This window comes from Ureibacillus xyleni (genome assembly GCF_900217795.1).
GTDB lineage: Bacteria > Bacillota > Bacilli > Bacillales_A > Planococcaceae > Ureibacillus > Ureibacillus xyleni.
This window is the reverse complement of record NZ_OBMQ01000011.1, coordinates 57,672-115,342: the sequence shown is the minus strand read 5'-3', so window position 1 is coordinate 115,342 and position 57,671 is coordinate 57,672. Positions and strand designations below refer to the sequence as shown.

Sequence of the window (57,671 nt, the reverse complement as noted above, 5' to 3'; positions counted from 1 at the left end):
ATTTTTAATGATTAAACCAGACGGAGTAAAACGTCAAGTAATCGGAGACATCGTAGACCGTTTCGAACGTCGCGGTTTTGAATTAAAAGGTGCTAAACTTATGGTAGCAACTCGTGAAATCGCTGAAGCACACTATGCAGAACATGCTGACAAACCATTCTTCGGTGAGTTAGTTGAATTCATCACTTCAGGTCCTGTATTTGCAATGGTATGGGAAGGCGAAAGCGTAATTTCTTTAGCTCGTATTATGATGGGTGCTACAAAACCATCTGATTCTCAACCAGGTACAATCCGTGGTGACTACGCTGTTACAATTTCTGAAAACGTAATTCATGGTTCTGATTCACCAGCTTCTGCTGAACGTGAAATTAACTTATGGTTCGCTGGAGAATTAGTTTAATATTTATACAACAACGAGTAGCTATTACGAAATGTGGTAGTTACTTTTTTTATGGAAACTTTTAATAAATTGAAACGTATTAACAAAAGGGGGGATAAATATGGCAGATTACGTAATATTAGTGTTAGGAATTGTATCGATTACTTCATTAATTTCAATCTCTGGAATTGTAACAACTCATATCAATAAACAATCCAAATTAAAATTAGAAGTATTAAAACAAGAAATTGAGCTAGAAAAAATTCGGAAGGAAAGCTATATAATTGAAACAGAAAAATTGCGACTAGAAATCGAACAAACACGGCAGCAATTATCTCTAGATGCACCAATAAATCATACTTCATCTCAGCTATTTATCGATGAAAAAACAAATTAAGTTTATATGAAAAATCTTTCTCAAAATGATTTATTTAAGATTTCGTAATTTTCAGCTATAATAAATTAACGACTATGCTCTGCCACGTTTATATGCGTGTTGCAATCGAGGGGAAAGATGGATCGATGTCAGATTATGTACAATTCATAGAAGGAATTAAAAGAAAAACGGGAATTGACCTCGCCCTATATAAAGAAGCACAAATGAAGAGACGTTTAACATCACTTTATGAGAAAAAAGGGTATCGGAATTTTGTAGACTTTTTACATGCACTTGAAAAAGATCGAGATTTACTAAATGAATTTTTAGATCGTATGACAATTAATGTTTCAGAATTTTATAGAAACGGGAAACGTTGGGAAATATTGCAAAATAAAATATTCCCTATGCTACTTCAATCGAACAAAAGGCTGAAAATTTGGAGTGCTGCATGTTCTACAGGGGAAGAGCCATATTCTATTGCAATGGTTTTATCCCATCATGTACCACTATCACAAGTACAAGTGTTGGCAACCGATATTGATGAAAATGTCATTCAAAAAGCTAAGCTAGGCCTTTATCCAGACCGCTCTTTGGCTGAAGTTCCTGCTGATGTAAAAAATAAATATTTTAATAAAGAAGGTCAGTTTTTTAAAGTAAAAGATGAAATTAAAAGAACAGTAACATTTAAAAAACATAATTTATTAAAAGACAACTATGAAACAAATTGTGATTTAATTGTTTGCCGTAATGTTATGATTTATTTTACAGAAGAAGCAAAAGATCAAATTTACCATAACTTCAGTAAATCCTTGCGATCGGGCGGTATTCTTTTTGTAGGGTCAACGGAGCAAATCTTTAACCCCGCTCGTTATGGTTTCGAAGTGGAAGATACTTTTTTCTATCGGAAAAAATAATTCAAAATGAGAAAAATCTTTTAAATGGTCTAACGCTTTTCGTGAAAAACGGGAAGCGTATTTTTACTAAATTCGTCTTTAAACCGTTATATTCTACTATTTCAGAATATTCGGTACTATATTGAAATAGTTATCAAATGACACTGTTTTTTAGGTTATAATATATGTTATGATAAAAAATACATACTTTAGCGAGTTGAAGGGAGAAAGTGTTTTATGCGTTACCTTACAGCAGGAGAGTCTCATGGGCCTCAACTAACAACAATTATCGAGGGATTACCATCTCTTTTACCAATAAGTGCAGAAAAAATAAATTATGACTTAAAACGTCGTCAAGGTGGACATGGCCGTGGAAGACGTATGCAAATTGAAACGGATACTGTGGAAATTGTAGCAGGTGTTCGTCACGGGAAAACACTCGGTTCTCCAGTAGCATTAGTTGTAACAAACGATGATTGGAAACATTGGACAAAAATTATGGGAGCTGAACCGCTTCCAGAAGACGTAGATCCAGATGAAATTAAACGTCAAATTTCACGCCCTCGTCCAGGACATGCAGATTTAGTAGGTGGAATGAAATACGGTCACCGCGATTTACGAAATGTATTAGAACGATCAAGTGCACGTGAAACAACAGTGCGTGTGGCTGTAGGTTCAGTAGCAAAAGCGTTACTAAATGAGTTAGGTATTTCTGTAGTTGCCCATGTAACGGAAATTGCAGGCATTAAAGCAGATACTTCAAGCATTGAAGGAAAATCAGCTGATGAAATTCGTGCAATTGTCGAGGAAGATCCATGTTATTGTGTAGACGCGCAGGCATCAGAAAAAATGGTGCAAATGATAGATGATACAAAAAAAGCAGGAGATTCAATTGGCGGTGTAGTAGAAGTAATTGTAGAAGGACTTCCAGCGGGTATTGGCTCTTATGTACACTACGATCGCAAATTAGATGGTCGACTTGCTCAAGCAATGTTATCAATTAACGCTTTTAAAGGTGTAGAGTTTGGTATTGGATTTGAAATGGCCCGTCGTAAAGGTTCAGAAGTACACGATGAAATTTTATGGGATGAAGAAAACGGCTATACACGTGCAACAAACCGATTAGGTGGCTTAGAAGGCGGTATGTCAACGGGTATGCCAATTGTTGTGCGCGGTGTAATGAAGCCAATCCCTACTCTATACAAACCATTACAAAGTGTTGATATTGAAACAAAGGAACCATTTAAAGCGAGTGTTGAACGTTCTGATAGTTGTGCAGTTCCAGCAGCTTCAATCGTTGCGGAAAGTGTTATCGCTTGGGAGATTGCAAAGGCAATTATTGAACAGTACCATAGCGATCAACTGCCACAATTAAAAGCACAAATAGATGCAATGCGCGAGTACGCAAAGGGGTACTAATCATGAGAATTCCTGTAAATACCGAATCACATCAATATGAAGTTGTTATTGGAAATGATATTTTAAAATCATCCGTTCTCTCATTTGAAAGTAAGTTGCAAAAAGCAGACCAATTAGTCGTTTTTACAGATCAAAACGTATGGGAAGCTCAAGGGGAATATTTCACGCAAAATTTCCCTTATGACTTTAAAGTATTCATTATGCCAGCAGGTGAAGAATGCAAAGGGTTTGAAAACTTCCAAAATTCCCATACATTTTTAATCGAAAACAACTGTACCCGTAAAAGTTTCTTATTTGCTTTTGGTGGTGGGGCCGTTGGAGATTTAACTGGGTTTGTCGCAGCTACTTTTATGCGCGGAATACCATTTATCCAAATTCCAACAACGATTTTAGCTCATGATTCAGCAGTTGGTGGAAAAACAGCCATCAATCATCCGCTTGGGAAAAATTTAATCGGAGCCTTCTATCAACCTGAAGCAGTCATTTACGATACGAATCTTTTACACTCTTTAAGTGAGCGTGAGATTCGTTCTGGAATGGCAGAAGTAATTAAACATGCGCTAATTTCAAATGAAAATTGGCTTAAAGAATTAATGAATACTTCTTCTATTACCACAATTGACAATGATCGTTTAGCGCTTCATTTAAAAGCTGGTATAGAAGTAAAGGCTGATATCGTTGCTAAGGATGAAACAGAACAATCGGTACGAAAATTTTTAAATCTAGGTCATACTTATGGTCATGCAATTGAAGCTGCAGCAGGTTATGGAGGATTAGCTCACGGTGAAGCAGTAATAATTGGAATTGTTTATGCATTACTTCTAAGTGAACGATACGGTCAAATTAATCGACAATTTACAAAAGACTTTTTACAGTTTGCTAAACAAAACGAATATCCTTTTGAGCAATTGGAAAAATTCCCCTTCGAAACGTTGGAGCAATATTTAATGAAAGATAAAAAGGTAGAGTATGGGGAGTTACAATTTGTGTTATTAAACAAAATTGGTGAGCCTTTTATTCAACCAATAGAATTATCAGAATGTAGAGAAGTAGATCGTGAATATCGTTCACTTCTAATGGAGGTAAGCAAATGATTCGCGGTGTAAGAGGCGCAACAACAGTAGAAGAAGATCAACCAGAACTAATATATAATGAAATTACTAGATTAGTTTTACAAATTGTAGAAGAAAATAAAATTCAACCTGAAGATATCGCTTCAGTTGTAATTTCCACAACACCAGATATTACATCGGCCTTTCCAGCAAAAGCAGTTCGTTCAATCGAAGGATGGCAATATGTACCAACAATGTGTACACACGAAATGAATGTACCTGGGGCGTTACCTTTGTGTATTCGAGTATTAATGCACGTCAATACACAAGTTCATCAAAAAGATATTCAACATATCTATTTGAATAATGCTGTTAGTTTACGACCTGACTTAATCAAATAAGAATCAGTTTAGGAGGAGAAGATTATGATGAAATGGAAACAACAAATTTATGGCATGAAAGCATATCAGCCAGGTAAGCCAATTGAAGAAGTAAAAAAAGAATTTGGTTTAGACGAAGTAGTAAAATTAGCATCTAATGAAAATCCATATGGTTTTTCTCCTAAAGTAAAAGCATTTTTAGAAAAAGATTCAACAAATCATGCTATTTACCCTGATGGTTATGCTCAAAGCTTACGTACAGCAGTAGCAAAACATCTTGGTGTAAAAGAGACAGAACTTTTATTCGGTAATGGTTCTGACGATTTAATCGCAATTGTAACGCGTGCGTTGCTTTACCCTGGTGTTAATACAGTAATGGCAGACCCATCGTTTTCCCAATATAGCCATAACGCTGTAATTGAAGGAGCAGAAGTACGAAAAGTTCCAACAAAAGATGGGAAACATGACCTGCAAGCAATGCTTGAAGCAATTGATGAAAATACTTCTATTGTATGGGTATGTAATCCAAACAATCCTACAGGAACAATCGTAAGTGACGATGAATTACAAAATTTCTTAAAGCAAGTTCCATCTGAGGTGCTAGTCGTTCTAGATGAAGCTTATTTTGAATATATCAATGCACCAGAATTCAAGGATACATTGCACTATGTAAGTGAGTATCCAAATGTTATTATTATGCGTACGTTCTCTAAAGCTTATGGTTTAGCATCTTTCCGAGTTGGCTATGCCTATGCACAGGAAGATGTGATTGCGAAACTTGATCCAGTTCGTGGACCATTTAACAATACAGTACTAAGCCAAAAAGTGGCGATTGTTGCCCTTGAAGATCAAGAGTTCATTCAAGAATGCCGCGATAAAAATGAAATCGGCAAAAACCAATTCGTTGAGTTTTGTAATAAACATGGTTTAAACTACTACCCTTCACAAACAAACTTTATCTTATTTGAAGTAAAAGCAGATAGTGATGTTGTGTTCCAAGAAATGATGAAACGTGGATTTATTATCCGTAGTGGAAACGCGCTAGGTACTCCTGGATATATCCGTGTAACATTTGGCACAGAAGAACAAAATAGCAAGTTTTTATCTTTACTTGAAGAAGTGTTAACTGAACAGGGAGTTTTTGCATGACACAGAATGTCTTTGTCATTGGTTTAGGTTTAATTGGGGGCTCTATTGCACTTTCTTGTCAAAAGGCCCCTCACACAAAAGTTTACGGGTATGATGCGAATCATCAAACCCGTGAACTAGCAAAAACTTTAAATATTGTAAATGAAGTTGTTGAAGATATTATTGAAGGGGCAAGAAAGGCCGACATTATCATCTTTGGGACACCTGTAAATGCAACATTACAATGGCTGGACGAACTAAAACAATGGCCATTAAAAAAGAATGTCATTGTGACAGATACTGGAAGCACAAAAGGTCTCATCATGGCTAAAGGTGCAGAACTCCGTGAATGTGGTATTACATTTATTGGGGGGCACCCGATGGCAGGTTCACATAAAAGCGGGGTAAAAGCAGCAAAACCTCACCTATTTGAAAATGCCTATTACATGTTAACACCGTTAGAAAACGAAGATGAGGAAAAAGTTCGTGAACTCGAACAACTCTTAAAATATACGTTAGCTAAAATTGTGAAAGTTGATGCAAATGACCACGATCATATGACGGCTGTCGTTAGCCATTTTCCACATATTGTGGCAGCATCACTTGTTCATCAATTAGATACTGAACAAAAACATTATCCAATGACAACACTTTTAGCAGCTGGGGGTTTCCGTGATATTACACGTATTGCATCTTCAAACCCGCTCATGTGGAAAGATATAGTATTACAAAACCGTCAAGAACTAATTAACCAACTAGATTTATGGTTAAATGAAATGGACCGTGTGAAAAACATCCTTTTAAGCAATGAACAAGATTCGATTGAACAATATTTTGCAGTAGCTAAAAAGGTACGAGATGATCTTCCAATTACAACAGGTGCTTTCTATACAACTTACGATTTGTATGTTGATATTCCAGACTACCCAGGGGTTATTTCTGAAGTGACAGGATATTTAGCAGAAGAGCATATTAGTATTACGAATCTTCGTGTAGTTGAAGCACGTGAAGACATTTTTGGTATTTTAGTTATAAGTTTCCAAACAGCTGAAGACCGTGAAAAAGCGGAGAAATGTATTAGTAAAAGAACAAATTTTGAGATGTTTGCATCTTAATTACGGAAAGGGGTACTTAAATGTCTTCTACAAAAATATTAGACTTTACAAACCCAACATTAAACGGAACGATTATAGTTCCTGGAGATAAGTCAATTTCCCATCGTTCGATTATGTTCGGAGCCATTGCAAAAGGGGAAACGACAGTAAGCGGATTTCTACTTGGAGAAGATTGTTTAAGTACAATTGATTGTTTTCGTAAACTAGGAGTAGATATTAAAGTAGAAGGTACTAATGTTACGATTCAAAGTGATGGCATTGATCACTGGCAAGAACCAAAAGAAGTATTATATACTGGCAATTCCGGTACTACTACAAGATTAATGTTAGGAATTTTGTCTGGTACTACATTACATACGGTGTTGACTGGAGATGCTTCCATCGCAAAACGTCCGATGCGTCGTGTAGCAGATCCACTTCGATTAATGGGTGCAAAAATTGCAGGTAGGGAGAATGGTCAATTTACTCCGTTAGCTATCCAAGGTACCCAATTAAAAGCGATTGATTATACGATGCCTGTTGCAAGTGCACAAGTGAAATCTGCAATTCTTCTTGCTGGTTTACGTGCAGAAGGAACAACGATTGTTCGAGAAAAGGAAGTATCACGTGACCATACTGAACGAATGTTACGTCAATTCGGTGCACAAGTAACTGTGGAAAATGGAGTTGTATCCTTTGAAGGTGGGCAACAATTACAAGCAACCCACGTCAATGTACCAGGAGATATTTCATCTGCAGCGTTCTTTTTAGTTGCCGGGGCAATCGTACCTAATAGTAACATTGTCATGAAAAACGTTGGTATTAATCCAACTCGTGCAGGAATTATCGAAGTTCTTGAATACATGGGTGCAACAATGAAGGTTGAAGTAGAAGATGAAACGGCAGCAGAACCAACTGCAACCATTACAATACAAACTTCCAACCTTACAGGGACAATTATTGAAGGCGATATTATTCCACGTTTAATAGATGAAATTCCAATATTAGCGTTATTAGCTACACAAGCGGAAGGAACAACCATTATTCGTGATGCACAAGAGTTAAAAGTAAAAGAAACAGACCGTATTACAGCAGTTGTCAATGAATTAAAAAAATTAGGTGCTAATATTGAGGCAACCGATGATGGCATGGTGATTCATGGACCAACAAAACTCCATGGCGCCAAGTTACAATCATATGGAGATCATCGCATTGGCATGATGGGTGCAATTGCAGCGTTACTTTCAAGTTCACCTATTGAGATTGATGACACAGATTGTATTGCAGTTTCTTATCCAACGTTTTTTGAACATGTAAATAGCCTTTTAAATAAATAATACTCTGTAAAAAATTTGGTCTTTGCCTTTCTATGGCAGGGCCTTTTTCTTGTTTCTTAAGTTTTCGTCATGTAGCATATAATTACTAAATGAAAAAAGGTGAACGATTTTGACAAATACAACGACTAAAATGTTACAAGCTATTCAAAATGGTGATTTACAACAAATAAATAGTTCTTTAGAGTACTTTTTAATGAACGAAGAACCAGAAGTTCAATATGAATTTGCAGATTTATTTATGCATTATGGCTACCTGAATGAGGCAGATCGTGTATTTGAACATTTACAATTTTTATTTCCGGATAATGTGCAGTTATCAATAGACCGAGCTTCCGTATTAATTGAATTAGGTGAAGAAGACGAGGCTTTAAGTCTATTAATGGAGGTAGATTCAGAAGCACCAGAATATCCGCAAAGCCTACTTTTACTTGCAGACTATTATCAAATGCAAGGACTATACGAAGTTGCTGAACAACGAATTAATGAGGCATTAGAAATTTTACCTAACGAGCCGTTATTACAGTTTGCAAAAGCAGAACTTTTATTTGAAACGGGTCGTTTTGCTGAAGCGGTTCGTATTTATGAAGATTTACACGGAAAAGAAAAATCGATTGCAGGTGTAACATTAGCAACTCGGTTAGCAGAAGTGTACCGCGCCGGTGGAAATTATGAAACTGCATTAGATTATTATATGGAAGCACTTGAAGAAACAGTAACTCCCGATTTATTATTCGGTTCTGCCTATTCAGCGTTCCAATCCGAAAAATTTGAACTTGCTATTAAACAATTAGAAGATTTAAAGGAGTTAGATCCAGATTATTTCAGTGGGTATTTATTACTGGCTGAAAGTTATGCAATGTTAGAAGATAATAAAAATGCGTATAAAGTTATACAAGAAGGTATTAAACGCGACGAATATGAAAAATCGTTTTATTTATTTGCAGGTAAAATCGCCCTTAAAAATGGGTTATTAAATGATGCGATAGACCATTTACAACAGGCAATTGCTTTAGATCCTGAGTATATGGAAGCGTTAATTGTATTAATGTCGATATATGCTAATGAAGAGCGTTATGATGATGTAATTGAACTACATGAAAGTTTAAAAGGTGAAGATTTTGATTGGAGTGCTTTATACCCATTAGTTGCAGATGCATATCACAAAGAAGAAAATATGTTGCGCGCATACGAAATTTACAAGCAAGCATATAATGAATTTAAAGAGGATCCGTCGTTTTTAAGTAAATATTGTTATTTCTTGATAGAAGACGGAAAACGACATGAAGCACGGAGTATCGTTGAACAATTGATTACGTTACAGCCTACCGATCAACAGTGGTTAGATTTGCTTTATACTCTTGAATAAAAGGAGGGATAGCTAAATGACTTCTTCCGTTCCGATTCTTGACAAAAAGACTTTTGTTCGTTGGTTTCTAAAAAATTTCCAATTAAAAAGGCGAGAATGTGTGTGGATATTAAATTATTTATTGAGCAATGATAATTTACTTGAAAATATTCATTTCGTTGAAGAAGCACATTATTGTCCACGCGCGATTGTTATGTCATCGGTAGACTCTAGTGGTGTTCCATTTAGATTCTATAAAGGCAATATCATGACTAGCGACGCTGAAAAGTCATTTCATGATTTACGATTACACCCAAATGAAAGTATGTATATTCAACTGAACTTTCCTAATATACCACCAAGTCAACAATATTTAGCAGTGTTAGAAGAAAACCCATACATGCCGAAATATCTTCATATTAACGAAAAAGATCGTTTAGTTGCAGAGGAAATGTTAAATAATAGCTTATTAGCTTTCCAAAAAGAAAAATTGCTAAAAGAAATCGATGAAGCATTAGACCAAGGTGATAAAGAAAGATTTTATCAGCTATCCGACTTACTTCAAGCATTAAAACAAACATCCCAAAACTTATAGCCTCGTTTCAGTCGAACTATTCGACTGAAATGAGGTTATTTTTTTAGAATCCATACAAATGTCTAATTTTGTATGTTATGCTAGAGTAGGGGCAAGAAATTTTTGTAAATACATAGTGTTAGATGAATCCAATTAACTAGTTTAAAAACTAATTTTCATTGGAATAGTAAATATTGATGTAAATGGAGGTAAAAGAATGTATTTTAATGTAAAGGATGTACAACAATTTGAAGCACAAAAGGAGTTTATCGATACCGCAATAGTTCCCTTATTATCTTTAAATTTTGATGAACAATCTATCAAACAAAGCAGTTCAGCAGCAGAATACCTTATGTCCCTAACTTCATTTATTGAGCAACAATTTAAAGGTAGATTAATGCTTGTCCCACCGTTCTCGTATACGGAACAAACAAAAAGCGGGCTATTTGTCCCTCTATTAAAAGAAGAGTTGCATAAAGCAGGTTTTAAACATGTTATCTTTGTTACGTGCGACCATTCTTGGACAAGCTTACAGGACCAAATAGAAGTAATTTGGTTACCTGCGATTCCATTAGAATCGATGGATAAAGATGTGAGGAAAACGGTCTTAGAAGATCAATTAAAACAGGTTATTCCGATCCTTTCTTCCAAATGGTCTCAGAGTTAGAAGATTGTTTCATGAAATGTTCACAAACTTGTCCAATCAATAACAATGCAATATTGACCAACCTATTTTATTGATATATCATAGATATGTCCTAGTAATTACTATTTGTAAAAGTATGTCCGTTGGACTGACCTTTTAGTTAGAGGGGGGAAAAGAATGAGTAACAATCGAGTTTCAAGACGTCAATTTCTAAACTACACTTTAACTGGTGTTGGTGGATTTATGGCGGCTGGTATGTTAATGCCAATGGTTCGTTTTGCGATTGACCCAGCTTTACAAACTAAAGCAGAAGGACAATTTATCCAAACTAGCCAAAAAATTGATGAGATTACGGATGTACCTGTTAAAGTAGACTTTACATTTGAACAAGTTGATGCTTGGTACAAATCTGATGTAACTGAGGCTGCATGGGTTTATAGAGATGGTGATACTGTAATCGCTCTTTCACCAGTATGTAAGCATTTAGGTTGTACTGTTAACTGGGAGGGGGATTCTGCACACCCAAACCAATTCTTCTGTGCATGTCATGCTGGTCGATATGAGAAATCTGGTAAAAACGTAGCAGGTACACCACCACTCGGTCCACTAGATGAGTATGAAGTATCAGAAAAAGATGGCTTTTTAATGCTTGGGAAAAAAATACCAAATACTTTAGTTTAATAAGTTAGGGGGTAGACAATTGTGCTAAATAAAATTTATGATTGGGTCGATGAACGATTAGATATCACACCAATTTGGCGTGATATTGCCGACCACGAAGTGCCAGAGCACGTTAACCCTGCACATCACTTTTCAGCATTCGTTTACTGTTTCGGCGGTTTAACATTCTTTATTACAGTAATTCAGATTTTATCAGGTATGTTCTTAACAATGTATTACGTGCCAGACGTAGTGAATGCATGGAAATCAGTTTATTATTTACAAAACGAAGTAGCTTTCGGTGAAATCGTTCGTGGTATGCACCACTGGGGAGCTTCATTGGTTATCGTAATGATGTTCTTACATACGCTTCGTGTATTCTTCACTGGTTCTTATAAAAAACCACGTGAGTTAAACTGGATTGTAGGCGTTGGGATCTTTTGTGTAATGTTAGGTTTAGGTTTCACAGGATATTTACTTCCTTGGGACATGAAAGCGGTATTCGCTACAAAAGTAGGTATTCAAATTGCGGCTTCTGTACCATTTATCGGTGAGTTAATTAAAATTTTACTTGCTGGTGATGCTACGATCTTAGGTGCTCAAACGTTAACACGTTTCTTCGCAATTCATGTATTCTTCTTACCTGCAGTGTTATTCGCATTACTTGCAGCACACTTTATTATGATTCGTCGTCAAGGTATTTCAGGACCGCTATGATTTAGCGTGTTTTTTATGATTTATTAAAGGAGGGGACACTATGCATCGCGGAAAAGGGATGAAATTTGTAGGTGATTCGCGCGTTAAATTAAATGATCGTATGCCGAATATACCGAAAGATTATTCCGAGTATCCAGGTAAAACAGAAGCTTTCTGGCCGGATTTCTTACTTAAAGAATGGATGGTTGGTGCAGTTTTCTTAATTGGATATTTATTATTAACTGTCGCTCATCCTTCACCACTTGAAGGTCCGGCAGATCCAACAAATGCTTCATATATTCCATTACCAGACTGGTACTTCTTATTCATGTACCAATTATTAAAATACACTTATGCATCAGGTCCATATAACGTAATTGGTGCTATTATCATTCCAGGTTTAGCGGTTGGTGCATTAGCTCTTATGCCATTCTTAGATAAAGGACCAGAGCGTCGTCCATCTAAACGTCCATTACCAACTGCATTTATGTTATTAGCAGTTGCTTCAATGGTTTACTTAACTTGGGAATCTGTAGCTCACCATGATTGGGAAGCTACAAAAGCACAAGGTGTTATTACTGACAAAGATTTAGGTTTATTACCAGACGTTGAAGTTGATGAAACATCACCTGGTTATGAAATTTATCAATCACAAGCTTCATGTATCGGCTGTCACGGTGGTGACCTAGCAGGTGGTACAGGTGCTCCTATGTTATTAGGTAACGAATTAACTGCAGAAGAGGTTGCAGAAGTCGTTAAAAATGGTCGAGGAGCAATGCCAGCTGGTGCCTTTGATGGTACAGATGAAGAACTTCAAATTTTAGCTGAATTTATTGCAGGCTTAAAAGAAAAAGAATAATCTATACTTAAAAAAAGAGAGTCGGGAAACTGGCTCTCTTCTATTCTTTTAAGAATTTTTCTCTTCTTATTACATATGCTATTTAAATCCAACATAATACATAAAACTTTATTTTTTAAAGGAGTAAACAGTATGATGTCTTTTCTGGCTCAAGCTTGGTATATTTTAACGCACCGATCCTTTTTAACACTATTATTCATAATAAACTTCCTCGGGACTGTTTACGGGTATTATTGGTATAAATGGCAATTAGCTGTAACAGAACCACAGTTTTTAATCTTTGTACCAGATAGTCCAACAGCAAGTCTATTTTTCTGTATAGCAATAATTGGTTGGATTATTGGAAGGAACTTTAAGTTAATAGAAGCATTAGCTTTAATTACCTTAGTGAAATATGGACTTTGGGCAGTTGTTATGAATTTGTTGACATTAGTAGAAAACGGAGCAATAGGACCAGCAGGCTGGATGTTAGTTGCCTCTCATTTTTTAATGGCAGTTCAAGCGATATTATATTTTGGAAAATACCGTTTTGGTTCTATTCACATTATCATTGCAGCTATCTGGACGCTTCATAATGATGTTATTGATTATGTTTATGGTCAAATGCCAACATACCGAAGTATTGAGCAATATGCACATCACATTGGCTATTTCACATTTTGGCTATCAATTGCATGCATCTTACTAGCTTATTCCGTTTATAATAAGCGTGAATATTTGCATAAGCTTTAATTATTCATTAAAATTATTATTATATTAGATAGTAAAGAGAGGGAGATAGAAAATTGTATATAATTTACTTTCTGATTATTTTAATTTTACCGATTTATGCTCAAATCAAAGTTAAAAGAACGTATAATAAATTTTCTGATGTTGCTGCAGCAAAAGGAATGACAGGCGCACAAGTTGCACGTATGATTTTGGATCAACATGGTTTATTTGACGTAAGAGTCGTACCAACACAAGGCGTGTTATCTGATCACTATAATCCAGCAACGAAAACAGTTGCACTTTCTGAAGCGAATTATTATAATTCCTCTATTGCAGGGACTGCGGTGGCAGCACACGAAGTAGGTCACGCAATCCAACATAAAGAAGCATATTCATTTTTAACTTTACGTTCAAAATTAGTACCGGTTGCTAATATATCTTCAAATGCTTCATGGATATTTGTATTGATAGGAATTTTTGCATCTAGTACAGGCTTTTTATTACTAGGAATTTTACTTTTAGCTGCAGGTGTATTATTCCAAATTGTTACATTACCAGTAGAGTTTGATGCATCTAAGAGGGCGATGAATGAAGTTGTACAACTAGGAATTATTTCAAATAATGAAGAGCGTAGTGCAAAAAAAGTATTGAACGCAGCAGCAATGACCTATGTAGCAGCAGCTGCTGTAGCAGTTCTTGAACTATTACGTTTAATATTAATTTATACGAATATGAGCTCAGATGATTAAACTAAGCGTAAACAAAAAACTGATCCAAGACGGGTCAGTTTTTTTATTTTGCTTGAAATTTTAATCGTACAGTAGCTTATTACTGAAAAAATATTGCGAATAAATACTAAGTCATGCCTTAAATTAATATGATGTAAAAATAGAACAATTTTTTGACAGATTCATAACACTAACAAGGGGTGGGGAAATGAATATTAGCTTTTCAAAAATGCTCTTGTTTGGTTTTTTTATCGTACTTATGTTGGTGATTTTTGCAGTTTATTCATTTGTCTTGACGAATAATATTATGGATTTTAACAATGGTGAAGTTCAATATGAAAGATATAAAATTGAATAGTATACTTTTAAATCAACATTGGCTATTTCGAAATAATTAAAGTACAACTGAACTGTTGTACTTTTTTTGATGTGATTATTAATCTATCGTAAATCCTTCGCCTACTACATCTTTAACTTCAATAATGGAGACAAAAGCATTTGGATCGATATTATGAATAACTGATTTTAACCGGACAATTTCCCTACGCCCAACGATACAATACAACACATCTTTTGATTGCTTTGTATAGTGGCCATACCCATGGAAAACAGTTACACCACGTTCCATTTCTTCTGTAATATAGGTTGCAATTTCCTCTGATTTGTTTGAAATAATTAGTGCAGCTTTTGCAGAATATGCTCCCTCTTGAACCATATCAATGACACGGGCTCCCAGATAAACAGCTACTAACGTATACATCATGGACCTTGCATCTAAGAATGTTAATAATGAAGCGACAAGAACCATCACATCAAATAAAAACATCGTACGGCCCATACTCCAACCAAGGTATTTATTTGCTACACGTGCAATAATGTCTACCCCACCGGTTGTCCCACCAAAACGGAAAATAATCCCTAAGCCAATACCAACAAATACCCCTGCAAATAATGCTGCTAAAAATAGGTCATTTTGCAAGTTTAAGTTAATTTCATAATGTTGGAAAATTCTTAAGAAAATGGATACGCCAACTGTCCCGATAATTGTATAAATAAATTCTCTCCGGGGAAATTGCTTCCAACCAATGATAAACATTGGGATATTCAGAATAATATTCATAATTGCGGGGTCCCAATGAAGGGTAAAATACAAAATCAGTGTAATTCCACTAAAACCACCTTCACCCAGCTCATTTTGCATATTAAAATGAACAAAACCGAAACTATATATTGCGGCACCTAGTAGTATTCCAAAAATATTGCGAATTTTTAAATCCTTCAACAAAAAGCCTCCATTTCATGTTGAAAACATCTTTCTATTTTTGCAACCGTGCTGTACGATTTATTATGTTGCAATTTTCATCTTTTGACAACTGTAGACTAAATTATATACGATGTTAGTAGGAGTGTGAAAAATGTCAAATGAGCTAACGCTTAACCAATTGCAGGAAAAAGTTGATCGATATATTGGTCAATTCAAAGAAGGTTACTTTCCACCTTTAGAATTATTGGCAAGGTTAACGGAAGAAATTGGAGAATTATCTCGAGAAGTACAGCATGTCTATGGTCAAAAGAAGAAAAAACAATCTGAAAGTATTAATAGTATTGAAGAAGAATTAGGTGATTTATTCTTTGTAATAGTATGTTTTGCAAACGCTCAAGGTATCCGCTTAGATGAGGCATTATTAAACGTAATCAATAAATTTGAAACACGAGATAAAGATCGTTGGACACGAAAGGACGAGGAAAGATGACAATACGAGTAGCAATTGCTGGTGCGAGAGGTAAGATGGGTTCAGAAGCTGTTAAAACGGTATGTAAACATGATGGAATGGTTTTAGTTGCAGCACTAGATTATAAACATGTTGGGGAAAGTTTATCACAGCTTGAAATGTTTCCACCAAATTTAGATGTACCGATTTATACAAACTTAACACAATTAATTACAGAGACGACTCCGGATGTATTAATTGATTTAACAAACCCTCATTCGGTTTATGAACATACGAAAGAAGCAATGTTACATAATGTTCGCACTGTTGTTGGAACTACTGGTTTTACAGATGAACAATTAGAAGAATTAAGCATCTTAGCAAGAGACAAAAAATGTGGATGTATTATTGCACCAAACTTTGCAATTGGCGCTATTTTAATGATGAAATTTGCAAAAGAAGCAGCAAAATATTTACCGAATGTGGAAATTATCGAATTACATCATGATCGCAAATTGGATGCGCCTTCTGGTACTGGAAAGAAAACAGCACAATTGATTTCAGAAGTTCGTGAAGCGAAAAAACAAGGACATCCAAACGAAATTGAAACAATGATGGGTGCAAGAGGAGCAGATTTCGAAGGGATGCGCATTCATTCAGTTCGCTTACCAGGTCTTGTTGCGCACCAAGAAGTCATCTTTGGTGGAGAAGGTCAAATGCTAACAATTCGCCATGACTCTTTTAATCGTGAATCATTTATGAGTGGCGTTGTGTTTTGTGTAGAAACTGTTATGACAATGGAAGAATTAGTTTACGGATTAGAAAACATCCTATAAGAATGGAATGGTTTAAATGAAAATCGCATTAATTGCCCATGACCGAAAAAAGGACAGTTTAGTTGAATTTGCAATCGCCTATAAAAATATACTACAACAACACAAACTTTTTGCTACAGGTACAACCGGGCAACGTATTCAAGATGAAGTTGGTCTTAATGTGACAAGATTTCGCTCTGGTCCATTAGGTGGAGATCAACAAATTGGTTCAATGATTGCTAATAATGATATGGATATGGTCTTTTTCTTCCGTGATCCATTAACGGCTCAACCACATGAACCAGATGTAACAGCACTTGTCCGTTTATGTGATGTTTACCATATTCCATTAGCAACCAATATGGGAACTGCTGAAATTCTGTTAAAAGGTTTACAAGAAGGTTTTGTAGATTGGAGATTAATTCAAGAAAGAAGAAAAGAATAACTTTTTCAAAATAATCTTCTGACGGGTGTGCGCTTATATTTTGGCAAAAACAAAATAAAGTGACTTCATAGAGTAGGAACCCACTTTCTAAAGTGGGCATACTACTACCGATAATACGGGTAATGAAGTATAATTGTACATTTATTTGATTAATTTAAATCGTTATATTGATAAAACAATAAATGAAGTAAATAATTAAATATTTTGTAGAGAAGGGATGAACGTCGGATGAAAAAATTAAAAATCGGTATTACATGTTATCCAACAGTTGGAGGTTCAGGTGTGCTTGCAACAGAACTTGGGAAAATGCTTGCAGAACGAGGTCATGAAATTCATTTTATCACCTCAAGCGTACCATTCCGACTCAATAAAATATATCCGAACGTATTTTTCCACGCAGTAGAAGTCAATAATTATTCAGTGTTTCAATACCCGCCATATGATTTAGCATTAGCAAGTAAAATGGCAGATGTTATAAGAGATGAAAAATTAGACGTACTACATGTGCATTATGCAATCCCACATGCAGTTTGTGCAGTTCTTGCTCGTGACATGTGCGGAGAAAATATTGGCATTGTAACGACTTTGCACGGCACAGATATTTCGATTTTAGGGCAAGATTCGAACCTTGCTCAAGCAATTAAGTATGGTATTGAAAAGTCAGATATCGTAACAGCGGTTTCCAATTCTTTAAAAGAACAAACCTATGAAATCATAGGTACAACAAAAGAAATCGAGACGGTCTATAATTTTGTGGATGAATCAGTCTTTAAACCCATTGCCGCGAGTAATTATAGAGAACAGTTGGGAATTGCTGAAGATGAGCGTGTGTTAATTCATGTTTCCAATTTCCGTAAAATAAAGAATTTACCAGATATTGTTGAGACGTTTTTAAAAGTTCGAGAAAATATGCCTGCAAAGCTATTATTAGTTGGAGATGGACCGGAAAAGCATCTTGTGTTGGATCAGGTAAATTCCTCACCATACAAAGATGATGTTTTATTTTTAGGTAAGCAAGAAAATATCGCGGAGTTATTTAATATTAGTGATTTAAAATTATTACTATCCGAAAACGAATCTTTTGGGTTAGTGCTCCTTGAAGCGATGGCTTGTGGTGTGCCCGGTATTGGAACAAATGTCGGTGGTATCCCTGAAGTAATTGAACATGGTGAAAATGGCTTTATCGTAAATCTTGGAGATGTAGACGAAGCAGCTCGATATGCGATTGAACTATTAAATGACGAAGAAAAGTTAATACGTTTCCGCCAAGCAGCCGTTAACACAGTACAAACAAAATTCCTTGCGAAGCCGATTATAGATCATTATGAACAATTATATGAACGATTGGTGGCATTACGTGTATGATGAGAAATGATGATTGGCAAATTGCAATGAAAGTCATCGAGAAGATTGAACAGGCAGGGTACGAAGCGGTAATTGTCGGTGGTGCCGTTCGTGATTACCTATTAAACAATATAGTGAACGATATTGATGTTGCAACAAGTGCATTACCGAGTGAAGTAAAGCGCATTTTTTCATCAACCGTTGATGTTGGCATTGAGCATGGGACAGTTTTAGTGTTAGATGAAGGTCAGCCAGTGGAAGTGACGACTTATCGAACTGAAAGCGATTATAGTGATTATCGTCGTCCAGAGCAAGTAACATTTGTACGTACATTAGATAAGGATTTACAACGACGTGATTTTACAATTAATGCAATGGCTATGAAAAAAGATGGTCACTTAATTGATTTATTTGGTGGACAGGAAGATATAAAAAATGGTGTTATTCGTTCTGTAGGAGATGCAACCGTTCGATTCCGGGAAGATGCTTTACGCATGCTTCGGGCAATTCGATTTAGTGCGCAATTGGATTTCACAATAGAGGAAAAAACATTAAAAGCGATACAACAAGATTGCGATCTAATAGAATTTATTGCTCATGAAAGAATAGCGATGGAATTATCAAAGTTGTGGAAAGGTAAAAATGTTTATGGTGGCATTCAAGCTCTAATCGAAAGTCATTTAGCTAAATATTTAGTTGGTAATTTTAAAGATAATGAACAGCATTGGAAAGAGTTCCATACACCACAGTCTGAAGTAGGTTGGGCATATCTTTGTATACTCAACCGCGAAGAAGTTCAAGATATTTTTGACTTTTACCGGCTTTCAAACAAAGACAAAACGTTCATTAAAAATGTGATGAATGCATACACCGGCTTGTTGAAAGAGTGGTCTATAATGGACTATTTTACCAATGATTTATTCGTTTTGGAAACTGCGTATGATTTTGCAGTTTGGCAACAAAAAAGCATTCCTTTTGAGAAAAGCGAAATTAAACGAGTGAAAGAAAATTTAAACATTCAATCAGTAAATGAGCTTGCGATAAACGGTCATCACTTAATGGAGTGGACTTCAAAAAAACGTGGGCCTTGGATTAAAGTAGCTTTAGATGCAGCGATTATAACCATATTGTATGGTGATGTACAAAATGACGAACATACGTTGAAGGAATGGTTTTTAAATGAATTTAACAATGAAAGATGAAATTTTAAAACGATTTCTTCTTGCAAAGGATAACCCGATTTCTGGTCAATTTTTAGCGGATGACCTAGGAATTTCTCGCACTGCAATATGGAAACATTTGCAAACTTTACAAGAAGAAGGGTATGTTTTTGAAACAATCAAGAAAAAGGGTTATGTATTAGTAGGAAAACCAGATAAGGTAGATCCAGCTCGAATTAATTCTTTTCTTACTACAGAACGATTTGGACGGAACATTCATTATTTAGATGAAGTTACATCTACACAAAGCATTGCACACGAGTTAGCAAGGGAAGGAGCGGTTGACGGGACCCTTGTCATTGCAGAAACACAAACAAAAGGGAAAGGTCGAATGGCGCGCCCCTGGGAATCAACAAAAGGGAAGGGCGTTTGGATGACCATTATTATTCGTCCAGATGTACCACCCTCTCAAGCGCCACAATTTACTTTAGTAGCTGCTGTTGCAATTGTCAATGCCATTAAATCAATATGTAAAAACTTTATGCCTTCCATTAAATGGCCAAACGATATATTAATAAATGGGCGCAAATGTACAGGAATTTTAACGGAAATGCTTGCTGAAATGGATCGAGTAGACGCCTTACTAATCGGAATTGGGATTAACGCGAACCAGCAGCAGGATGATTTTCCACCCGACCTTCAAACGATTGCAACGTCATTATCCATTGAGGAGAAGGAGGAAATTAACCGACCTCAGCTAGTTGCAACCATATTAAACTATTTAGAACTTTATTGTGACCAGTATATTCGGGAAGGTTTTAAACCAATCAAAGCGTTGTGGGAAGAATCGTCAGGAACGATAGGAAAGCAAATAAAAGCCACGACTTTAAGAGAAGTCATCGAAGGAAAAGCAATCGGCATTACGGAAAATGGAGTTCTTGAAATTCAGTTGGAAAATGGCGAAATTAAAGGTGTTTACTCGGCGGATATTGAAATTATGTAAGTTTAGCGAGGGTGCTTCAGTTGTTTCAGAGCTGAATGCGCCTTTGTTTTTCTATTAAAATATTAATTACTATACGTTTTCTTCAAAAATTGTTATAGTTGTTTATGGACAGTATCAGTAGAACTGTACCTCATAAAAGGTTATTTTATTTTAAAAAGATCTGCCCTGATCAACTAGACAGGGACGGAAGAAAACAATTGCGTTAAAATTTTTGTTCGTATGACGCTACCCTTCTGTCCATTTGTGATAGAAGGGTATTTTTAATGTTTTCTTCTTACGAAAAGGAGGAGAAAATAGTGAAAAGTACCACGGATTTTATAAAAATGAAAGAAAAGCAAGAAAAAATTGTGATGATTACGGCCTACGACTATCCTGCTGCAAAGTTTTCTGAAGAAGCTGGCGTGGATATGATTTTAGTAGGAGATTCGTTGGGCATGGTTGTTCTAGGCTACGATTCTACTATGCCAGTTACGGTCGAGGATATGATTCATCATTCCAAGGCGGTTCGTCGCGGGGCAAAGGATACATTTATCGTTGTCGATATGCCATTTGGTTCTTATCATGGTGATGTGAACGAAACATTAAAAACAGCTGTGAAAATGATGCAAGAAACGGGAGCTAATGCACTAAAAGTAGAAGGTGCTGGTGAAGTATTAGAAGTCATCAAGAAACTTACGAATGCGGGCATTCCTGTTGTTGCGCATTTAGGATTGCAACCACAACAATCTGGTGTGTTAGGTGGTTATAAAGTTCAGGGAAAAACTGCTGAACAAGCTGAGCAATTATTAAAAGAAGCAAAAGAAGTTGAAGCAGCTGGGGCATGTGCAGTCGTTTTAGAGTGTATCCCGCATCAATTGACTGAAGCAGTAACTACGCAATTAACAATCCCGACAATTGGAATTGGTGCTGGTCCGGAAGCAGATGGGCAAGTGCTTGTATTCCATGACTTATTACGTTTTGGAAATCATCATATACCAAAGTTTGTAGAAAGTTTTGCATTCGTTGGAGATGAAGTGGAGCGCGGAATTAAAGCTTATACAAAAGCAGTAAAATGCAATGCATTCCCTACACTTCAACATAGCTTTACAATGAAAGAAGAGGAATTATTGCAAATTTATGGGGGCATCAAATAATATGCAAGTCGTAACAACAATCGAACAATTAAAAACAATCGTAAATGATATAAAACGACAAGGGAAAACAATCGGACTAGTCCCAACAATGGGTTACTTACATGAAGGGCATTTAACTTTAGCAAGTACCTCAAAAGTTGAAAATGATTTCACTGTCATGAGTATTTTTGTAAATCCAACACAATTTGGTCCAAATGAAGATTTTGATTCGTATCCCCGTGATTTAGAACGAGATACAAAATTAGCCGACTCTGTTGGGGTTGATGTAATCTTTGCGCCATCCGTTGAGGAAATGTATCCAACAAATGGTGGCATATCGATTCGTGCTGGAAGACAATCTGAAATTTTATGTGGAGCATCAAGACCTGGCCACTTTGATGGTGTACTTCAAGTCGTGGCGAAATTATTCCACCTTGCAGAACCAACAAGAGCTTACTTTGGGCAAAAAGACGCTCAACAGGTGGCTATTATTCAAACATTGGTGAGAGATTTTAATTTCCCATTAACAATACGAACTGTTCCAATCGTACGTGAAGAAGATGGTCTTGCAAAGTCGTCTCGTAATGTTTATTTATCTGAAGAAGATCGACAACAAGCACCAGCTATATACGAAGCATTACAAATGGCAAGGGAACATTTTTTATCAAGCTTTCATGTTGAAGAAGCGATTGAATTAGCACAAAACCATATTAATCAAAAAACATCTGGTCGTATTGATTACTTACAATTACTTTCCTATCCAGATTTAGCTGAAATCACAACTGAAACAGAACAGTTTTTACTAGCTACAGCAGTATATATTGGAAAAACTAGATTAATAGATAATATAATTTTTTCGAATAAGGGGTAACGAAAATGTTTAGAATGATGATGAATAGCAAAATCCACCGTGCACAAGTAACACAAGCAGATTTAAACTATGTTGGTTCCATTACAATTGACCAAGATATACTTGACGCAGTAGGGATGCTACCAAACGAAAAAGTACATGTAGTGAATAATAATAACGGCGCACGATTTGAAACATATATCATCGCCGGAGAACGTGGCAGCGGTGTAATTTGTGTAAATGGTGCAGCAGCAAGGCTAGTACAAAAAGGGGATATTGTCATTATTATTTCTTACGTGTATGTAGACAACAATGAAGCTGCAAATCATCAGCCAACTGTTGCCATTATGGGCGAAAATAACGTCATTAAAGAAATGATCAGCTACGAACCAGAAGCAACTGTGCTATAAACTGAATATGATGAACAAAGTGAGGCATTCTATTCGTTAATCAATAGAATGCCTTTTTAGTTGTAAAAATTGTAAAACGTAATTGTTTTGTAAGTGATTCAATGCTATCGTTTGGAGTGGGGTGACGTTCATGAAAAAATTTGACTTAACGGTAATTGGTGCCGGAGCCGGTGGATATGTTGCAGCAATCCATGCAGCGAAAAGTGGATTAAAAGTTGCGATTATTGAGAAGGGAAAAGTTGGGGGAGCATGCTTCAATCTAGGTTGTATCCCTTCAAAAATCATGCTTGAACATAGTAAAGTGGTACAAAGAATTCGTGAAGCAGCACATTGGGGAATAACGGTACCTTCTATAGAAGTTGATTTTCCGAAACTGATGCAACGAAAAGAAAAAGTGATTCAGCAACTACTGGATGATATTCATGTTTTTATTCAAAATGCGACCATCACATTTTTTACGGGAGAAGCGAAAATCTCTAAAGATGGTAATGTTTCAGTAAATGGTGAACAAATCAAAACAGATCATATTATTGTTGCAACAGGGAGTAAGCCCTTTGTTCCGCCTTTCAAAGGTCTTGAAACAGCAAAATATCATACAACGGATACGATTTTTAATATAACAGAGTTACCAAAGCAGTTAACAATTATCGGTGGCGGTGTTATTGCAGTTGAAATGGCCTTTAGTTTGGCGCCACTTGGTACAAAAGTAACCATCTTAAATCATAGTAAAGATATTTTGCAAACAGAAGAACCGGAAGCACGCCCAATTATTCGCCAAAAAATGCACGATCTTGGCATTGAACTCGTGTTAGATTTTGAATTTCAGGAAATTCGAGAAAATGAAGTTGTAACTTCAAGAGGCAATTATCCTTTTGAAAACTTATTATTTGCAACAGGAAGAAGACCAAATACTGAAGTAGTAAGTGACGTCAATGTCGAGATGGATGGTCGCTATATAAAAGTAAATGATGAATACCAAACAAGTATCCCGAACATTTATGCTATTGGAGACATTATTGGTGGCTATCAACTTGCCCATGCAGCAAGTGCAGAAGGAATTCATGCTGTTGAAGCGATTTTAGGGAATCATCCAAAGCCAATTGACGCAAACACTATTCCTCGTTGTGTTTATACGAATCCAGAGATTGCCACATTTGGATTGTTAGAAGATGAAGTAGAAGAAGCGTGTATTGTGACGAAACTACCGTTTAAAACAAATGCTAAGGCGTTAATGGAAGGCAATGATGTTGGATTTATCAAGTTTATTGCCTCAAAGGATCGTCATGAAATATTAGGTGCTTGTGTTGTCGGGGATGGCGCAACGGAACTACTCAATTCCATGTTAGCCGTAAAAGTTGCTGGTGGAAATGCAGATGACTTATCAAAAATTATTTTCCCGCATCCAACAGTAAGTGAGCATATTGGGGACGCTGCAAGAGCTGTATTTTGGAAAGCAATTCATAGTTAAATGGAAAGAGGGTACATCTATCGACAAGATGACCCTCTAATTTTGTTACAATATGAATTTTTCTGTGGCAACTTTCAAATCATTCGCTAAATCTCGTAATTCGTTCATCATATCAACAATTTTTTCAATTTCATTATGTTGTTCGGCTGCACTAGCTGTTACTTCTTCAGCACTAGCTGCAGATTGTTCTGAAATTGCAACTATTTGCTGCATGCCTAATACAGTATTTTCCTTTTCATCTAGCATAGCTCTTAAACGTTCAATAAATTGATTAATCCGTTGTTCGATATGGGAAGCATGCGTTAATTGCTCTTTAAATGCAGTTTCAGTACTTGTAACCGACTCTCTTTGCAAAGTCATTAAAGTACGACTTTTTTGAACAATGCGTGATGTTTGTTCGGCTTGTTGTAAAATAGACGTAACCGTATGTTGGACCTCTTCTGTTTCTCGTTGTGATTGTTCAGCTAATTTTCTTACCTCTTCTGCAACGACAGCAAAACCTTTCCCATGTTCACCTGCACGGGCTGCTTCAATTGACGCATTTAAAGCTAATAAATTTGTTTGAGCAGTAATGGTTTGGATAGATTCCATCACTTTGTTGATGTTTTGAATTCTTTCTCCTAAAGTGTTCATTTGTAGGTCTAGATCTTCATTCACAGTTGACACTTCATTTGTTTGTTGACGTAAGTTATGAACCTCTTCCATTCCACGATGAGCTTGATTGCTTGATTCGTGAATACTTTCTAGCATCTCATTGGAAATCTCTGAAAGTTCATCAATTTTATCGCCCAATGAAGACATTTGACTATTCGATTGGTCAATTTCTGCTGATTGAACCTGGGCACCCTTTGCGATTTCCTCGATTGCTTTTGCGATTTCTTCACTACTTTGGGACATTTCTTCCATCGAACGATTCATTTGTACGGATTTTTCCAATATTAAATCTGAAGCGGAACTAACATTTCCTACAACCGTGTGCATCTGTTCTCGCATATGATTGAAAGCAAAAGCAACTGAACCAATCTCATCATTGTTTAAGCGGCTTTTATCCACTTCCACCGTTAATTTCCCAGCAGCAGCTTCTTCTAAAGCAAACTTAACATTTTGTAGAGGCTTCAAATTTCTTGAAATGAATAGATAAGTTAACGCTGCAAGAATGACAGACATTAAGATAGCCGCCAAAATTGTTATTTTTACAATCGAATTATAGGTCGCTAAAATAGTTGATTTTGGAATAAGGGTTTGCACTATCCAATTTTTTTCATTTTGATCGATTTTTAGTGGTGTAAAAAGAGAAAATGCTTCTTTATTATTTAATGCCCCATCATTAGCGTAAAATGTTACCGTCTCTCCAGATTGTATCTTTTTAGAATGAGAATCCCAATCAGCTACAAAATTAGTTATTTGCTGTTTTTTATTTTCTTCATTCGAACTATCAGATAGGACTATACCACCAGGTGAAATAACCCGTTGAATGGCCGTTGCTGGTACATTTCTCGCGATAATTTCATCTAAGAAATCCAGTGTGAAATCTGCTAACGCTACGCCGAAAAACTGATTATTAATGAGGATTGGCATTGTAACAGTTACCATAGAGACCGTCTTTCCGTTAAGGTCGTAATCAAAAGGTTCCGTAACATATGGTAATTGTTTATCTTTAGGTACAGTAAACCAATCTGCTTGCGCAACATCCTCTAAATGCATCGTTGTAATTTTGCCATTTTCTCTGTATGTATAATGAGCATAGAGGTTTGAATTATTTCGAATATCTATATCATTCTCGTCAATTTCCTGTACATTAGCTGCATCTAAAATAATCGAAACGCCTAAGAAATTTTCGTTTGTATTTAACACTTGTTGTTGCAGTTGCATGATATGGTTGGGTGTTAATTGATTTTGAGCGTGCAAAGAGGAAACAACATCCGATTCTGTTCTTAATACACTAATAGTTTCTTCAAAAATTTGTTGAATTTCCTTTGTGGCAGATTCACTAACAGCTTGGATATTCTCCTCACTCTGTTTTAGACTATTACGATAAACTAAAACAGTAGAAACAACACTATAAATTCCGAATAGCAAAACAAAGATACTGATGGTTAATAAAGATAGTTTTAGCACAAGATTCTTTTGTTTTTTCATAGAAACCCACCTAATTTTAAATGTACTAAATAACATTTGTACCCAGTTGTTGGATGAAATGTTATATTATTCAGAATATAACATTAAATACTACTGAAGTGTAAGGTAAATTTTGAAATGTCAAAAAATTTCTATAAAATGTGTAAAAATTTTGCTTCATGTAATTTTATGTTGTCTTTTTACTATTGTTGATATAAAATATTAATAGGTGCCAAACCTAGTAAAGTATATACTTTACAACTAAAGCACTCGCTTACGGCACGGATTGTCGGAGTGCTTTTTTTCATGAGCAGGGAGATGAGCCCCTGCTCTTTTTATTTATAAAATTTCGCGTCTGTTCTTCTATTAGAATAGGCGCTTTTTTCTGTTGCTTGAAAAGAATTATGCAATTGTAATCGAACTTTAATAATAGGGGTAAAGCATGACCAGAGATAATTAAGTATGATAAAATTCCTTTATAATTTATTAAAATGTGAGTTGAGAAAAATGATGGAAAGTCAAAAGTTTGCAATTGTTGATTTAGAAACAACAGGTCATTCGCCTGCTTCAGGAGATCGAATGATACAAATTGCAATAGTCATTATGAAAGATTGGTGTATAGAGAAGACTTTTACATCATTCATTCATCCAGGTAAACCAATTCCACTATTTATTCAGGATTTGACGAATATTACTGATGCAGATGTGGCGGATGCATTGCCTTTCGAAGCCCATGCAAATGAAATATACGAACTTTTACAAGATGCAATTTTCGTAGCCCATAATACTGATTTTGATTTATCTTTTTTACAATCTGAGTTTTTACGTGCAGGATTACCCAAATGGAGAGGGAAAAAAATTGATACTGTCGAGCTTTCAAAAATTTTATTTCCTACTTCTATCAGCTATAAATTAGGGGACTTGGCAGCGGATTTAGATATTCCATTAGACAATGCTCATCGCGCGGATGATGATGCCAAAGCCTGTGCCTACCTTTTGAAAAAATGTTGGGAAGAGTTGTTATCACTTCCATTAACGACATTAGAGCAATTGCATAAAAAATCGTTTCAGCTTAAAACGAATATTTCTCAGCTATTGTTTGATGCATTGCAAATAAAACGAAAAACAGTATCAGAAGAAAGTGAAAATGTTTATTTTAATCAATTGGCATTAAAAAAACGACCTTCCAAAATGCAAGACAACCAAGATTCACTACTGTTCCCAAGTACAGCAGAAGAAAAAATTGCTTTATTTCAACAACAAATACAATCATTTGAAGAACGTCCTGGGCAATTTCAAATGATGGATGCCATTTGGGAAAATTTAAATAAAAAAACAGAACTTATGATTGAAGCTTCAACAGGAATCGGAAAAACAATCGGCTATTTATTGCCATCCGTTATCTATGCGAAACAAAATCATAAAAAAATATGCATTAGCACTTATACAACACATTTATTAGAACAACTTTTAGCCAGTGAATTACCGAAAGTAGAGAAAATACTAGGATGTAAGGTGAACGTAACCCTTTTAAAAGGGAAACAAAATTATGTTGATGTTGCGAAATTCGAGCAATTAATGAATATGCGAGATTTATCTTATGATGAAACATTAACGATTCTTCAAGTTTTAGTTTGGCTTTCGAAGACGAACACAGGGGATTTAACCGAGCTAAATGTCTCGGGTGGGGGTCAGTTATTTATTGACAAAATTCGAAAAAATAATGAAAACCAAAAACAGCAACAGCAAGTTTTTGACTTTTACGAAAGAGCCATTCAGGAAAGCGAAGAAGCTGATTTAATTATTACAAATCATGCGATGTTGTTAGCAGATTTAGTTCGAAATGAGCCTATTTTTGATAGTATTGATGGATGGATCATTGATGAAGCACACCAGTTCATACAAGCGGCGGTTAATCGTGACGAATCGATTTTCACTTTTACCAACTGGAAATATGTTTTTGGACAAATTGGATTATCTACAGATCAGCAGTTATTTACGGCTTTTCAAACAATTGCCTTAAAGAATCAACGCGTCCCATTACAACTATTCCATCAATTAGAACGCAAATACATGAGATTAGTTAACTTATTTGATAAAGCAATGCAGGAAATTGTTTTTCAGATGAAGGGACTAAAACCTAAAGTAAAAGGTGAAACGAAACAAAACGCATTTTTATCGGAATTGGTACTTGATCAAGGATTAATGAAAAGTGTCTCTCATGCAATGCAAAATTGGATTGAACTTGCAGAACGAATGGTAGAAATTTATAAAGCCGATATTGAACAAATTGCCACGCAGCACAAAATTGTTGTGGAACAGTGGGAATATTGGATTCGTGAATATAAAATCAAAGTAGCAGAATGGGATGAAGTGTTCCTACAACAAAGTACGGACTACACGTCATGGATTGAAATTGATTTACGAAATCTCCCAGGAAGTATCCGTGTCATTAAAAAACCAATTGATATTACAACTAAAATACAGCAGTTGTTTAACCCTATTAGAGAGAAAGTAGCAGTCATTTGGACATCTGGGTCGCTTTCTGTCCCTAATAATGAACGGTTTATTGCAGACCAACTAGGAATCAAAAGTTCAGTGCCTTTACTAACTCTTCAAGCTCCATCCCACTATTATAAGGGTGCACAAACTTATATCGTAACAGATATGCCAGATATTCAAGCAGTTTCCCAAACAGATTTTATAGAATCTGTTGCATTAGCCGTTACTAGAATTGTTCGGGCTACAAATGGGCGTTGTTTTGTATTATTTACATCCCAAGATATGTTACGAAAAACCGTTGAACTGATTCAAGAAAGCGAATTGCTAAGTGAATATATGCTGTTTGCACAAGGGGTAACGAATGGAAGTCGGATGAGGTTATTAAAATCATTTCAAAAGTTTAGTCACTCCGTATTATTCGGGACAAACAGCTTTTGGGAGGGGGTAGATGTACCGGGGGATAGTTTATCTTCAGTAATTATCGTTCGTCTACCATTCTCTTCTCCAGATGAACCTACCTTCAAAGCAAAATCTCTAATGATTCAACAACAAGGGCGAAATGCCTTCACTGAATTATCATTACCAGAAGCAATTTTACGATTTAAACAAGGATTTGGTCGTCTCATTCGGTCATCACAAGATAAAGGTGTTTTTATTGTGCTAGACCGTCGAATTGAAACAAAGTCATATGGAGTAGAATTTTTGAAATCTTTACCCGAAATTTCTATTCATAAACTACCACTACAGGATATGGTTTTAGAGATAGAACATTGGTATAATAACAAAGATGAGGAAAGAAAGCAGGTTGACGAAAATGACAAGTAAGACTAAAACGAATATGAAGGTGATTGAATGAAAAACTGGGTTATTTTCATATCGGTTTTTTTACTTTCTTTGTCCCTTGTTATTTCTATTCTCGTAATATGGAAAGCTGATACACCATTTAATAAAATCGAGAAACAAGCAGAAGAACTAGCAATCTCTTCTGGAAAGCTTTCTAAAATAACGGATAGCTACGTTTATAATGGTAATAAACCGTATGTTACTGTGTTCGGGGAAGATGAAGACGGTAAAGAAAAGGCATTATTTGTTCCAATCAGTTTAGAAGAAAATTCGATTCAGGAAATATTTTTGCAAGACGGTATTACTAAGGAGCAAGCTTTATCGGTTTTAAATAATGAAGAGAAAGTAAAAAAAATCCTCCATACAAAATTAGGCTATGAGGAAGTCGGACCAGTTTGGGAAATTACCTATATGAACGAGTCCGAAAAACTTAACTACGTCTATATTGTTTTTGAAGATGGAGAATGGTGGAAACGCATTTTGAATTTATAAGGGGAAGATGAAAAGATGAAAGATCTACTAGCCAAACGTGTAAAAACATTAACACCATCAACAACTTTAGCAATCACAGCAAAAGCGAAAGAGTTAAAAGATCAAGGCATTGATGTAATTGGTCTTGGTGCTGGTGAGCCGGATTTCAATACACCACAAAACATTCTTGATGCTGCTTTAGAATCGATGAACAAAGGATTTACGAAATATACGCCAGCAGGGGGGCTTCCTGCTTTAAAGCAAGCAATTATCGATAAATTATCTCGTGATAACCAACTACAATATAAACAAAATGAAATCATCGTTGGAATCGGTGCGAAACATGTTCTTTATACACTATTCCAAGTAATTTTAGATGAAGGCGATGAAGTAATCATTCCAATTCCTTACTGGGTTTCATATCCGGAGCAAGTAAAACTAGCTGGCGGTGTCCCAGTATACGTAGAAAGTGATGCTGCACAAAACTTTAAAATTACTGCAGCTCAACTACGCGAAGCAATTACAGAAAAAACAAAAGCGGTTATCATTAACTCGCCAAGTAACCCTTCTGGAATGGTTTACACGCGTGAAGAGCTTACGGAACTTGCGGCTGTTGCCGTTGAACACGATATCCTAATCGTATCAGATGAAATTTATGAAAAGCTTTTATACAATGGAGTAGAACATTTCTCAATTGCTCAACTTTCTGATGAAGTGAAAGCTCGTACAATTGTCGTAAACGGTGTGGCAAAATCCCATTCAATGACAGGATGGCGTATTGGTTATGCAGCTGGTGATGCAGAGATTATCAAACCAATGACAGACTTAGCATCTCATTCAACTTCAAACCCTACGACAACTTCTCAATATGCAACAATTGAAGCATATAATGGACCACAAAATTCTGTTGAAGAAATGCGTCAAGCATTTGAATCGCGTTTAGAAGTGATTTATCCAAAGTTAAGTGCGATCCCTGGTTTTAAAGTGTTAAAACCTCAAGGTGCATTCTATCTATTACCAGATGTTTCGGAAGCAGCAGCTAAAACAGGATACAATTCAGTAGATGACTTTGTGACAGCTTTACTTACAGAGGCAAATGTTGCAGTTATTCCAGGTTCAGGCTTCGGTGTACCATCAACAATTCGTTTAAGCTATGCAACTTCTTTAGAGTTATTAGAAGAAGCGGTAAAACGAATGGACAACTTTGTTAGATCGAAATGGCAAGACTAAATTAGTATAAAAAGTAAGTGGCGCTTGGCTTTGCTTTCATACAAAAAAATTCCAACGCGCCTTTACATTTTGGGGAAAATCAACGCCTGAATCTGGACAAGAATAATATTGTTGGAGGAACAATATGAAAAAAATTATGATTAAAGAAATGCCATCGTCTATTGGTGAAACGGTCAAAATAGGCGTTTGGTTAGCAAACAAACGTTCAAGCGGAAAAATTGCTTTCTTACAATTACGTGATGGTTCTGGTTTTGTCCAAGGCGTCATCGTTAAAGAAGAAGTAGGGGAAGAACTATTTGCGACTGCAAAAGGTTTGACACAAGAAACATCAATGTATGTGACAGGCGTTGTAAAGGAAGATACACGTTCTAGCTTTGGTTGTGAATTGAATATTACTGGCATTGAAGTCATTCAAGCTGCAGTGGATTATCCAATTACACCGAAAGAACATGGTGTTGAGTTTTTAATGGATAACCGTCATTTATGGCTACGTTCTCGTAAACAACATGCCATTATGAAAATTCGCAATGAAATCATTCGTGCTACCTATGAATTTTTCAACAACAACGGGTTTGTGAAAATTGACCCTCCTATCTTAACAGGTTCAGCACCAGAAGGAACATCCGAGCTTTTCCACACAAAATATTTTGACGAAGATGCGTATCTTTCACAATCTGGTCAGTTATATATGGAAGCAGCGGCAATGGCGTTAGGGAAGGTTTTCTCGTTTGGCCCAACATTCCGTGCAGAAAAATCAAAAACTCGCCGTCATTTAATTGAATTTTGGATGATTGAACCAGAAATGGCATTTGTTGAATTTGAAGAAAATTTAGAAGTACAAGAGCAATACGTTGCGTACATTGTTCAATCCGTATTGAAAAATTGCAAAATGGAATTAGAACGTCTTGATCGAGATACGTCAAAACTTGAAAATATTCAAGCACCTTTCCCACGTATTTCTTATGATGATGCGATTAAGTTTTTACAAGAAAAAGGATTTACTGACATCACATGGGGAGACGATTTCGGCGCACCACACGAAACAGCAATTGCAGAGCATTATGACAAACCAGTGTTTATTACTTGCTATCCAACTGGTATTAAACCGTTCTATATGCAACCTCACCCAGAAAGAGACGATGTTGTTTTATGTGCGGACTTAATCGCACCAGAAGGCTACGGAGAAATTATTGGTGGCTCAGAACGTATTCATGACTTTGAATTGCTAAAACAACGCATCCAAGAACATAAGTTAGATGAACAAGCTTATGCATGGTACCTAGATTTACGTAAGCAAGGCTCTGTTCCACACTCTGGATTCGGCTTAGGTTTAGAAAGAACGGTTGCTTGGATCAGTGGTGCAGAACATGTACGTGAATCTATTCCGTTCCCAAGATTATTAAATAGACTTTATCCTTAAAATAACTATAAAAAAGCGTCCGTTTATACGGGCGTTTTCCTTTAAGTTTAAAAAAAGGCTGTGTAAAAAAAGGTAAACAGTTCGATCAAGCATTTAAGGAGCATGTTTCAAAATTAGTTGTAGAGCAAGGTAGAAAAGCATCTGAACTTGCATGAACTCGACCTTTCTCCAAAGTCAATTAGTCGGTGGGTAAAAGAATATAGAGCAAAAATCAATAAGCCCCAAATCCCCATTGCAGAAGTGGAGAAACTTAAAAAGCAAAACGAAAAACAATTAGCCCAACTTAGAGAGGAAAATGAAATCTTAAGGAAGGCTATGCACTTCTCTAACGAAAGCTAAGTGTAGGATATTAGTCTATGCAACCTAGAAATGGTTTTCATAAGCTCGATGAAGGACAAAACCGATTCAAAATCGGATAGAAGTGGCTTTCAAAAGCTGGTTGAAAGATAAAATCGAGTTGGAGTAAAAGCGAAAAATTGGAATTGTACCAACTCACTATCTATCGATTAACTAAGAATAAAAACAATCATGATTTTTCTCGAAGGAAGGGAGTCTAATAATGAATGTAAAAAATCAACGACTCCGGATGTGGTCAGATCAAGGGCATGTAAACGTACCTCAACTTTTTTTTCAACATTATAAGTCATTAAAAATTCCTGATGATGAAGCACTTCTTTTACTCCATCTTCTTGCTTTTCATTCAGAGCAAAATGATTTCCCAACTCCCACGGATCTGACAGAAAGGCTCCACTTTAACGAAAATGATATCACACTTAAACTACAAAGGTTGATTCAAAAAGGGTTTTTAGAAATTACACAAGGCATTGACTCAAATGGAAAATTATATGAAAAATATTCAGTATACCCATTATGGGAAAGAATTCTCGATTATCTCGAAACGTCAACTAGAAAAAAAGAACAAGAGGAAGAGAAAAACGAAGAGGGCGCGATTTTCTCTCTTTTTGAACAGGAGTTTGGAAGGTTGCTTTCTCCAATGGAAATCGAAACCATTTCCATGTGGATGGATGTTGATCACCATTCACCGAATATTATTAAAGCAGCACTAAAAGAAGCTGTGTTAGCTGGCAAACTATCATTACGCTATATAGACCGTATTTTATTTGAATGGAAAAAGAAAAATATTACTTCTGTAAAACAAGTAGAAAAACATACAGAACAATTCCATAATAAAACAACTATAGTACAACCTAAAAAAGTGCAACAATCAGAACCAGTGCTGAAAAAAGTCTCTTTTTACAATTGGTTAGAAGAAAGGGAATAGCATTAAGGGGTGAAATATCATGCTTACAAAAAAACAATGGGAACATTGCTTAGACGAAATGGACAAAATGTTTCCGGATGCACATTGTGAGCTTGTACACGATAACCCGTTTGAGTTAACAATTGCAACATTATTGTCAGCACAATGTACCGATGTTCTTGTAAACAAAGTGACGAAAGATCTGTTTAAAAAATATAAAACACCAGAGGATTACTTAGCAGTGCCTTTGGAAGAATTACAAAATGATATTCGTTCCATCGGGTTATATCGAAATAAAGCAAAAAACATTCAAGCTTTATGTGAAAAGCTAATCAATGAATTCAATGGCGAAATCCCTCGAAGTCGCGAACAGTTAGTGACTTTACCGGGAGTTGGTCGAAAAACCGCAAATGTTGTTTTATCTGTAGCCTTCAATATCCCTGCTCTTGCAGTAGATACACATGTTGAGCGTGTTTCAAAAAGACTTGGGCTATGTCGGTTAAAAGACACTGTACTTGAAGTAGAAGAGACGATTATGAAAAAGACGCCAAAAGAAAATTGGTCCAAAACACATCATCAGCTAATCTTTTTTGGTCGTTATCATTGCAAAGCTCAAAACCCGCAGTGTGGCGAATGTCCACTTTTGGAACTTTGTCGGGAAGGTCAAAAGAGGTTGAAAAAAGGTTTGGTGAAACAATGATACAGGTTAATAAACAGGCTCTACAAAAAGAAAAAGTTGATCCATATTTTGAAAAGTGGGATCAAATAAGTGCTTTAATTCATGAAGCTCACTCTAACCGAAGTAATAATACTAAGCCTTTAATGGAGCAGGGGATTGCGCTATTTGAACAATGTGTTATAGATTGTTCCGATGTTGAGGATTCGTCAATGAATGAAAAAGAGCAGTATGAGGTATTACCGATAAATGGAATGGAACGAATCTTATTTATTAAAGCAAGACCCGCACAATATGCTTGCTATCGTCAATTAGATGAACTATTTAAGGAATTAAAAAAACGTCTTGCACGTCTTCGGATAAAATAAAAAATGGGATTATCAACAAGTCACTCTTGACCAATTGATAATCCCTTTTATTATGGCTAAACGATTTTATTCAGTTGTCGGGCTATTCGGATTTGTCGGTGGTACTACTTCACCTTCATTTTCTCCTGGTCCAAACCAATCCTCAAAATCCTCATTATTCCCGTTACCATTTCCGTTATTGCCGTTCCCGTTATTTCCATTGTTGCCATTTCCATTGCCATTTCCGTTATTGCCATTGTTGTAATCCTCACCAAAGTCTCCTTCAGGTTGTTCAACTTCAGGTTCTTCGATTGCATGATCAATGTAGATTGAAACGGTAGCAGGTTCACTGCGAAGGTCACCGGAAACCGCTACGACAGAGAAGGTATAATTACGGCCTGGCTCGATATTTGATAATGTCACTTGGTTCGCTGTCGGTGTTCCTACGACAACCGGTGCGCCGTTATCTACCGCCATTGAAACTTCAAAAGTAACATTTAAAGGAGTACTATTTTCCTCATCAGTTTCAGGTGGTGTAAATTCCCAAGATAAGTCGACTAAGCCACCAACATCGCTATAATTCGCTTTTAAGTTCGTTGGTGCGTTTATTGTTTGTTCTTCAAATTCCTCAGAAACTTGCGTAGGCTCTGTACCTTTCACAAATAATTCCGTTTGACGTAATTCAGCTGGTGTATATTCGCTCGCTAATTTTAATGGGTTAGAACCTACTTCGATTGTCGCTTCCACAACAGTACTTGGTCGCGTAAAGTTCGGTGTTTCAACATTTGCTGAAATTTGAGACATAATCGACTTAAATAAAGTTTGTGGTAATCGACGCTCATCCCACGAAGTAATAGGATCAGAATAATCTGCGTATCCACTCCAAATTGCAATGGAATAATTTGTAGTATAGCCTGCAAACCATGAATCTGGAACAGCACTACTTGGTAAATTGAATTCTTGGAAGTCTTTTGCATCATAGTTTGTTGTACCCGTTTTACCAGCTACATCAAGTCCTGAAACAGCAGCTGCAGTACCAGATGCGTTTCGCTTATTACTTACAACATCACGTAAAATGTCTGTTACCATATAAGCCGTGTAGTCATTCATAGCTACAACAGGTTCTGTTTTGTAAGATTTCTTAGATCCATCACGATAAACAATTTCTTTAATGGATTTTGGTTTATTGTAAATACCATTATTACCAAAGGCAGCATATGAAGCAGACATTTGGATTGGTGTTAAGCTTACATTACCGCCACCAATGGCATCTGATTCATAAACGTTTTCAACATTAATCCCTAATTTTGAGATGAATTGTTTTGCGTTATCCGTACCAACTTCTTGTAATGCCTTAACAGCAGGGACATTACGAGATGTATATAGGGCTTCACGGATTGTCATGGCACCTAAGTATTTGTTGTCCCAGTTAGAAATAATTTTATCTGAACCAGTGTAAGACATTCTTTCGTCTACAATTGTTTGACCGGTTGACCATTTTAAGTTTTCAATTGCCGGGCCATAATCTAAAAGTGGCTTGATTGTCGAACCAGGTGCACGCGTTGTTAAGTCGTATGCAAAGTTAAAGCCACGTTCTGCACCATAATTTCGTCCACCGCCAATTGCACGGATTTCACCAGTTTTTGTATCAATAACTGAAACCCCTGATTGAATTGTTTCAGTAGGGAAGTTTCCTGCGTTGTTCATAACATCTTCTACAACTGATTGGGCATTTGGATCTAAAGTTGTATATACTTTTATTCCTTCAGAAAGTGCTTCTCCGTCACCGTTTGCTTCAATTTCACTTAATACAACGTCTAAAAATGCATCATATTTTGTTCCTGCTATTGATTGACGTTCTTCTTCTGGAAGGACACGAGATGCGACATCGATTTCTTTTGCTGCTTTGGCTTCAGCTTCAGAAATTTTCTCGTGCATTACCATTAAATCAAGTACTAAGTCTCGGCGTTGTTGGGCACGTTCTGGATTACGGAACGGATTATAATTGTTTGGACTTTGAGGCATTCCAGCTAAAAGTGCCATCTCGTCCAACTCAAGCTCATTTAATTCTTTACCAAAAAAGTGTTTTGCAGCTGTTGCAATGCCGTGAATTCGTCCAGACATTAAGATTTTATTGAAGTACATTTCAAAAATTTCTTCTTTTTCGTATTGCTGCTCTAGTTGAATGGCTAACCATGCTTCTTGTGCTTTACGTTTTAACGTTTTTCCGTTATCAAAAAATGAGTTTTTAATAACTTGTTGGGTAATCGTACTACCACCTTGTGAACCAAATCCATCACGGAAGTTTGCTAATACGGCACCAGCTGTACGCCAAATATCTAATCCGAAATGGTCAAAGAAACGTACATCTTCAGTTGCCAAAACGGCATCAACCAATTCTGGAGGGATTTCATCATAAGTTACATATTTGCGATCAATGGTACCGATTGTTGCAAATAGTTCACCGTTTTTATCGTAGAATTCAGACGATATTGGATCTTTTAATGATTCTTCATCTAATTCGGGTGCAGAACTTGCGTAATATGCAAATAATCCAACACCACCTAAAAAGCCAACTACTCCGATAATCACAACAATCATTGCAATTCTTTTAACCCACTGCATAATTGGCTTTTTTTGTGCTTTCTTTTGTTTTTCGCGTTGACGCTTTAATTCTTCACGCGTACGACGTTTTTCTGTCAAGATAATCTCCTCACTTTAACAAACTATGATTCTTCGTTTGCTATTAAATTTGTTATTACGGATAAATAATCAATTCTCGGGTTATACCCAGGCGTTATTTCATAGGTCTTAGTTTCGAATATTTTTAATGGAATTGATTTGCGACCACCTTGCTCCATCAAAGTCCACGCTTCATTAATAATATTGAAAGGAACGACGAAATATCGTTCTAGTGATGAAAAACGTACAATCATAAATGCTATCCCTTTTTGATTTGTTACTTGTTTCATATGGGTGACTTGGTGCTGATGAATGTTTTTTAAAGGGAATGATGTTTTACTCTCCGTTTCTTTTGCCTCAAAATCAATATAATATCCATTCCAAACGCCATTATAGTCAGTGGTAGAAGGTGTTCTGAAGTATGCTTCCCGTATAACAGCTGCACTTCTTGATGGATACTCTACTTTAACGATTTGTACAGGAACAGGTTTCTTATGAATGATGGCTTTTTGGTGATTTAGATAATATATATTTGTCTCATTTAGTTCATCTTCAAGGGTTTTTCCCCGATTACTAAAAGAAAGGTCTTTGTCTTTTTTCACGACTTTCTTTTCATTTGTAATTTCATTCGTCTTTGGCCTAAATTGTTTGCCGTTAGGATAATTGATCACCATGAAATCACCTCTTGAAAATGATTAAATTGTTTAAAATTGACTTTATAATAGAATTATAGCGAAAATTTTCTTGTTTTAGCATCCTATGTCTAGTTTTGACAAGTCGAGAGGAGTTTAACAATTAATAGTGAATTTTACAGTCAAGGGAGGAATGATAATGGATCGAATTCAAAGGCTCATTTCACAAATTGACTGTGTTGATAAAATGATGACAGCTAAAATTGATAATGAACGTGCATTAATTCATGACCAATTTTATTCACGTCTTGGTACCACTTATCAAAAAATAAGCTTAGCAGAAAAGCAATTCCATGTAAAGAATGCGTGTTCCCCTATTACTAGTGAAATAGTTTAATTTTTGATAAACTAAAAGCGATACTATATTTCTAAATAAGAGGTCGTTATAATGCAACTTATTGAACAAACAAAACAATTATTAATAGAGTGTGATGCGTCGAAGGATCGTTTCTTTCAACAACGTGAACTTGACGCTACTCCTCAATTTTTTGAAGAAGTAAAACCTCATGCAGACAAAATTCAATTATTATTAAATGATTGGAAACATAATGCATTGGAATGGATTAAAGAAAATAATCCGAAATATATACACCAATCACAAATTAACAATGTTGTAGATGCTATGAACCAGTTTGTTGTCCAATCTTTCTATAAGGAAACGAGTAAAAAACGATTTATTCAATCTGTTCAATCTGTGCATTATACATTAACTTTCTTTTTACGATATTTAATGGAGGATAGTGATTATGCTCAATAAAAAACGAACAATTGATGAACTTTTAAATGAATGGATGTACGATGAAGAGTTAAAACAAAATATCCTTCATTGGCAAACGTTAGAAGGGCAAGAGGCGAAATTCTCTTCTTTCCCAGATAAACTTCACCCTTCGATAAAAAAGGCTTTAGAAACGAGAGGAATTTCTCAATTATATACTCATCAAAGAGAAGCTTTTGATTATGCGTCAAGTAATCTATCTTTTACTGCTGTTACTCCCACTGCCTCTGGAAAATCACTTTGTTATCATTTACCTGTCCTACAAAAAATACTAGAAGATCCTTCAAGTCGAGCTATTTATTTATTTCCTACCAAAGCCCTTGCTCAGGATCAAAAAGCAGATTTGAATGATTTAATCGAGTTAATGGGAGAAGAGGTATTAAGTTATACCTATGATGGAGACACAGCACCGGGAATAAGGCAAAAAATCCGAAAAGCTGGTCATATTATCATGACAAATCCTGATATGCTACATTCCGGAATTTTGCCACACCACACAAAATGGGTTTCTCTCTTTGAAAATTTAAAGTATATCGTCATTGATGAATTACATACATATAAAGGTGTATTTGGAAGTCATGTTGCCCAAGTACTTAGAAGATTAAAAAGAATTTGTGCATTTTATGGAAGTGACCCAATTTTTATTTGTACTTCTGCCACAATTAAAAACCCAAAGGAATTAGCAGAAAAACTAACGAATACAAAACACGAGCTAATTGCCAATTCAGGAGCACCTGTTGGGAAAAAGACTTTTTTATTTTATAACCCACCAATTGTTCACCCTACGTTTGGCGTTAGACGGAGTAGTGTCCTTGAGGTTCGTGATTTAGCAACAAGACTCTATGAAGCAGGTATTCAATCAATCGTTTTTGCAAAATCTCGTGTTCGCGTGGAGATGTTAGTTACCTATTTAAAGAGTTTAACGAAAAATAAAATTCAAGACGAAAGCATTCGTGGATATCGAGGTGGCTATTTACCGACAGAAAGAAGAGCCATCGAAAAAGGATTAAGAAACGGAAATATCCAAATTGTAGTTAGTACAAATGCACTAGAACTTGGCGTTGATATTGGGCAATTACAAGCTTGTATCATGACGGGGTATCCTGGTAATATAGCTAGTGCATGGCAACAAGCAGGTCGAGCAGGGAGAAGACAGGATTCCGCTTTAATCATCTATGTAGCAAATTCCACTGCACTTGACCAATACGTTGTGAATAATCCTAACTATCTTCTTGGCAGCTCACCAGAAGAAGCATTAATTAATCCTGAAAATATTTTAATCTTGATGGACCATTTAAAATGTGCGGTCTTTGAGTTACCGTTTGCGACAACGGATAGTTATGGGGAATTTGAAGTTCAACAGTTATTGGAATTTTTAGAAGAAGAAGGCGTCGTTATTAAAACAAGCGGGCAGTGGTATTGGATGAGTGAACGATTCCCAGCTCATGAAATAAGTTTGCGTTCTGCATCACAAGAAAATGTCGTCATTATCGACCGAACCATTCCTGCAGGCACAAAAGTGATTGGTGAAATGGATACGTATAGTGCGATGACGTTATTGCATGAAGAAGCGATTTATTTACACCAAGGAACTCAATTTCAAGTAGAAAAATTGGATTGGGAAGAAAAGAAAGCCTTTGTGAGAGAAGTAGATGTCGATTATTTCACAGATGCGAACCTAGCAGTAGAATTAAAAGTTTTAAATGAAGATAAAAGAGCAGATTACGAGACTGCTAGTGTAAGCTATGGCGATATTAGTTTACTAGCTATTCCAACCATCTTTAAAAAAATCCGTTTTCAAACCCATGAAAATATCGGCTCAGGTAAAATTCATATTCCGCCACTCGAAATGCATACAAATGCGACGTGGATGTCCTTTGATATGCCGGAAAACTGGTCAGAAGAAATGTTAACCGATTCCCTAACTGGTGCTGCATACGCAATTGGTTCATTTATCCCGCTATTTATCCAATGTGACCGTAACGATTTATCCGTAGTACCACAAGTAAAAGCGGTACATAACGATCGGCCAACTCTCTTTATTTATGACAGTTATCCTGGGGGAATTGGTCTTAGTGAAAGAGTGTATGATATTTTACTGCCAATACTAGAACAAACAATAGCGCATGTTAAACAATGTCCGTGTAGTTCGGGGTGTCCATCCTGTATTGGTGCTCAAGACAGTTTAAATGAAAGTAAAGGGAAAGTTTTAAAAGTATTGTCAATTTTATTACGCGAAATGATGTGATAATCAATGTCATATGAAAATAAAATGATGCAGCTAAAGCAAATGCTTGGGAAAAAACAAGAGAAAAGTGTGGAAAAACCCGCCTTTAAGAAGCCGGAGAAACCCTGGTATCTTGAGGAGTGGAAAAAGGAAGGTTTACTTGTTGTTGAAAATGACTTTGGTATTTTATTTAAACGACAAGTCGAATATCCTCTTGACTATTTACATGGTTCATACCAACTAAAAATGTTTTTTGAAGCAATAGATAAGTGGCAAACATCAACAATTGAACATCCATTTTCGATTCATCCTGACGAAACGGTTGTATTTTTTGACACAGAAACGACAGGGCTAAAAGGTGTCGGAACAAATATTTTTCTGTTAGGTTTTTTAGAAGTTTCAGAAAATAAATTTCTATTAACTCAATATGTGTTAGCGGATCCTTCAAACGAAGCGGCTTTTTTGTTTGAATCAAAATTATGGCAGCATAATAAAACGATTGTAACATATAATGGAAAAAGTTTTGATTGGCCTCAATTAGAAACAAGATGGACATTGAATCAACATATTTTGCCAAAATTACGAAACATGCGACAAATTGATTTATTACATAGCTCAAAACGCATATGGAAAAATAATTTGGAAAGAATGAAATTAACACAAGTCGAAGAAGCGAAACTTGGTTTTAAACGAAATGGCGATATTCCAGGTTTTCTTGCGCCAATCATATATACGGATGCGGTAAAAAGTGGAAATGCAAGTAGTTTGATGAAGGTGTTAACGCATAATGAATGGGATTTATTATCGCTTATTACGCTTTATATCCATTCAACAAATCTTCTACTTGAAAATCATATAGAAACGGCCACGACTTATACAAATATTGGGAAATGGTACGGAGACTTAAAACAAAATGAGCAGAGCCAAAATGTTTTACGTAGTGTAACAAATACGTTCAATGAATCTGAAGCGGGATTAGCTCACTTTTATTTAGCATTACAACAAAAACGCAACAAAGAATATGAGGATGCTACTCAATCATTTCATAAAGCATTACGAAGCATTGAAAATCGAGAGAAGTTAAAGGCTTTAGAAAACTTAGCAATCATTTATGAACATCATTATAAAGATTATGAGAAGGCATTAGAAAATACGCTTAATGGAATTGAATTAATTAATCATCAACCATTTTTAAAAATAGAGCAGCGAACTAGAAAATTAGATGAATGGACAAAACGTTTGAACAGATTGGAAAATAAATTGTGGGGGAAATAATTTCCCGGGTAAGCGCATAATTTGACATTTTTCAACTTGTTTTAAAAATAATTATTCACCTTATTTAATAGTTTCTTACAATCCTTTTTATAGTTGTCATATGATATAATTGGAAATATGTACGTATTGCATGGAAGGGCGATGTGAATGGATATTAAACTAAGTTCAAAGATCATCTTAGAAAAAGAATTTAAAAAGTCGATGAAAGGTTACAATGTTGACCAAGTAGATCAATTTTTAGATCAAATTATGGAAGATTATGACGCATTCGAAAAAGTAGTGGAAGAATTGCGTGCTGAAAATAAACGTTTAAAAGATGAATTAGAAAATACAGCGAGCAGAAGAACACAAGTACAACCAGCGACGAGCAATACTAATTTTGATATATTAAAACGATTGTCCAATTTAGAAAAAGAAGTGTTTGGCAGCAAACTATTTGAATAAACATCATTTTGGTGTTGTTTTTATCTTCATTTTCATTTATAATGTATTTTGTCATAGTCATTCAGGTAATCGCTGCAGCTCTTTGAAGTTGTAGAGGAAAGTCCATGCTCACACGGATCTGAGATGACCGTAGTGTTCGTGCTTACTGAAAAAATAAGGTAAGGCAAGCAATCGCTTGACGGCGGAAGGACAACCTAAGTCTTTTGATATGGTTAACACTTCCTGAAAGTGCCACAGTGACGGAGCTTCAATGGAAACGTTGAAGGTGGAACGAGGTAAACCCCACGAGTGAGAAACCCAAATTATGGTAGGGGCACTCTCCTGAAGGAATTGAACGGATGGAGGGACGCTATTACTAGCGTAGATAGATGATTACTACCCGGTTCGTACGAGGCTTAGGCCGCTTGAGTACTCGGGAACAAAACATGGCTTACGAATCACTATGATTTAAATAACATAATAAACCTCATCAATAAAAATTAAACAGGACTAAAGAATGTCCGATTAAAACATACTTCTCTTAAAAAAGAGATGGTATGTGATACATAAGGGCATATGCTCAATACGATAGGCTCTCCATTTCTTTGGAGAGCCTTTCTTTTAGAGAGAATAGGGAGAATCAATATGAGGGACGCTTTAAGTATGTTGAATAAAATAAGTGAAAACGGAAAATTTGCTTATCCTTATCAAATCTTCATGAAGATCTTCGAGAATATCTATGAAGGAATTATGGTCACTGATGCTGATAGAAACATCATTATTGTGAATCCAGCCTTTGAAATTGTTACAGGATATAAATTTGACGAAGTTGTCGGAAAAAATCCAACTATCCTACAATCTGGTGTCCATGATCGCGCTTTCTATATTGAAATGTGGAAGAATTTGTCTGAACATGGTGTCTGGCAAGGTGAAATATGGAATCGCCGAAAAACGGGTGAAATTTATCCGGAGTGGTTAACAATTATTAAAATTAAGGACGAAAAAGGGAATGTAACGAATTATTGTGGGATATTCACGGACTTATCCGAACGAAAAACTGTTGAAAATGAGTTGGAAAAACGTGCTCTAACTGATTCACTAACAGATGTAAATAACCGTTTCGCCTTTCTTGAGAAAATGAATACCCTCTTAGAATCTTCATCGACGTCTCTAAACTCTGTTCAACATGCAGTTTTTTTCTTAGACTTAGACCGTTTTAAACAAGTAAATGATACACTAGGACATTCAATTGGCGACTTACTTTTAGTCGAAGTTGCAAAACGAATAAAACGATTATTAAATAACAAAGACATTGTTGCTCGTTACGGTGGTGATGAATTTGTTATAACTCTTACTAACATTCATCATCCTAGAGAAGCGGCGAAGTTTGCTGAAGAAGTGATTCGTGAAATTGAAAGACCAGTTTTAATTAATAACCAAGAATTATTTGTATCAACAAGTATAGGAATAAGTATTTATCCGCATGATGGTGTTACAACGGACGATTTAGTGAATCGTGCAGATAAAGCGATGTATTTTTCAAAACAAAATGGACGAAATGGTTTCTCATTTTATTTTGAAGAACTAAACACGGATAACGAACGATTAATTACGCTCGATACTGAAATTCGAAAAGCAATTGAACATCGTGACTTTGAATTGTATTATCAGCCAAAAGTAAATATTAAAAAGAACAAAATTATTGGGTTAGAAGCGCTTGTGCGATGGAAAAATGACAAGCTGGGATTTGTTTCGCCAGCAGAATTTATTCCTTACGCTGAGGAAACAGGATTAATTATTCCAATCAGTGAAATCATTTTGGAGAAGGCTTGTGAAGAGTTAGCGGTTTTGCGAATGGCGGGATATTCAAAATTATCCATTTCCATTAATATTTCTAGCATACACTTCCAACAACAAAATTTCTTAGAATCCATACAGAAGACGTTAGAAAAATACAATACATCCGCCCAAAATTTTGAAATAGAAGTTACTGAACGTACAGTAATGAATAGCGAGGAAGATACAATCCGTAAGCTAGTGCGCTTGAAACAACTCGGCTTTAAATTATCTATTGATGATTTTGGGACAGGTTATTCTTCCTTAAGTTACTTAGTGCGTTTTCCATTGGATTATTTAAAGATTGACCGTAGTTTTATCCATCATATTGTTAACTTGGATGATAAACAGGCGGTAGTAGATGCAATTATCCAAATGGCACATCGACTAAACATGAAAGTGATCGCAGAAGGTGTTGAAAGTATTCAGCAAATTAATATTTTGCGTGAAATGGGTTGTGATTATATTCAAGGGTATTATTTCAGTAAACCAATCCCAATGGATGAGTTAATTGAATTTTTACAACTTTGGGAATATGAACATCAAGGAGAAATTGAATAATGGCAAAATATCAATTAGTAGCAACAGCTGCAATGGGACTTGAGTCGATTGTAGCGCAAGAAGTACAAGATTTAGGATATGAGACGAGAGTAGAAAATGGCAAAGTCTATTTTGAAGGTGATGAAACAGCAATTGCAAGGTGTAATCTTTGGTTACGAGTAGCAGATCGTGTCAAAATTGTTGTTGCAGAATTTCCAGTAGAAACTTTTGATCAATTATTCGAGAATACAAAAGCAATTAATTGGGAACAATATTTACCAGTTGATGCAAACTTCCCTGTATCTGGTAAATCTGTTAAATCTAAATTATTTAGTGTTCCTGATTGTCAGGCAATTGTAAAGAAAGCAATTGTTGAAAGAATGAAGTTTCATTACAAACGTCTTGGATTCTTAGACGAATCTGGTTCAAGTTATAAAATAGAAGTGTCTATTTTAAAAGATGTAGCAACATTAACCATCGATACTTCTGGTGTTGGTTTACATAAGCGTGGCTATAGACAAACACAAGGGGAAGCGCCTTTAAAGGAAACTCTTGCTGCGGCATTAGTGAAAATATCAAAATGGAGCCCAACTAGACCATTTGTCGACCTGTTTTGTGGTTCCGGTACCATTCCGTTAGAAGCTGCCATGATTGGTCAAAACATTGCACCTGGCTACAATCGAGAATTTATTTCAGAAGATTGGCCTTGGATGAAAGCAAAAATTTGGGACGATGCTCGAAATGAAGCAGATGACCTTGCAAAATATGATCAGCCCCTTGAAATTATTGGTTCAGATATTGATCATCGTATGGTCCAAGTTGCTCAAGACAATGCACTTGAAGCAGGATTTGCAGATTTAATTACGTTTAAACAAATGCAAGCAACTGACTTTACAACGAGATTAACAGATGGTGTAATAATTTCGAACCCACCATATGGAGAACGTATTGGGGAAAAAGAGGAAATTGAAAAAGTGATTAAAGACTTAGGAAATGTTATGAAAAATTATCCAACTTGGTCTGTTTATATGCTTTCTTCGATGGAGAACTTTGAGCAACTATATGGAAAAAAAGCAACAAAAAAACGTAAACTATTTAACGGGTTTATTCGTACGGACCTTTACCAATATTGGGGTCAAAAATCAAAACGTGACTAGCATGAGCTGAATAGTATATTTTAACGGAAGGAGAACGGTCTCCTTCCGTTTCAATGTCTTTTTATAAAGGAGTTAGTTTGAGAGGTGTCTAGTTCAAGTTATAGTCACTTACAAAACTGTAGGCCAGCTTGTTACTAGACATATAGATGAAGGAGAATAGAATAATGAGACAGTCTTTACCGTTTGAATTATCTAGAGAGAAAAGTTTTTTTGACTCATTAGGAGATTGGATGGGTGACGTCCTTTATGATGAGTTACCAGAAAAAGGGTTTGAATGTCGTGATGAACAAATTTTCATGGCCTACCAAATTGAACAGGCTTTAAAAGAAAAAAATGTTCTATTTGCTGAGGCAGGTGTTGGTACGGGTAAAACGATTGCATATCTATTACCTGCAATTTCATATGCCCGTTATACAGGAAGACCGGCCTTAATCGCATGCGCGGACGAAACATTAATCGACCAACTTGTCAAAGAAGGCGGCGATATTTATAAATTAACCGAACATTTAGGTTTAACAATCGATGTTCGTTTAGCAAAATCTCGTGATCAATATTTATGTTTAAAACGTTTTGAAGAAACAGAGAAAGTCGTAACAGATGAATGGATTGATGATATTGCGATGTCGATTCCAGATGGTGTTTATGCACAAGGTTCTATGCTGTCTATTGAACCATTTGGCGCAAGAAGTGATTATCCAACAGTTAGCGATGAAGATTGGCAAAAGGTGAATTTCAATGCTATCATGCAATGTTCTGTTTGTGATATGCGCAACCGTTGTGGTCAATCTTTACATCGTGCTCATTACCGAAAGTCTACGGATTTAATTATTTGCTCTCAAGATTTTTTAATGGAGCATTTGGCAACGAAAGAATCCCGTGAACGTGAAGGACAATTACCACTTTTACCAGAAGTGTCGATGATTGTTTTAGACGAAGGGCATTTACTTGAGTATGCTGCTCAAAAAGCAATGACAGTAAAAGTTCAAAGCAACACGATTGTTAATTTACTTGAACGTTTAATGGTTGATGGTGTAAGGGAAAAAACATTGTACACAATGGAAAAATTACAAGACGATCATGAGTTATTTTTTGACCAACTTCGTGACGATGTTGTTCCTTCAGAGGAAGATCGCAAAACGATAAAAAAATCTGCTCGATTAATTGGCCTTGGGAAACAATTAATTCTAGATGTAGAACAATTGCTAGAGGAATTTGTGTTTGAATCGGAATTATATATGATTCCAGAATACGAATTAAATATGGCAGAGGAATTTTTAGAGCAATATCAAGCGGCAATCAAAATTTTTGTTGCACAAGGCGATGCGGTTGATTGGTTGGAAGATACAGATGGAGAAGAAACATTAGTCATTATGCCACGACTAATTACAGAGGTTCTTCAAGAGAAGTTGTTCTCGAAAAAAACGCCAATTGTCTTTTCATCGGCAACTTTGTCTGTTAAAAAGGATTTTTCATATATTGCCTACAGTTTAGGAATAAAAAAATACCAATCCTTTAGTGTACCATCTCCATTCGACTATGAGGATGTTATGAAAATCTATTTACACGAATTAGCACAGGATGAAAAAGTCGCAAAAGTGGAGCAATTGTTAAAAGAAGACAAACAAACGTTAATTTTATTTAAATCAAAACAAGCGATGCTGCAGTTTAAATCAAAATTATCGATGATGGCACGACTTACGGTTGCTTTTGAAGGGGATCGAGAACTTTCTGCCATTGTCCGTGATTTCCAAGAAGGAACTGTTAAAACATTATGTTCTTATCATTTATGGGAAGGATTAGATTTACCAGAAGAAGCACTAACACGTGTTATTATTTTTGATTTACCGTTCCCACCGCACGACCCACTATTTGATGCAAAAAGGTCGTTTTCTGAAAATCCTTTTGAGGAAGTGGAATTACCATTTATGCAGCTACGTCTCCAACAAGGAATGGGTCGCTTAATTCGAACTTCTAATGATTATGGAGATATTCATATTCTGTTGAATGAAGAAGATCAAAAAGTGAAAGATGAGTTTGTTGATATTTTACCAGTAAATCCAATGTAAATAATGAGGGCTGACTTTTAAGAGAAAAAAATCTTAATTGTCAGCCCTTTTTTGACAAAATAATACATGTAAATATGATAAAGTAGAGAAAAGTGGTTAGAAAATTATGAATAATGAAAGGAGGTTTTCGTTTTGAATCATGTATTGCTTTCAAAACTTATTCCACCAGATCCATCAATTCATTATTTGCACAGAAGTCGTTTACTTAAAAAACTATCAAAAAGTGGACATGTAAAATTAACTGTTGTCCATAGTGGAGCAGGTTTTGGGAAAACATCCGCCCTTGCCCAGCTAATGATTACGCAGAAACAGCGCTTCTCTTGGTATCAGGTAACTGAAGATGATGATGACATTTTACCTTTTTTAAGGCATTTATTTTATAGCATTCAGCGTGTATATCCTTCCTTTGGTAGTGATGTGGAGGAGTGGGATCATTTTTCTAGTTTTCCGAAAATAGAAGACTTGAACAAACTTTATCGTACATTTATTAATGAATTTTGTAAGATGACGGAACCTTTATATGTTATTATTGATGATTTTCATCTCGTCAATCATGTGTTTCAAATAAATTATATAATGGATAAAATTGTTGAACATTTACCACCTCATATTCATTTTATCGTGGCATCGAGAATCTATCCAAATTGGAAGTGTATTTTGCCATTACGTATGAATGCGAACTTAGTAGAGTGTAAAGAAGAAGATTTTGTTTTTTCTGCTGAGGAAGTGGAAATTTTATTTGAGGATTTCTTTGATCGACAACTTTCAAAAGAAGAAGTGAAAAATATTCTTACTTTATCTGAGGGCTGGCCGATTGTTATTTTACTATTAGCTATGCAATCAACGGAGAGCACTTTGCCAATTCAGGAGATTGCTAAGTTTTCTTTACAAGATTTCTTTTCATACTTGTCGGAAGAGGTATTTGAAAATTTAAATGATGTACAACAAGAGGCATTACTAAAATACAGCATTTTCCAAACGTTTTCTCTTCAACTTATCGAAACTTTTTATAATAATGAGATGGCAAATCAACTAAAGGAGCTCGTAAAACATCATGCCTTTATTCAGCCTTTAATTGGGTTTCAGGAATTTCGTTTTCATGCGCTTTTTAAACAGTTCCTTGAGTCGAAAATGCAGGAAAGGGACTACAAACAGTGGACCGAACTCCATAAACAAGCTACAAGTTACTTTTTAGAACAGAAAGATCCTGTTAATGCGTTATATCATGCATTTAATTCAAATGACGAAGAGCTGATTGCGACGACATTAGTGACATTTGCACCGACGTTTATCCGTGCAGGTCAGTTTGATTATTTCCTTGAAAGAGTTAAAGAACTAGGAGAAGACAGTAGAACACACTTTTATCCGTTATATTTTTTTGAAGGCGAGTGCCAACGATATCGTGCACAATACGAAAAAGCTAAAAAGGCCTATGAAAAATGTTTATACTTTGCAACAAAGCAACAAGATCTTTTCTATATTTTAAAGGCGAATGCAGGGATAGCTCATATTTATTTAGATACGATACAGCCTGCTTTAGCACAAACATATTTAATGAATGCGTTAAATTTGGTTGACTCGGTTGAAATTGATACGGAAGAACTTCAATCTCTACAACGTCAATATGCTGAAAATCTAGTGAATTTAGGTAGAGCTGGAGAAGCGGAACAATGGGTACTTTCAAAAGGACTACCCCAACATATTTTAGCCCGAGGAAATTTAGATGTCCGAATGTTGCTGCGACAAGGCAAACTTGTTCAAGCAAGGAAGCGCATACATCTAAGGGAAAATGAGCATGACTACTCATTAGATGCTCACCGTGAATCGGATGTGTTACATGCATTAATTTTAACGTTTCTAGGTGAAAATGAAGAAGCATTGCGCTGTACATTAAGTACCATTAATAATAGTTACCAAGACCATTCCCAGTTTGCATTAGCAGTTGCTTACTTACGAAAAGGACATGCAACTCGATTATTAAATGCCTTACATTTAGAAGAAGCAGAAACGTGTTATTTAAAAGCGATTGAATTAATGGACGAGATTCATGTATCAAGAGCAAAAGCAGAATCTTATTTAGGTTTAGCAATTGTTAAGGCAAGACAAGGTGTTCTTCATGAGGCATTGACTTATGTGAAATTAGGGTTATATGAAACGGAAAGGGCACAAGATCAATGGGTGACGGCATTATTATTAACAGCATCTACTATCATTCATATAGAGAACAATAATTTATTAGAAGCAAAAAAATGTGCTCTAAAGGCAAAAGAGTTATTTTCGCTAAGTCCAGATAATTACGGCATCATGGTGACGAATTTTTGGCTTTCATATATAGCATACAAAAATGAAGATATGCCAGAATTTGTGAAAGAATTTGAAGCCTTTGCTGCATTATGCAATGAACATGATTTTTATTTCTTTTTAAATAAACGAACTTTATTTGGACCAGAAAGTTTCTTAAAATTTTGGGAGGTAGTAAATCAGGCTTTAGAAATGGAGCCAGATAATCGAAACATTCAACAAATTGCTCAGTTTCTTCAGTTAAATCAAGATAAATTAATTCCAAAACATTCGTTTACCTTATATCTATTAGGACCATTTACGATGTTTCGAGATGGGTTTGAAATAGTCGACAAAGAATGGAAACGAGAAAAAGCAAAGGAATTATTTTTATATTTGTATTTTAATAGAAATCGTTTCGTGGCAAAGGAAGAAATCATGAATGCCCTGTGGCCGAACAGTGATGAGCAATCGATGAACCGGGACTTTAAAGTGGCTTACAATGCGTGTTTAAAAGTGTTACAGCCAGATCGTTTAGCACGCGATGAAAGCCCATATATATTACGAAAACAATCAATGTATAAACTCCATCCCGTTGATGCTTTTTTATCGGATATCGAATTTTTCGAGAAGTTTACGAAATTAGGATTAAATGAAAGGAACACAAGTTTTTCATTGGAGTGGCTTTTAAAGGCATATTCCGTGTATAAAGGACAAATATTAGAAGATTTAACTTCTTTCCAATGGTTAGAGGGCAAAAGAGCTGAAATTGATAAACTAATCATTTTAGTCATTGAAAAGATTGCCCAAATTTACACAGATTTAGAAGATTACCAATCTGCAATTGATTGGGCAGAGAAATTAATTCAACATGATAGCACGTGGGAAGAAGGTTATCGATTGTTAATGTTAGCTTACTTCCATCAAAATAATCGTCCACAAGCGGTTCGCTGGTATGAAAAATGTGTAGAGGTGTTAGAGGAAGAATTAAATATTGAACCAATGGATACAACTATCCAAGTGTTTGAAATGATTTCGCGCTGATGTAGACAGAATCTGGATATGGTTCTGTATCCATTGGCGTTTTTTTATGTTTGTTGCTGAAGCTTTCGTTGCAGCAAAAAAAGATATCCTAGCCCGGGGGATTTTCCACCTGTCATTAAAGCTTTCAGTTCAGTAAAAATAGAAATCCTAGTATGGCGGAAGTGTGCACCTGTCGCTGAAGCTTTCGGTGCAGCAAAAAAAGATATCCTAGCCCGGCGGAAGTGTGCGCCTGTCGCTGAAGCTTTCGGCGCAGCAAAAAAAGATATCCTAGCCCGGCGGAAGTGTGCACCTGTCGCTAAAGCTTTCGGTGCAGCAAAAAAAGATATCCTAGCCCGGGGGAAGTGTGCGCCTGTCGCTAAAGCTTTCGGCGCAGCAAAAAAAGATATCCTAGCCCGGGGGATTTTCCACCTGTCATAAAAGCTTTCAGTTCAGTAAAAATAGGAATCCTAGTATGGCGGAAGTGTGCACCTGTCGCTAAAGCTTTCGGTGCAGCAAAAAAAGATATCCTAGCCCGGGGGAAGTGTGCGCCTGTCGCTAAAGCTTTCGGCGCAGCAAAAAAAGATATCCTAGCCCGGCGGAAGTGTGCACCTGTCGCTAAAGCTTTCGGTGCAGCAAAAAAAGATATCCTAGCCCGGCGGAAGTGTGCGCCTGTCGCTGAAGCTTTCGGCGCAGCAAAAAAAGATATCCTAGCCCGGCGGAAGTGTGCGCCTGTCGCTTTCGCTTTCGGCGCAGCAAAAAAAGATATCCTAGCCCGGCGGATATCTTTTTTTGTGTAACCAATTTGTAACTCGCTTTTAGTATCTTATATTCAAAGCAATGTAAGCGCTTTATAAAAGTAAAGGGGGTAATCGAATGAAAAAGCTTTGGTCGTTATTTTTCATCATGGGATTGGTTGCACTTGTTTTGGCAGCATGTAGTAGTGAAGAGCAGTCGGCAACGAAGGAATCGGATGAAACGGTTACAACAGGGGGAGAGGCAGCAGACACTGATACAAAAACTGAAGGTGGCACAATCAAAGTTGGTGTGTTGGCTTCGTTAACTGGTGCTCTCGAGTCTTATGGAAAGCAAACGCAAAAAGGATTTGAACTTGGGTTAGAATACGCAACAGACGGCACGATGGAAGTTGCAGGTAAGAAAATTGAAGTGATTTGGGAAGATACTGAAACAAAACCTGAAGTGGCAGTTCAAAAAGCAACAAAATTACTAGAAGATGATGCAGTTGATTTCTTAGTAGGTTCTTCAAGCTCTGGGGACACTTTAGCAGTATTACCTCTTGCGGAAGAATACGAAAAAATTATGATTGTTGAACCAGCAGTAGCAGATAGTATTACTGGTTCAGAGTTTAACCCTTATATTTTCCGTACAGCACGTAACTCTTCTCAAGATGCATATGCAGCAGCTGCAGCAATTGCAGGGGATGGCGTGAAAATCGCAACATTCGCACCAGACTATTCATTCGGTTGGGATGGTGTTGCCGCATTTAAAACAGCTGCTGAAAAATTAGGCGCTGAAATCGTGGTGGAAGAATATGCAGATCCAGCTGCAACAGACTTCACATCTAACTTACAAAAAATTGTTGAAGCAAAACCTGATTATTTATTTGTTGTTTGGGCTGGAGCAAACTCACCTTGGAATCAAATTGCTGACATGAAGTTACAAGAAAACGGCATTAAAATTTCAACAGGTGCACCTGACATTGTGGCGTTACAAATGATGGGTCCTTTAGTAGGGATGGAAGGTTTCTCAGTATACTATCACACTCTACCACAAAATCCAGTGAATGATTGGTTAGTAGAAGAACATAAAAAACGTCATAACGGTGAAGTTCCGGACTTATTCACGCCTGGTGGTTTCTCAGCGGCTGTTGCCATTGTTGAAGCTTTAGAGAAATCAGGTGGAGATGCGGATGGCAATACGTTAATTCCGTTAATGGAAGGTATGTCATTTGAAACACCAAAAGGAACAATGACTTTCCGTAAAGAAGATCACCAAGCATTACAAACAATGTATTCAATCCGTTTAGAAAAGGTAGATGGTGTTGATTACCCAGTGCCTGTATTAATTCGTGAATTAAAACCAGAAGAAACAGAACCACCTATCTTAAATTAATAGATAAGAGAACAGATCAATTAGTTGGTCTGTTTCTCTTAAAATCTTTTCAATGTAGAAGATTTTAAGAGGGGCAGATTTGAAAGGGGAGGAGTCACAAATGGAACCAATTATTCGAACTGAGCATTTATCCATTCAATTTGGTGGTCATAAAGCAGTTGATAAAGTGAATTTTGAAATGCCTGAAAAACATTTCAAATCAATCATTGGGCCAAATGGTGCAGGTAAAACAACTTTCTTTAATTTATTAAGTGGTGAACTGAAGGCAACGGAAGGGGATGTTTTTTACAAAGGGGCATCGATTTCAAAATTATCTTCCATCGAACGAACTCGCATTGGACTAGGTAGGTCTTTTCAAATTACCAATGTGTTTCCGAACTTAACCGTATTAGAAAATGTTCGCCTTGCCGTTCAATCAAAGGAGAAGGTTCGCTTTCACTTTTTAAAACACTATTTACATTATAAAAAGATTACGGAAAAAGCCGTTGAGTTATTAGAGCAAGTTCTGTTATCGAACAAAATCCATGCCATTGCAAGCCAACTATCTCATGGTGAAAAGCGAAAACTTGAAATTGCCATGTTACTCGCATTGGATACGGAAGTGCTATTACTAGATGAGCCAACTGCCGGAATGAGTCTAGAAGAAGTGCCCGCAATTTTAGAAGTAATTAAATCCATTAAAGAACAAGGAAATAAAACAATTTTATTAATCGAACACAAGATGGATATGATTTTAGATTTATCGGATTCAATCATGGTGTTATTTAACGGCAAGCTCCTTGCTGATGGGACGCCAACTGACATTATGAATAATGCAACTGTTCAAAATGCATATTTAGGGGGACTTTACGATGCAGAACTTGTTGAAACTTCATAACATCCATACTCATATCGGTCAATATCATATTTTACAAGGCATTGACTTCGAGGCCAAGGAAGGAGAAGTTTCTGTCTTACTTGGTCGAAATGGTGCTGGGAAAACGACAACACTTAAAACAATTATGGGCTTAACACCTGCATCAAATGGATCTGTTCATTTTTTCAATCAAGATATTACAAAAAAAGCGACTTATGACATTGCAAATTTAGGGATTGGGTATGTACCAGAAGATCAAGGCATTTTTGGCCAATTAACAGTAGAGGAAAATTTAAAAGTTGCCATTCGGAAGGAAACGCCTGAAGTGATGGAAAAACTAGAGTATATATTAGAGCTATTCCCAGATTTAAAAAAGTTTTGGAAGAAAGCTGGGGGAAATTTATCAGGTGGACAAAAACAAATGCTCGCAATGGCAAGGGCATTTGTGAATGATAGTAAATTACTGTTGATTGACGAGCCTTCAAAAGGACTAGCGCCAATTGTGATTGAGAAAGTAATGGAAGCCATTGTAGAAATGAAAAAACAATCAACCATTGTCCTTGTTGAGCAAAACTTTTTAATGGCAAGCAATATTGGAGATACGTACACGCTCATTGATGATGGAAGAACGGTTCATCGAGGGGCAATGAGCGACCTTATACAAAATGAAGAATTGAAACAAAAATATTTGGGTATCGGCTAGGGGGGAATGTGATGGATCTATTAATTAGTCTCGTTATTAATGGCTTAGCAACCGGAATGTTAATTTTTCTTCTTGCGGCCGGTTTAACGTTAATATTCGGTTTGATGGATGTGTTGAATTTCGCACATGGTGGGCTATTTGTTTGGGGAGCTTATACGGGTGTATTTACGTATGCCTATACAGAGAGTTTTCTCATCGGAATTGTCGTTGCCATTTTAACTGGTATACTCTTTGGGTTCATTATGGAGAAGTTGATTATTACACCAGTGTATGGCAATCACGTTCAACAGATTTTAATTACACTTGGATTTATGCTTGTTTTACAAGAAATGATCAAAGTAGCTTTTGGACCAAATGCCATTCCTGTTAGTGTACCAACTTATTTAGCAGGCAGTTGGGAAATTGGCGAAGTAATTGTCATTAAGTATAGAGTATTTATCATCATCGTTGGATTTATTATTTTCGGTATTTTCCACTATATTTTAACTCGCACGAAAATTGGATTAATCGTACGAGCTGGAGTAATGAATAAAGAGATGGTGCAAGCGTTAGGCATCAACATTAAACGAGTATTTTTATTTGTCTTTATGACAGGTGCTTCCCTTGCTGCTCTAGGTGGGATGTTAATGGCTCCATATTCAGGTTCTATTTATGCAGAGATGGGGATGGAATTTGCCATTTTAGGATTTATCGTTGTTGTGATTGGTGGAATGGGTAGTTTTTCAGGATCTTTACTTGCTGCAATTTTAGTAGGGTTAGCTGGTAGTTTCATGGCTTACTATGTTCCATTTTTATCGCTAGCAGTAAACATGATCCTCATGGCAATTGTACTAATATTCCGTCCACAAGGGTTATTTTCAATGATTAGGAGGGAAAGTACATGAATCAACCAGCGTTATTATCGAAACAAAATATTATTTTTGTCTTACTTCTAGTTATATTAGTTGCTTTCCCTTTTGTCGCAGATTCAAGAACATTGACAATCTTACTAACTCAAATCTTTATTTTTGGCATATTAGCGATGAGTTATGACATTTTACTAGGTTACACAGGAATTGTTTCCTTTGGGCATGCCATGTTCTTTGGGATGGGTGCGTATACAACAGCCATTATGTTAAAGGAAATTCAGCCGACGATTCCTGTATTTATCGGGTCTATCGTTGTCGGAATGATTTTAGCTGGAATATTAAGTTTCTTCGTTGGTTTGTTAACATTACGTCTAAAAAGTCATTTCTTTGCGATGTTAACATTAGCCATCTCTGGGTTACTTCTAGTTGTTGCAGAAAAGTGGCGTAGCGTAACGAAAGGAAATGACGGGTTTACCTTCAGAGCACCAGATGTGTTTAAAGATCGCATAGTCTTTTATTTTTGCGTGCTAGCTTGCCTTGTCATTGTTTTCCTTCTATTACGTAGATTTGTTAATTCACCATTAGGACGGGTGCTTATTGCCGTTCGAGAAAATGAACAACGAACAAGGTCTTTAGGTTTTAAAACATTACACTATAAAGTTATCTCTTCAATTGTCGCAGGTGTGATTGC

Annotated in this window: 52 protein-coding genes and 1 other RNA gene (2 of these 53 cut by a window edge); 49 read left to right on the top strand and 4 right to left on the bottom strand. The window is 36.1% G+C overall.

Features of this window, described 5'->3' with window-relative positions; all coding sequences use genetic code 11:
* The 17 genes from ndk to CRO00_RS14910 all read left to right on the top strand — a co-directional run.
* Positions 1-400: the 3' portion of a nucleoside-diphosphate kinase gene (gene ndk, locus CRO00_RS14990; RefSeq protein WP_097074472.1), read on the top strand. It extends 17 nt beyond the left edge of the window; the window shows 400 of its 417 coding nt (coding positions 18-417); its start codon lies off the left edge, out of view; it ends in the stop codon at positions 398-400.
* 100 nt (positions 401-500) lie between these two features.
* Positions 501-776 carry a hypothetical protein gene (locus CRO00_RS14985; protein WP_202615691.1) on the top strand — a complete coding sequence of 92 codons (276 nt, stop codon included), beginning with the start codon at positions 501-503 and terminating at the stop codon, positions 774-776.
* 125 nt (positions 777-901) lie between these two features.
* Entirely contained in the window at positions 902-1,672 is a 771-nt protein-coding gene (locus tag CRO00_RS14980; RefSeq protein WP_097074471.1) for a CheR family methyltransferase, read from the top strand.
* A 216-nt stretch (positions 1,673-1,888) separates the two neighbouring features.
* Complete coding sequence (gene aroC / locus CRO00_RS14975) at positions 1,889-3,070, top strand: chorismate synthase (RefSeq protein WP_097074470.1); 1,182 nt, start codon at positions 1,889-1,891, stop codon at positions 3,068-3,070.
* 2 nt (positions 3,071-3,072) lie between these two features.
* The gene (gene aroB, locus CRO00_RS14970; protein WP_097074469.1) at positions 3,073-4,164 is read left to right on the top strand and encodes a 3-dehydroquinate synthase; all 1,092 of its coding nucleotides are present in this window, start codon (positions 3,073-3,075) and stop codon (positions 4,162-4,164) included.
* Complete coding sequence (gene aroH / locus CRO00_RS14965) at positions 4,161-4,523, top strand: chorismate mutase (RefSeq protein ID WP_097074468.1); 363 nt, start codon at positions 4,161-4,163, stop codon at positions 4,521-4,523. Before aroB ends, aroH begins: the two co-directional genes overlap by 4 nt.
* Positions 4,524-4,550: 27 nt before the next feature.
* On the top strand, positions 4,551-5,651 hold the full coding sequence (gene hisC, locus CRO00_RS14960) for a histidinol-phosphate transaminase (protein WP_097074495.1): 1,101 nt from the start codon (positions 4,551-4,553) through the stop codon (positions 5,649-5,651).
* Entirely contained in the window at positions 5,648-6,745 is a 1,098-nt protein-coding gene (locus CRO00_RS14955) for a prephenate dehydrogenase (protein WP_097074467.1), read from the top strand. The genes hisC and CRO00_RS14955 overlap by 4 nt, the downstream gene beginning before the upstream one ends.
* A 20-nt stretch (positions 6,746-6,765) precedes the next feature.
* Positions 6,766-8,061 (top strand): 3-phosphoshikimate 1-carboxyvinyltransferase, encoded by a 1,296-nt coding sequence (aroA, locus tag CRO00_RS14950; RefSeq protein ID WP_097074466.1) that lies wholly within the window; start codon positions 6,766-6,768, stop codon positions 8,059-8,061.
* Between the two features lie 130 nt (positions 8,062-8,191).
* Positions 8,192-9,427, top strand: a complete 1,236-nt coding sequence (locus CRO00_RS14945; protein ID WP_097074494.1) for a tetratricopeptide repeat protein — start codon at positions 8,192-8,194, stop codon at positions 9,425-9,427.
* A 16-nt stretch (positions 9,428-9,443) separates the two neighbouring features.
* Positions 9,444-10,001: a ReoY family proteolytic degradation factor gene (locus CRO00_RS14940; RefSeq protein WP_097074465.1), complete on the top strand. Its 558-nt coding sequence runs from the start codon at positions 9,444-9,446 to the stop codon at positions 9,999-10,001.
* Positions 10,002-10,197: 196 nt separating this feature from the next.
* Positions 10,198-10,647 carry a YpiF family protein gene (locus CRO00_RS14935; RefSeq protein ID WP_097074464.1) on the top strand — a complete coding sequence of 150 codons (450 nt, stop codon included), beginning with the start codon at positions 10,198-10,200 and terminating at the stop codon, positions 10,645-10,647.
* Between the two features lie 156 nt (positions 10,648-10,803).
* Entirely contained in the window at positions 10,804-11,307 is a 504-nt protein-coding gene (locus CRO00_RS14930; protein WP_097074463.1) for a Rieske (2Fe-2S) protein, read from the top strand.
* A gap of 21 nt (positions 11,308-11,328) precedes the next feature.
* Positions 11,329-12,003: a menaquinol-cytochrome c reductase cytochrome b subunit gene (qcrB, locus tag CRO00_RS14925; protein ID WP_097074462.1), complete on the top strand. Its 675-nt coding sequence runs from the start codon at positions 11,329-11,331 to the stop codon at positions 12,001-12,003.
* Positions 12,004-12,043: 40 nt separating this feature from the next.
* Positions 12,044-12,841, top strand: a complete 798-nt coding sequence (locus CRO00_RS14920; protein WP_097074461.1) for a menaquinol-cytochrome c reductase cytochrome b/c subunit — start codon at positions 12,044-12,046, stop codon at positions 12,839-12,841.
* Positions 12,842-12,973: 132 nt separating this feature from the next.
* Positions 12,974-13,573, top strand: coding sequence for a lipoprotein heptaprenylglyceryl N-acetyltransferase LhaT (lhaT, locus tag CRO00_RS14915; protein ID WP_097074460.1), 600 nt, complete (start codon positions 12,974-12,976; stop codon positions 13,571-13,573).
* Between the two features lie 53 nt (positions 13,574-13,626).
* On the top strand, positions 13,627-14,301 hold the full coding sequence (locus CRO00_RS14910) for a zinc metallopeptidase (protein ID WP_097074459.1): 675 nt from the start codon (positions 13,627-13,629) through the stop codon (positions 14,299-14,301).
* Between the two features lie 415 nt (positions 14,302-14,716).
* Here CRO00_RS14910 and CRO00_RS14905 read toward each other — a convergent pair whose 3' ends face one another.
* Complete coding sequence (locus tag CRO00_RS14905; RefSeq protein ID WP_202615690.1) at positions 14,717-15,565, bottom strand: YitT family protein; 849 nt, start codon at positions 15,563-15,565, stop codon at positions 14,717-14,719.
* Between the two features lie 130 nt (positions 15,566-15,695).
* Here CRO00_RS14905 and CRO00_RS14900 point away from each other — a divergent pair, with 130 nt between their 5' ends.
* The 10 genes from CRO00_RS14900 (at position 15,696) to lpdA (ending at position 24,599) form a co-directional block, all read left to right on the top strand.
* Entirely contained in the window at positions 15,696-16,034 is a 339-nt protein-coding gene (locus tag CRO00_RS14900) for a nucleotide pyrophosphohydrolase (RefSeq protein ID WP_097074457.1), read from the top strand.
* Positions 16,031-16,828: a 4-hydroxy-tetrahydrodipicolinate reductase gene (gene dapB / locus CRO00_RS14895; RefSeq protein WP_097074456.1), complete on the top strand. Its 798-nt coding sequence runs from the start codon at positions 16,031-16,033 to the stop codon at positions 16,826-16,828. Before CRO00_RS14900 ends, dapB begins: the two co-directional genes overlap by 4 nt.
* Before the next feature lie 16 nt (positions 16,829-16,844).
* On the top strand, positions 16,845-17,252 hold the full coding sequence (gene mgsA, locus CRO00_RS14890) for a methylglyoxal synthase (protein WP_097074455.1): 408 nt from the start codon (positions 16,845-16,847) through the stop codon (positions 17,250-17,252).
* A 228-nt stretch (positions 17,253-17,480) separates the two neighbouring features.
* Positions 17,481-18,617, top strand: coding sequence for an N-acetyl-alpha-D-glucosaminyl L-malate synthase BshA (bshA, locus tag CRO00_RS14885; protein ID WP_097074454.1), 1,137 nt, complete (start codon positions 17,481-17,483; stop codon positions 18,615-18,617).
* A complete protein-coding gene (locus tag CRO00_RS14880; protein WP_097074453.1) occupies positions 18,614-19,798 on the top strand; it encodes a CCA tRNA nucleotidyltransferase in 1,185 nt (394 codons plus the stop codon). Before bshA ends, CRO00_RS14880 begins: the two co-directional genes overlap by 4 nt.
* Entirely contained in the window at positions 19,776-20,759 is a 984-nt protein-coding gene (locus CRO00_RS14875; protein ID WP_097074452.1) for a biotin--[acetyl-CoA-carboxylase] ligase, read from the top strand. The genes CRO00_RS14880 and CRO00_RS14875 overlap by 23 nt, the downstream gene beginning before the upstream one ends.
* Positions 20,760-21,055: 296 nt before the next feature.
* Complete coding sequence (gene panB, locus CRO00_RS14870) at positions 21,056-21,892, top strand: 3-methyl-2-oxobutanoate hydroxymethyltransferase (RefSeq protein ID WP_097074451.1); 837 nt, start codon at positions 21,056-21,058, stop codon at positions 21,890-21,892.
* Position 21,893: 1 nt separating this feature from the next.
* Positions 21,894-22,742, top strand: a complete 849-nt coding sequence (gene panC / locus CRO00_RS14865) for a pantoate--beta-alanine ligase (protein ID WP_097074450.1) — start codon at positions 21,894-21,896, stop codon at positions 22,740-22,742.
* Positions 22,743-22,747: 5 nt separating this feature from the next.
* A complete protein-coding gene (panD, locus tag CRO00_RS14860) occupies positions 22,748-23,131 on the top strand; it encodes an aspartate 1-decarboxylase (protein WP_097074449.1) in 384 nt (127 codons plus the stop codon).
* Between the two features lie 130 nt (positions 23,132-23,261).
* Positions 23,262-24,599: a dihydrolipoyl dehydrogenase gene (lpdA, locus tag CRO00_RS14855; protein WP_097074448.1), complete on the top strand. Its 1,338-nt coding sequence runs from the start codon at positions 23,262-23,264 to the stop codon at positions 24,597-24,599.
* A 45-nt stretch (positions 24,600-24,644) separates the two neighbouring features.
* Here the strand turns inward: lpdA and CRO00_RS14850 are convergent, their stop codons facing one another.
* Positions 24,645-26,738 (bottom strand): methyl-accepting chemotaxis protein, encoded by a 2,094-nt coding sequence (locus CRO00_RS14850; RefSeq protein WP_161946705.1) that lies wholly within the window; start codon positions 26,736-26,738, stop codon positions 24,645-24,647.
* A 486-nt stretch (positions 26,739-27,224) separates the two neighbouring features.
* Here CRO00_RS14850 and dinG point away from each other — a divergent pair, with 486 nt between their 5' ends.
* The 7 genes from dinG to CRO00_RS14810 all read left to right on the top strand — a co-directional run bounded on the left by dinG (position 27,225) and on the right by CRO00_RS14810 (position 35,488).
* A complete protein-coding gene (gene dinG, locus CRO00_RS14845) occupies positions 27,225-30,044 on the top strand; it encodes an ATP-dependent DNA helicase DinG (protein ID WP_097074493.1) in 2,820 nt (939 codons plus the stop codon).
* Between the two features lie 27 nt (positions 30,045-30,071).
* Entirely contained in the window at positions 30,072-30,554 is a 483-nt protein-coding gene (locus CRO00_RS14840) for a cell wall elongation regulator TseB-like domain-containing protein (RefSeq protein WP_097074446.1), read from the top strand.
* A 15-nt stretch (positions 30,555-30,569) separates the two neighbouring features.
* The gene (locus CRO00_RS14835) at positions 30,570-31,763 is read left to right on the top strand and encodes a pyridoxal phosphate-dependent aminotransferase (RefSeq protein WP_097074445.1); all 1,194 of its coding nucleotides are present in this window, start codon (positions 30,570-30,572) and stop codon (positions 31,761-31,763) included.
* 124 nt (positions 31,764-31,887) lie between these two features.
* On the top strand, positions 31,888-33,183 hold the full coding sequence (asnS, locus tag CRO00_RS14830) for an asparagine--tRNA ligase (RefSeq protein ID WP_097074444.1): 1,296 nt from the start codon (positions 31,888-31,890) through the stop codon (positions 33,181-33,183).
* Between the two features lie 559 nt (positions 33,184-33,742).
* The gene (locus tag CRO00_RS14820; protein WP_097074442.1) at positions 33,743-34,465 is read left to right on the top strand and encodes a DnaD domain-containing protein; all 723 of its coding nucleotides are present in this window, start codon (positions 33,743-33,745) and stop codon (positions 34,463-34,465) included.
* A gap of 19 nt (positions 34,466-34,484) precedes the next feature.
* On the top strand, positions 34,485-35,144 hold the full coding sequence (gene nth, locus CRO00_RS14815) for an endonuclease III (protein WP_097074441.1): 660 nt from the start codon (positions 34,485-34,487) through the stop codon (positions 35,142-35,144).
* Positions 35,141-35,488 (top strand): YpoC family protein, encoded by a 348-nt coding sequence (locus CRO00_RS14810; protein WP_097074440.1) that lies wholly within the window; start codon positions 35,141-35,143, stop codon positions 35,486-35,488. The genes nth and CRO00_RS14810 overlap by 4 nt, the downstream gene beginning before the upstream one ends.
* 66 nt (positions 35,489-35,554) lie before the next feature.
* On the opposite strand, the gene CRO00_RS14805 is transcribed toward CRO00_RS14810, so the two are convergent.
* On the bottom strand, positions 35,555-38,170 hold the full coding sequence (locus CRO00_RS14805; protein WP_097074439.1) for a PBP1A family penicillin-binding protein: 2,616 nt from the start codon (positions 38,168-38,170) through the stop codon (positions 35,555-35,557).
* 23 nt (positions 38,171-38,193) lie between these two features.
* Positions 38,194-38,823, bottom strand: coding sequence for a Holliday junction resolvase RecU (gene recU, locus CRO00_RS14800; protein WP_097074438.1), 630 nt, complete (start codon positions 38,821-38,823; stop codon positions 38,194-38,196).
* Between the two features lie 157 nt (positions 38,824-38,980).
* Here recU and CRO00_RS14795 point away from each other — a divergent pair, with 157 nt between their 5' ends.
* The 15 genes from CRO00_RS14795 to CRO00_RS14725 form a co-directional block, all read left to right on the top strand.
* Complete coding sequence (locus tag CRO00_RS14795; RefSeq protein ID WP_097074437.1) at positions 38,981-39,178, top strand: hypothetical protein; 198 nt, start codon at positions 38,981-38,983, stop codon at positions 39,176-39,178.
* A gap of 51 nt (positions 39,179-39,229) precedes the next feature.
* On the top strand, positions 39,230-39,598 hold the full coding sequence (locus CRO00_RS14790) for a YppE family protein (protein ID WP_097074436.1): 369 nt from the start codon (positions 39,230-39,232) through the stop codon (positions 39,596-39,598).
* On the top strand, positions 39,588-41,864 hold the full coding sequence (locus tag CRO00_RS14785; RefSeq protein ID WP_097074435.1) for a DEAD/DEAH box helicase: 2,277 nt from the start codon (positions 39,588-39,590) through the stop codon (positions 41,862-41,864). Before CRO00_RS14790 ends, CRO00_RS14785 begins: the two co-directional genes overlap by 11 nt.
* Positions 41,865-41,870: 6 nt before the next feature.
* Positions 41,871-43,118, top strand: a complete 1,248-nt coding sequence (locus tag CRO00_RS14780; protein WP_097074434.1) for a ribonuclease H-like domain-containing protein — start codon at positions 41,871-41,873, stop codon at positions 43,116-43,118.
* A gap of 147 nt (positions 43,119-43,265) precedes the next feature.
* Positions 43,266-43,562, top strand: a complete 297-nt coding sequence (gene gpsB / locus CRO00_RS14775) for a cell division regulator GpsB (protein WP_097074433.1) — start codon at positions 43,266-43,268, stop codon at positions 43,560-43,562.
* 57 nt (positions 43,563-43,619) lie between these two features.
* Positions 43,620-43,999, top strand: an RNA gene (rnpB, locus tag CRO00_RS14770) — RNase P RNA component class B.
* A 205-nt stretch (positions 44,000-44,204) separates the two neighbouring features.
* Positions 44,205-45,938: a putative bifunctional diguanylate cyclase/phosphodiesterase gene (locus tag CRO00_RS14765; RefSeq protein WP_419865883.1), complete on the top strand. Its 1,734-nt coding sequence runs from the start codon at positions 44,205-44,207 to the stop codon at positions 45,936-45,938.
* Positions 45,938-47,074: a THUMP domain-containing class I SAM-dependent RNA methyltransferase gene (locus CRO00_RS14760; RefSeq protein ID WP_097074431.1), complete on the top strand. Its 1,137-nt coding sequence runs from the start codon at positions 45,938-45,940 to the stop codon at positions 47,072-47,074. Before CRO00_RS14765 ends, CRO00_RS14760 begins: the two co-directional genes overlap by 1 nt.
* 164 nt (positions 47,075-47,238) lie before the next feature.
* On the top strand, positions 47,239-49,140 hold the full coding sequence (locus CRO00_RS14755; protein WP_097074430.1) for an ATP-dependent DNA helicase: 1,902 nt from the start codon (positions 47,239-47,241) through the stop codon (positions 49,138-49,140).
* A gap of 132 nt (positions 49,141-49,272) precedes the next feature.
* Positions 49,273-52,464: an AfsR/SARP family transcriptional regulator gene (locus CRO00_RS14750; RefSeq protein ID WP_097074429.1), complete on the top strand. Its 3,192-nt coding sequence runs from the start codon at positions 49,273-49,275 to the stop codon at positions 52,462-52,464.
* An 852-nt stretch (positions 52,465-53,316) separates the two neighbouring features.
* A complete protein-coding gene (locus CRO00_RS14745; RefSeq protein ID WP_097074428.1) occupies positions 53,317-54,573 on the top strand; it encodes a substrate-binding domain-containing protein in 1,257 nt (418 codons plus the stop codon).
* A 100-nt stretch (positions 54,574-54,673) separates the two neighbouring features.
* Positions 54,674-55,450: an ABC transporter ATP-binding protein gene (locus tag CRO00_RS14740; protein WP_097074427.1), complete on the top strand. Its 777-nt coding sequence runs from the start codon at positions 54,674-54,676 to the stop codon at positions 55,448-55,450.
* Positions 55,425-56,132, top strand: a complete 708-nt coding sequence (locus tag CRO00_RS14735) for an ABC transporter ATP-binding protein (protein WP_097074426.1) — start codon at positions 55,425-55,427, stop codon at positions 56,130-56,132. Before CRO00_RS14740 ends, CRO00_RS14735 begins: the two co-directional genes overlap by 26 nt.
* A gap of 11 nt (positions 56,133-56,143) precedes the next feature.
* Positions 56,144-57,016, top strand: coding sequence for a branched-chain amino acid ABC transporter permease (locus CRO00_RS14730; RefSeq protein ID WP_097074425.1), 873 nt, complete (start codon positions 56,144-56,146; stop codon positions 57,014-57,016).
* Positions 57,013-57,671: the 5' portion of a branched-chain amino acid ABC transporter permease gene (locus tag CRO00_RS14725; RefSeq protein WP_097074424.1), read on the top strand. It continues 349 nt past the right edge of the window; only the first 659 of its 1,008 coding nucleotides appear in the window; the start codon lies at positions 57,013-57,015; the stop codon falls past the right edge of the window. The genes CRO00_RS14730 and CRO00_RS14725 overlap by 4 nt, the downstream gene beginning before the upstream one ends.

Coding starts and splice junctions, on each gene's coding strand:
- CRO00_RS14985 (WP_202615691.1), top strand. CDS start 501: ATGGCAGATTACGTAATATTAGTGTTAGGAATTGTATCGATTACTTCA.
- CRO00_RS14980 (WP_097074471.1), top strand. CDS start 902: ATGTCAGATTATGTACAATTCATAGAAGGAATTAAAAGAAAAACGGGA.
- aroC (WP_097074470.1), top strand. CDS start 1,889: ATGCGTTACCTTACAGCAGGAGAGTCTCATGGGCCTCAACTAACAACA.
- aroB (WP_097074469.1), top strand. CDS start 3,073: ATGAGAATTCCTGTAAATACCGAATCACATCAATATGAAGTTGTTATT.
- aroH (WP_097074468.1), top strand. CDS start 4,161: ATGATTCGCGGTGTAAGAGGCGCAACAACAGTAGAAGAAGATCAACCA.
- hisC (WP_097074495.1), top strand. CDS start 4,551: ATGAAATGGAAACAACAAATTTATGGCATGAAAGCATATCAGCCAGGT.
- CRO00_RS14955 (WP_097074467.1), top strand. CDS start 5,648: ATGACACAGAATGTCTTTGTCATTGGTTTAGGTTTAATTGGGGGCTCT.
- aroA (WP_097074466.1), top strand. CDS start 6,766: ATGTCTTCTACAAAAATATTAGACTTTACAAACCCAACATTAAACGGA.
- CRO00_RS14945 (WP_097074494.1), top strand. CDS start 8,192: ATGTTACAAGCTATTCAAAATGGTGATTTACAACAAATAAATAGTTCT.
- CRO00_RS14940 (WP_097074465.1), top strand. CDS start 9,444: ATGACTTCTTCCGTTCCGATTCTTGACAAAAAGACTTTTGTTCGTTGG.
- CRO00_RS14935 (WP_097074464.1), top strand. CDS start 10,198: ATGTATTTTAATGTAAAGGATGTACAACAATTTGAAGCACAAAAGGAG.
- CRO00_RS14930 (WP_097074463.1), top strand. CDS start 10,804: ATGAGTAACAATCGAGTTTCAAGACGTCAATTTCTAAACTACACTTTA.
- CRO00_RS14920 (WP_097074461.1), top strand. CDS start 12,044: ATGCATCGCGGAAAAGGGATGAAATTTGTAGGTGATTCGCGCGTTAAA.
- lhaT (WP_097074460.1), top strand. CDS start 12,974: ATGATGTCTTTTCTGGCTCAAGCTTGGTATATTTTAACGCACCGATCC.
- CRO00_RS14900 (WP_097074457.1), top strand. CDS start 15,696: ATGTCAAATGAGCTAACGCTTAACCAATTGCAGGAAAAAGTTGATCGA.
- dapB (WP_097074456.1), top strand. CDS start 16,031: ATGACAATACGAGTAGCAATTGCTGGTGCGAGAGGTAAGATGGGTTCA.
- mgsA (WP_097074455.1), top strand. CDS start 16,845: ATGAAAATCGCATTAATTGCCCATGACCGAAAAAAGGACAGTTTAGTT.
- bshA (WP_097074454.1), top strand. CDS start 17,481: ATGAAAAAATTAAAAATCGGTATTACATGTTATCCAACAGTTGGAGGT.
- CRO00_RS14880 (WP_097074453.1), top strand. CDS start 18,614: ATGATGAGAAATGATGATTGGCAAATTGCAATGAAAGTCATCGAGAAG.
- CRO00_RS14875 (WP_097074452.1), top strand. CDS start 19,776: ATGAATTTAACAATGAAAGATGAAATTTTAAAACGATTTCTTCTTGCA.
- panC (WP_097074450.1), top strand. CDS start 21,894: ATGCAAGTCGTAACAACAATCGAACAATTAAAAACAATCGTAAATGAT.
- panD (WP_097074449.1), top strand. CDS start 22,748: ATGTTTAGAATGATGATGAATAGCAAAATCCACCGTGCACAAGTAACA.
- lpdA (WP_097074448.1), top strand. CDS start 23,262: ATGAAAAAATTTGACTTAACGGTAATTGGTGCCGGAGCCGGTGGATAT.
- CRO00_RS14850 (WP_161946705.1), bottom strand. CDS start 26,738: ATGAAAAAACAAAAGAATCTTGTGCTAAAACTATCTTTATTAACCATC.
- dinG (WP_097074493.1), top strand. CDS start 27,225: ATGATGGAAAGTCAAAAGTTTGCAATTGTTGATTTAGAAACAACAGGT.
- CRO00_RS14840 (WP_097074446.1), top strand. CDS start 30,072: ATGAAAAACTGGGTTATTTTCATATCGGTTTTTTTACTTTCTTTGTCC.
- CRO00_RS14835 (WP_097074445.1), top strand. CDS start 30,570: ATGAAAGATCTACTAGCCAAACGTGTAAAAACATTAACACCATCAACA.
- asnS (WP_097074444.1), top strand. CDS start 31,888: ATGAAAAAAATTATGATTAAAGAAATGCCATCGTCTATTGGTGAAACG.
- CRO00_RS14820 (WP_097074442.1), top strand. CDS start 33,743: ATGAATGTAAAAAATCAACGACTCCGGATGTGGTCAGATCAAGGGCAT.
- nth (WP_097074441.1), top strand. CDS start 34,485: ATGCTTACAAAAAAACAATGGGAACATTGCTTAGACGAAATGGACAAA.
- CRO00_RS14810 (WP_097074440.1), top strand. CDS start 35,141: ATGATACAGGTTAATAAACAGGCTCTACAAAAAGAAAAAGTTGATCCA.
- recU (WP_097074438.1), bottom strand. CDS start 38,823: ATGGTGATCAATTATCCTAACGGCAAACAATTTAGGCCAAAGACGAAT.
- CRO00_RS14795 (WP_097074437.1), top strand. CDS start 38,981: ATGGATCGAATTCAAAGGCTCATTTCACAAATTGACTGTGTTGATAAA.
- CRO00_RS14790 (WP_097074436.1), top strand. CDS start 39,230: ATGCAACTTATTGAACAAACAAAACAATTATTAATAGAGTGTGATGCG.
- CRO00_RS14785 (WP_097074435.1), top strand. CDS start 39,588: ATGCTCAATAAAAAACGAACAATTGATGAACTTTTAAATGAATGGATG.
- CRO00_RS14780 (WP_097074434.1), top strand. CDS start 41,871: ATGTCATATGAAAATAAAATGATGCAGCTAAAGCAAATGCTTGGGAAA.
- gpsB (WP_097074433.1), top strand. CDS start 43,266: ATGGATATTAAACTAAGTTCAAAGATCATCTTAGAAAAAGAATTTAAA.
- CRO00_RS14765 (WP_419865883.1), top strand. CDS start 44,205: ATGTTGAATAAAATAAGTGAAAACGGAAAATTTGCTTATCCTTATCAA.
- CRO00_RS14760 (WP_097074431.1), top strand. CDS start 45,938: ATGGCAAAATATCAATTAGTAGCAACAGCTGCAATGGGACTTGAGTCG.
- CRO00_RS14755 (WP_097074430.1), top strand. CDS start 47,239: ATGAGACAGTCTTTACCGTTTGAATTATCTAGAGAGAAAAGTTTTTTT.
- CRO00_RS14745 (WP_097074428.1), top strand. CDS start 53,317: ATGAAAAAGCTTTGGTCGTTATTTTTCATCATGGGATTGGTTGCACTT.
- CRO00_RS14740 (WP_097074427.1), top strand. CDS start 54,674: ATGGAACCAATTATTCGAACTGAGCATTTATCCATTCAATTTGGTGGT.
- CRO00_RS14735 (WP_097074426.1), top strand. CDS start 55,425: ATGCAGAACTTGTTGAAACTTCATAACATCCATACTCATATCGGTCAA.
- CRO00_RS14730 (WP_097074425.1), top strand. CDS start 56,144: ATGGATCTATTAATTAGTCTCGTTATTAATGGCTTAGCAACCGGAATG.